Below are 54,167 nucleotides of genomic sequence, written 5' to 3' on the forward strand. Positions count from 1 at the left end.
AGGAACGTTGCCTGGCCGCCCTCCATCAGCACCACCTTGCCCTCGTCCAGCGCGGTGTTCAGGACCAGCGTGCTGTCGATGACCAGCGGGCGGAGCCGTTCAGCAAAGGACAGGAAGTAATCCACGATTTCATCCACCACGACGCTGCGGCGGTTGTAGACCTTGACCAGGAGTTCGTTCTTCTGGCGGAGGGAGCCTTCCACCTTCTGCCGGAGGATGGACTCGTCAAAGACGTCCTGCACGCGGATGCCGAGCCTGGCCACTTTGTCCATGTAGGCCGGACCGATGCCGCGGCCGGTGGTGCCGATGGCGCGGCTGCCGAGGAAGCGCTCGGTGACCTTGTCCAGGACCTGGTGGTACGGGGCCACCAGGTGGGCGTTGGCGGAGACGCGGAGCTTTGAGGTGTCGGCGCCGCGGGCCTGCAGGCCGTCGATTTCCTGGAAGAGGGCCTCAAGGTTGACCACGCAGCCGTTGCCGATAATAGGGACCGCGTTGGGGCTGAGAATGCCTGCCGGCAGCAGCTTGAGTTCGTACTTTTCACCGCCTACGACGACGGTGTGCCCGGCGTTGTTGCCGCCGTTCGGCTTGACGACGTAGTCAACACGGCCGCCGAGCAGGTCGGTGGCCTTGCCTTTTCCTTCGTCGCCCCACTGGGCTCCTACGATCACAATTGCTGGCATGGGATCCTCCCCCATTCGTTCGGGCTGCCCGGTTCCGGCCACACTGTGGCGGTCCTGCGCAGCGCCGTTCATGAGAATGCCCCGAATGTACCGGCTGTCACTGGTCCGATGGCGGCACAGCGACGCAAGAGTTCCGGGGCCCTTACCACCCAAGTTTAGCCGATGGGCGACTTTGTCCACTCGTTGGTCCGCCGCGGCCCTTCCCGCAGCGCAGGGGCTGCTGCAGGAAGGGACCGCGGCGGAGCATCAGCAGGTGCTGCTACTCGTCGTCGGCCTCCTCGCCGGGCCGGGAGGTCTGGGTGGCCAGGCTGTCCCAGAAGGAGGTGTCGGCATCGGCGATTGAACCGTCAGCGATCGCAGCGGCGGTGGCGGTCAGCGTGGTGACTGTCTGCTTGATCAGGTAGCCGTTGCTCCGCAACCCCAGGGCGTAGCCGTCGAGGTAGTGGTCGGACATGCCGCGCATCTCGAAGAGCAGCGTCGCGATGCCGTACTCCACGGCGATGCCGTTGCGGCTGATGGTCTCGGCGCTGCCGCCCACGTACTTGCCCAGGTGGCCCCAGCCGGTGGAGTCGACATTGTCAAAGACCACCGCGCCCAGCTGCTTGGACTTCTCCACCACTGCAGGATCGGCGTTGGGCGTGGTGGGGTACAGGATCGAGCCGGAGACCAGCTTTCCGTCGCGTTCACTGCGGGTGCCCTGGTGGTGGAGGTCGATCATGTAGTCCACCTGGTACTTGCGCATCACGTTGTTGTGCAGCGCCTGCGTTTCAGGCTGGACCTTGGCCACGTGGTCCCGGTTGAGGTCCACTTCATTGGCGTTGTAGCGGGTCATGTTGCGGTCGCCCTTGGCGATGTAGTCCTCCAAGGAGAAATTCACGTCACCCATGGCGCCGTCAGCATTAAGCATGGGAACAACGAGGATGTTCACGCCGTCAAGGATGTCCCCTGACTTGCCGGTGCCCAGGTGCTTGACGAATTCCAAGGCGCCCTCGGTGGTGAGCTGTTCGTTGCCGTGCTGCTGCGTCAGGTAGAGGATGGTGGGTTTGGCGGGGTCCGAAATATATTTGACCAGGTGGATGTCCCTGCCCTTGACCGTTTGGCCGATGACTTCCAGTTCCATGGCGGGCTGGCGGGCGTCCTGGTCTTTGAGGAACGCAACCATCTGGTCATAGGTGGCAAGCTTCGATGTGGTGATCTGGCCGTTGCCGTCATAGTTGGGGCCTTCGCCGACGGCGAGGGCCGGTGCCGGGACGGTCACTGCCGCCAGTGCCAGGGCTCCCGTTAGTGCCAGGGTCCTGAAGGTTGCCAGGGTTTTTCTCACGGTGCGGTACCTCTTTCGAGTGCATAGGGTGTGTCCAGCCAGCGGTGATCCCCCCATGTGCAGGCTGTGACAAAAGCCAACCAACCTGAACGAATGCTGTCAATGGACGTGACAGGAATCTGCAGTCAGTTATTACGTTGCGAAACCCTGTGCCCCGCGTTTATTGGTTGCCCTGGACCGGCGTTTCGTTTCGCGGGGCTTGCTAAACTGGGAAAGGCCGACCAGGAATCGGCCCACCCCAACTAACCGCCGTTGATGAGCTGTGCCATCGTGCGCCCATTTTCGCCGGCGGAAGCAACAACAATCCCCGCAGGAGATCAAGCACTACATGACAGCCCTGGCACCCGAATCTTTCCATGAGCAACTCCTGAGCCGCCGCTACGAACCCAACGTCGCGGCCGTCAATGAACTGTGCGATTCCCTGCAGGACGCCAAGCCCGGCACCGTGGTGCCCTACGTCGACCCCATGCACGACGTGGACGAGTGCCGCATCATCAGCCTGTACTCGAACATCGGCGAGGCCGACAAGTCCGGGTTCATCACCCCCGGGGACCACGATGCCGTGACCCGGATGCTCGGCATCCAGTGGAAGCTGGGCCTTCGCCCCGAATTCGTGATGCCGTGGAACGTCCACCCGTGGCACGTCCCGGGAGAGCCCAACGGAAAGTTCACCCCGGACCAGATCTCCGCCGGCCTCAAACCGCTCCTGAAGTTCCTGGCGCTGGTTCCCCGCGCATCGGTGATCGTGGCGCACGGCACCGAGGCCAACCGCCTCGCCAACCTGCTGCTGAAGACCGAAGTTCCGCTGCTGTGGCGCCGCGGACTGAAGACCTACAAGGTGCGTTCCCTCAGCGGCCGCGCGTTCGCCGGTTCGCCGGCCCGCCAGGAGGAGTACCTCGAGGACATGCGCGTCGCCTACACCGATGCCATGGCACGCACCGGCCTGCAAAAGGCCTCATCCGCCCCCTGACCTCGCAGGTCCGCGCCGGCTCCGTGCGGACATGGGCCCATGTCACGAGAATCACCGCTTACGACGGCGGCAGGTCACCTTTTCTCCAAAAGGTGACCTGCCGCCGTCGCGCTTTGTTCAGTGCTTGTTAATTCGCCTCGATGGCAGCCTTCGCCGACGGGTCGGAGTCATTGAGGAACTTCTCGATCCGCTCAGGCTCCTCCGCCTCGCCGATGGCGGCGGAAGCCCGGCCCAGCGAGTACAGGGCCCGCAGGAAGCCCCGGTTGGGCTCATGCTCCCACGGGATGGGCCCCACACCGCGCCAGCCGTTGCGGCGCAGCGAGTCCAGTCCCCGGTGGTAGCCCACCCGGGAGTAGGCATAGGAATCGATGGTGCGCCCCTCCGCCCAGGCCTCCTCGGCCAGCACGGCCCACAACAGTGACGAGGTGGGGTGCTTGGCCACGAGGTCCAGGGCCTCCTGGCCCGCGTCCAGCTGCTCGTAGACCTCGGTCTCGGCAGGCAGGAGCGTGGGTTCCGGGCCCATCAAATTCCGGCGGAACTCGTCCGACATCTAGAAGGTCTTTCCGGCCGAACCGAGCTGCTTGGTGGCTTCCACCACGCGGGCTGCCAGGCCGGCTTCGGCGGAGGCGCCCCAGACGCGCGGATCGTAGGTCTTCTTGTTGCCAACCTCGCCGTCGACCTTCAGGACGCCGTCGTAGTTCTTGAACATGTGGTCCGCAACCGGACGCGTGTAGGCGTACTGGGTGTCGGTGTCGATGTTCATCTTGATGGTGCCGTAGGAGACTGCGTCGGCGATTTCCTGGTCCGAAGAGCCGGAGCCGCCGTGGAAGACGAGGTCGAACGGGCTGTCCTTGCCGATCTTCGCACCCACCTGGGCCTGGATGTCCTTCAGGATCTCCGGACGGAGCTTGACGCCACCGGGCTTGTAGACGCCGTGGACGTTGCCGAAGGTGAGGGCCGTGATGTAGCGGCCGTTCTCGCCGGCGCCCAGTGCCTCGATGGTGGCCAGGGCGTCTTCCACCGTGGTGTAGAGCTTCTCGTTGATCTCGTTCTCAACGCCGTCTTCCTCGCCGCCCACGGTGCCGATCTCGACCTCGAGGATCATCTTGGCGGCAGCGGTGCGCTCCAGCAGTTCACGGGCGATGCGCAGGTTTTCCTGCAGGGTCTCGGCGGAGCCGTCCCACATGTGCGAGTTGAAGATCGGGTTGCGGCCGGCCTTGACCTCAGCCTCGGAGGCGGCGAGCAGGGGCAGGACAAAGCCGTCCAGCTTGTCCTTGGGGCAGTGGTCCGTGTGCAGGGCGATGTTGACGCCGTAGTTCTTGGCGACTTCGCGGGCGAACGCCGCGAAGCCCAGGGAACCGGCAACCATGTCCTTGGTTGAGGCGCCGGACCAGTAGGCCGCACCGCCGGTGGAGACCTGGACGATGCCGTCGGACTCGGCTTCGGCGAAGCCGCGCAGGGCTGCGTTCAGCGTCTGTGAGGATGTCACGTTCACGGCCGGGAATGCGAAGCCGCCCGCCTTTGCGCGGTCGATCATCTCGGAGTAGATCTCTGGGGTTGCAATGGGCATGCTGACTCCTATGCTGAGGTTCGTCTGTGGGCTGGTAACCCTGGAGTACCGCTTACGGCTAGCACCATCCTAGTCATTTACGCCCGAAGAGTGTTCCGGATTACGCCCCACGTGCTGGTGGAACACGTGCCGGCGCACCCAGGCGTGCATGGCGATGGCCGCGGCGGAGGCCGCGTTGATGGACCGGGTGGAGCCGAACTGCTCGATGGACAGGGTGGCCACGGCGGCCTCATGGACCTCCGGCGTCAGCCCGGGTCCTTCCTGGCCGAATACCAGGACGCAGTCCTTGGGCAGTTCGTAGGTTTCCAGCGGAACCGAATCGGGGAAGATATCGATCCCGATGATCGCCAGGCCCTCCCCCTCTGCCCAAGCCACGAAGTCCTCCACCGTGGGGTGGTGGCGGACGTGCTGGTAGCGGTCGGTGACCATGGCGCCCCGCCGGTTCCACCGGCGTCGTCCGATGATGTGCACTTCCTTCGCTAGGAACGCGTTGGCGGTGCGCACCACCGTGCCGATGTTCAGGTCGTGCTGCCAGTTCTCGATGGCGACATGGAAGTTGTGGCGCCGCGAGTCGAGTTCCGCCACGATCGCCTCGTGCTTCCAGTACCGGTACTTGTCCAGCACGTTGCGGCGGTCCCCGTCGGCAAGGAGATCGGGGTCCCAGTGGTCCCCTTCCGGGAGTTCACCCTCCCAGGGCCCGACGCCGACCTCCGCCGTGTGCGGGCGGGCCTCCTCAGGTTGGGGGTTGGGTTCGTCTGGGAGGCCGGGCGCTTGGTTCACCCCTCAACACTAGACTGGAGCACTGGAGCATTCATCACCCGTGGAGGTAGACGTGGCAGAAGCAGACCAGGTAGCAGGAAACCCGGCGGTATACCGCAGCGGCCAGGAGATCGAGTGCTGGCTTACGGACATGGACGGTGTCCTGGTGCACGAGAACCAGGCAGTCCCAGGCGCCGCCGAGCTCATCCAGCGCTGGGTGGACACGTCCAAGCGCTTCCTGGTGCTCACCAACAACTCCATCTTCACCCCGCGCGACCTGGCTGCCAGGCTGCGCGCGTCCGGCCTGGAGGTCCCCGAAGAGAACATCTGGACCTCGGCCCTGGCCACCGCCCAGTTCCTGAAGAACCAGGTGGAAGGTTCCGGATCAGGTAACCGCGCCTACACCATCGGTGAGGCAGGACTTACGACGGCGCTGCACGAGGCAGGCTTCATCCTCACCGACCAGGACCCGGACTTCGTCGTGCTCGGCGAAACCCGCACATATTCCTTCGAGGCGATCACCATGGCCATCCGCCTCATCCTGGCCGGCGCCCGCTTCATCGCCACCAACCCGGACGCCACCGGGCCGTCCAAGGACGGCCCCATGCCGGCCACCGGGGCCATCGCAGCACTCATCACCAAGGCAACCGGGCGGGAGCCCTACATTGTGGGCAAGCCCAACCCGATGATGTTCCGCTCGGCCATGAACCAGATCGATGCCCACTCTGAGACCACGGCGATGATCGGGGACCGGATGGACACGGACATCATCGCTGGCATGGAAGCCGGCCTGCACACCGTCCTGGTTCTGACAGGCATCACCCAGCGCGACGAGATCGGTTCATACCCGTTCCGGCCCAACCAGGTCCTGAACTCCGTGGCCGATCTTAAGAACCAGATCTAGCAGGGGCCCTAGAAGACTGTCACCCGGGATCCGCCGCGGGGCAGCGGGAAGTGCTCGTCCAGCAGCTGTTCAAGGACCGGCCGGTACACGTTGGGGTTCCATCCGGGGCTTGCGTGGGCAGGCCTGGCGCCTTCGGTGTGCAGGCTGCTCGAGACCATGTTCGCCTTGAATGCCACGGCCCAGGCCTCCACCGCCGTCTGGTAGCGGACCGTGCGGTCCCGGGGGTTGCCGATGTAGGCCATCTTGGCGGCACCCAGCTTGCCGGCGAACCTGCTGCCGTCAAAGTAGTAGATGTAGGCCGATTCGGACTGGATCAGCAGGCTCGAGGGAGCAATCGGGGACAGCTGTTCGAGGGTCTGGTCAAGGATCTGGCGCCAGCTCCGCTCGTCCTTGTGGATGACCCGCTCACCAAGCTCGTACCCTCCGCGAAGGGTGGACGGGAACCGGAAGCCCCGCTCGTACAGGAACACCACGCCGTCGAACCAGCTCTGGTCCAGGACATCGTGCTTGCTGTAGGGGCTTGAGTCCAGCACGATGAACTGAACCTCCACACCGTGGATTTCCAGGAGCCGTGCAGCAACCTGGGTGGCCACCATTCCGCCGAAACTGTGGCCGTAGAAGAACAGCTTTGTGAGCTTCTGGGCCCGGACATGCTCGATGACGGCAATGACGATGTCGTCTATATCCAGGCCCTGGTTGGAGTACCCCACGGCGGCCAGCCGCGCCCGCTTGTTCAGGGCCCCGCGGAGCGAGTTGAGGATCCACTGCGACTCCTCCCAGCTGGTCTTGTATCCGGGGAACAGGAACCAGCTGGCGTCCGGGTAGTAGGTGTCGGCAAAGTCGTCAGCAACAGTGAGGATCCGGTCCGTGCGGCGCTGGGCCTGCACCTCCCGGGTCAGCAGCATGTCTGCCGCGAGCAGCCCGGCAGCACCGGTGCCTGCCAGGAAGCCACGCCGTGAGAACTGTTTGAGGGCAGCACCTTCTGCCAGCAGCCGGGCCCCTGGGACCACGGGCCGGCCCTGCGGACTTACCTCCCCCTCATACGGCACGCCTCTACCGTAGGCACAATCGAAGACGCTGCCGCAAGAATCCCGGTGTAACCATTGAGTGACACCCGGTCAGCGGGCACCTCTCAACTTGCCGCCTGGCCCTCCGAGGCGGTCAGGGGTACCGCGTCCTCCTGCCGGCGCCGGCGGAACTCCAGGCCAATGTCGTTGTACCGGCCCAGCAGGTCCGGGCCGGCGAAAGCACTGGGGGTGTCCAGCAGGCCGAAAATCCAGTCGCTTGCAGTCAGCAGTTCGGCGTCCGAGTACTCCTCCAGCGGCCGGCCGCACAGCTCTTCCAGGCGTCCGGTCGGCACCAGCGGGTAGCCATCAGCAAAGTCCTCGCCGTCCTCCGTCATGTCGGTGAGGACGTCGATGAGTGCCAGCGGCTGCTGCGTCGGGTCTGGCTGCCCGGCCCATCCGTCCGAGCCTGGGGAAAAGACCAACGACACCCCGCTGCCGTAAATGCCCGGCAGCGTGTCGCTATCGATGGCGTTCAGGTCGCTCCGGAGGCCGGCAAGGGCGGAGGACTCCACCTTCTCGGCTGCCGAGAGGTCAACGCGGATGTGGGAGCGGATTCCCATCCGGCGGACGCGCCGGATAATGTGCACGAGTTCGGGGCGGGAGCTTTGGTTCAGGCTGCCCCTGATATCGATCCGGACGACGTCGGCAGGGACATCAAGGTTAACGAATGCATTTAATGCGCGGTCCATAGGTACTCCAAAAGAGGGTGTCTATGGCCGACGGCTCAACCTCGGTAAGCGTAACCCCCCGCAGAAGCCCGGCACAACCCGTCAGTAACAAGGAAGTGGGCCGGTTGCCGGCTATGCGCTTTGGTCGGCCTGCCGCTTTCCGGGCTCCTGGAAGTGGGTGCGGCTTCCAACGCCTCCCACCGAGTCAACCAAAGACTTGGCAATGTCCCTGAGTTTGGTGTTGGTGTTGCTGGAGGCTTCGGTGAGGATGGCCACTGCGACTTCCTGGCTGCACCTGTTCTGGGCCATCACAATTCCTATGGCGAGGTCGATGATGGTCCGGGACTCCAGGGTGGCGCGGAGATTGGCGGCGCTGTCCGTGTGGAGGGAGAACCGCACGGCCAGGCGGAGCGCCTGGGAGATTTCGCGGGTGAATTCGCGTGCCCTCGCAACGGCACGCTCGTCGAATTTGTGCGGGGCGTCCGAGTACAGGTTGAGCGCGGCCTTCGCCTCCCCGTGGAGGTTGAAGGGCAGGGACAGCACGGACCGCAGCCCATGGGAGGCAACGGCTGCAGCGTAGTCGGGGCCCCAGCGGTTCTCCTCAAACAGGTCCGGAACGTTGACTTCGCGTTCCTCCTTGGCGGCCGTGAGGCAGGGGCCCTGTGCGAGGGAGTACTGGATCTCATCCACTTCCCGGGCCGAGTCGCTGCTCCAGCCGATGGTGGCGGCCTTCCGGTCGCGGAGCAGCGTGATGCCGCACAGGGCGTCGTCGCCGTCGCCGGCCATCTGGTGCGCGGAAAAACGCGCCAGTTCGTTGAGGAAGTCCTCGAAGTCGGCGCTTTCCAAAATGAGGTTCTGGACCTGGTCGGTGGTGCTCAAGGGCTGTTCAGGGGGGAGCATGGTGCACGTTCTCCGTACGGGAAGAGGGGTTATCGCACATGATAGAACAGCCCCGCGTTGCGGTCCAACGGGCCGGCGGCCGCCCAACCGGCCCGTTGGACCTAAGTACCGTGGCGACGAATGCTCAGGACAGGCCGAGCTCGTCCTTGCCGAATGCGAACAGGTAGGGCACACCGGCTTCGGCCTCGATCTTTTCCTTGGCTCCGGTGTCGCGGTCCACGATGACGGCCACGGCCACCACGTTGCCTCCGGCCTTCCGGATGCCTTCCACCGCCGTCAGCGCGGAGCCGCCTGTGGTGGACGTATCCTCCAGTACCAGGACGTTGCGGCCTTCCACGGAGGGGCCCTCAACCTGGCGGCCCATGCCGTAGGACTTCTGCGCCTTGCGGACCACAAACGCGTCGACAGTCCGCCCGGCGTCCACGGCGGCGTGCATCACTGCGGTACCTACCGGGTCCGCGCCCATGGTGAGCCCGCCGGCGCACTCAAAGTCGATGCCGGCGTCGTCCGCCAGGGCCAGCATCACCTGGCCCACCAGCTTGGAGGCCTCGTGGTGCAGCGTGATCCGGCGGAGGTCGATGTAGTAGTCAGCCTCGGCTCCGCTGGACAGGGTTACTTTGCCGCGGACCACGGCGAGTTCCTTGATCAGTTCCAGCAGTCGGGCACGGGCGGCTGCAGTATCCACTGCAGTGTCACTGGGGGAAGTCATGGTCTCCAGTTTAGTGCGGGCGGGCCGGTGTGGATGCTTGAGGCCTGTCGCCGCGGCTGGCTAGTCTGGACCATATGCGCGAACTCCAGGCAAAGATCATTGAGGAAATGGGCGTCCAGCCCCGGATCGACCCCGCCGGGGAGGTGCGCAAGCGCGTCACATTCCTGAAGGACTACCTCAAGGCCACCCACACCAAGGGCTTCGTCCTGGGCATTTCCGGCGGACTTGACTCATCACTGGCCGGGAAGCTGGCCCAGCTGGCGGTGGACGAGCTCGAGGCCGAAGGGGTGGACGCAAACTTCGTGGCGGTACGGCTGCCCTACGGCGTCCAGCACGACGAGGAGGATGCCCAGGCCGCCCTGGACTTCATCCAGCCCAAGACCCAGTGGACGTTCAACATCTCGGCCGCCGTGGACGGGTTCGAGGATGAGTTCGAGAAGACCGTGGGCTCGGAAATATCCGACTTCCACAAGGGCAACACCAAGGCACGCACCCGCATGATCGCCCAGTATGCGCTGGCGGGAGAACACAACTACCTGGTCATCGGCACGGACCACGGCGCAGAGTCCGTCACAGGCTTCTTCACCAAGTACGGCGACGGCGGCGCGGACATCCTTCCGCTTTTCGGCCTGAACAAGCGGCAGAACCGGGCCCTGCTGGCCGAGCTCGGCGCCCCCGCCCGCGTCTGGGAAAAAGTGCCCACGGCGGACCTGCTGGACGACAGGCCGGGCCGCACCGACGAGGACGAGCTCGGCCTGAGCTACGACCAGATCGACGACTACCTCGAAGGCCGGGACGTGCCTGAATCAGCGGCTGCGTCCATCGAAGAGAAGTACCTGCGCACGCGGCACAAGCGCACCGTCCCGGTCACCATCTTTGATACGTGGTGGAGGCACCAGGGCCCCGAGGAGCCACGCGCCGGGCTGTAGGGTTTCAGCGGGCCGGGCGCGCCTTGTCCCCCGCTCCACCCAGCTGCTGGGTAATGCGGTGGGCCTCGGCCATCAGGAGGCTGCCCAGTTCCTCCTGCCGCTCGGGCTTGAAGCGCGGTTCGATGCCGGTCAGGGAGAGCGCCCAGGCGGGCCTGCCCGAGGCATCGAAAACTGCTGCGCCCATTCCCCAGCTCCCTTCCAGGACAAGGCCCGGATTCACCGAGTAGCCTGCCAGGCGGGTCTGGGCAAGGTTGGCCCGAACCCGCTCCAGGGTGTGTGACGCAGCGAAAGCACCCGCGTGCTCCGCCCAGCGGACGAGCAGCTCTTCCTGCTCGGCTTCCGGCAGGAAGGCCATGATCGCGGTGCCGGCCGAGGCAACGCCCAGCGGGAAGCGCACGCCCTCGTGCAGGACGAAGGACCGCACCGGGAAGCTGCCCTCCTCCCGCAGCAGGCACACTGTTTCGGAGCCACGGCGAATGGAAAAGAAGGCGCTCTCGCCGGTGGCTTCGGCCAGCCGGCGGAGGCTGGGCCGGGCGATGTCCTCGAGGGGAAACCGCGCTGATGCCACCGACCCCATCAGGAGGATCTCCGGACCCAGCACCCAGTTGCCGGAAACGGCGTCGTGGTCCAGCAACCCCTCCGAGGCGAGTGAGGAGAGGAGGCGGTGCACGGTGGGCCGGGTGAGGCCGGATTCCTTGACCAGGCCGGTGAGCGCCATGCCCTCCGCGCTCCGGCCCACGAGCCGTAACAGCCCTGCAATCCGGCTCACTACCTGGGCTCCCTGTACCGGTAAAGTGTTCATACCCTCCCCTTCAATGTCCACATTATGGATGGGCAACATCATACCGTCCACAGTGTGAAATGGCTCTAATATCGGGTCAAAGCTGCGTCTTGACACCCCCCTCAATCCCTCATAGTGTCCACTTCCAGACCTCTTGTCCACAAAGTGGATAAGGCCGGATGCTCGATGAGGAGAGTCATGACAAAGCTTCAGTCCACTGCCGCCGCTGCCCTGGGGGACGTCCTGCGGGACGGCATGACACTCGCTGTGGGCGGGTTCGGCCTCAGCGGGATCCCCGCGGATCTGATAGAAGCCGTCCGGGACTCCGGAGTGAAGGACCTGACGGTGGTCTCGAACAACATGGGCGTGGACGGCAAAGGCCTGGGCATCCTGATCGACGCGGGGCAGGTCCGTAAGGTCATCGCCAGCTATGTCGGCGAGAACAAGCTGTTTGCCGAGCAGTACCTGGCCGGCCGGCTGGAGGTGGAGTTCACCCCGCAGGGCACCCTGGCAGAACGGCTCCGCGCCGGCGGAGCAGGCATCCCCGCCTTCTACACCAGGACCGGAGTGGGCACCCTCGTTGCCGAAGGCAAGCCGCACGAGGTGTTCGACGGCGAAACGTACGTCCGCGAGCGCGCCATCCGCGCCGACGTCGCGCTTGTCCATGCGCACACTGCAGACACGGACGGAAACCTTATCTACCGCTACACGGCCCGGAACTTCAATCCGATCGTTGCCACCGCAGGCCTCCTGACCATCGCCGAAGCCGAAGTGATTGTGGAACCGGGCCACCTGGATCCCAACCACATCGTCACCCCCGGCGTGTACGTGCAGCGACTCGTGCAGGCCCGGGACCGGGTCAAGGACATCGAGCAGCGCACGGTGCGTCCGGCTTCACGCCGTGCAGCATCCGAAGCCGTGCCGGCCTGATCCCCTTACCTACCTACCGAAAAGGAGAACCCCATGGCCTGGACCAGGGATGAAATGGCTGCGATTGCGGCCGAAGAATTGAACGACGGCGACTACGTGAACCTGGGCATCGGCATCCCAACGCTGGTGGCCAACAACCTGCCGGACGGCGTCCGCGTGGTCCTGCAAAGCGAGAACGGCCTGCTGGGCATGGGCCCCTTCCCCTACGAGGGCGAGGAGGACGCGGACCTGATCAACGCCGGCAAGCAGACGGTCACCGTGCTCCCGGGCGGCAGCATCTTCGACTCCGCCACCTCGTTCGGCATGATCCGGGGCGGACACGTCAAAGTTGCCATCCTCGGCGCCATGCAGGTCTCCGGCAACGGCGACCTGGCCAACTGGACCATCCCCGGCAAGATGGTCAAGGGCATGGGCGGCGCCATGGACCTCGTGGCCGGAACCCCGCGCGTGGTGGTCCTTACCGAGCACAATGCCAAGGACGGCACGGCCAAGATCGTGACGGAGTGCACCCTGCCCCTCACCGGGCTGGGCTGCGTGGACCGGATCATCAGCGACCTCGCGGTGTTTGACCTCGTCAAGGACGACGACGGCAGGCGGCAGCTCACGCTCACCCGCCTGGCGCAGGGGGTCACCGTGGAGGAGATCCGGGAGAAGACCGGAGCAGGGTTCACCGTGGAACTGGACAACGAGGAAGTGGCGGCATGAGCCTGCAGGAACAGTTCGGAAAGGACGTCCTGCTGACCGGCTGGGGGCACAGCCGGTTCGGCAAGCTGGCGGACGAGACCCTGGAGTCACTGATCGTCCAGGTGGCCACCGAGGCCATTGCCGGCGCGGGTATTGAGCCCGGGCAGATCGACGAAATCTACGTGGGCCAGTTCAACTCCCGCATGATGCCCCTCGCCTTCCCGTCCTCGCTGGCGCTGCAGGTCTCGCCGGACCTGGCCAACGTTCCAGCCACGCGGGTGGAGAATGCGTGCGCCTCAGGCTCCGCCGCGTTCCAGCAGGGCACGAAATCCCTGCTCGCGGGCACGGCGAAGACGGTGCTGGTGATCGGCGCCGAGAAGATGACGCATGCCGGGGCCGAGGTTGTGGGGGCCGGGCTGCTGGGTGCTGACTACGACATGGCCGGCAAAGCATCCACCACCGGCTTCACCGGGCTCTTCGCCGAGGTGGCCAAGCACTACGGGAAGCGGTACGGCGCCGGGAACCTGGGTGACGTCCTGGGCTCCATCGCCGCGAAGAACCACCGCAACGGCGTGGACAACCCCTACGCCCAGCTCCGCAAGGACCTCGGCGAGGACTTCTGCCGCACCGTGTCGGACAAGAACCCCATGGTGGCCGATCCGCTGCGCCGCACGGACTGTTCCCCCGTCTCAGACGGCGCCGCCGCCGTCGTGCTGTCCGTGTCCCCCACGGGAGGTGCCACTGCTCCGGTCCGCCTCGCCGGCTTCGGCCAGGCAAACGACTTCTTCCCGGCAGCCCGCAGGGACCCCACCGCCTTCGCCGCGACCCGCGTGTCCTGGCAGCGCGCCATGGCGATGGCCGGCGTCGAACTGGCGGACCTGGACTTCGCCGAAGTCCATGACTGCTTCACCATCGCGGAACTGCTCATGTACGAGGCCATGGGCCTGACCGAGCCGGGCAAGGGCGCCCGGGCCATCGAAGAAGGGTGGGTCTTCAAAGACGGCAAGCTGCCCGTGAACGTCTCAGGCGGGCTGAAGGCCAAGGGCCACCCGGTGGGCGCCACAGGGGTGTCACAGCACGTCATCTCGGCGATGCAGCTCACCGGAACCGCCGGCGGCATGCAGCTTGCCAAGCCCCGCCGGGCCGCAGTCCAGAACATGGGCGGCGTGGGCATCGCCAACTACGTGAGCATCCTCGAGGCCGTCTAGACCGGGGAGTTTTAGCTGCGGGACCGGATCAGGGCCGCGATCTCCGTGAAACCCAGCCGCTCCGCGTTCTGGAGGGCGGTTCGGCCCTCCGGATCGCGGATGTCCGGGTCGGCACCGGCTTCCAGGAGCAGGCGCACCACCTCCAGCTGCCGCGGGCCGCCATTGTTGAGCAGGATGGCTTCCTGCATTGCCGTCCAGCCCAGGTTGTTGACGTGGTTCACGGGCACCCCGGCCGCGATTAGGATCTGCACCGTCTCCACGTGGCCGTGCTCGCTGGCGGGAATCAGGGCCGTCCCGCCGTAGCGGTTGGTGCTGGCAACATCCGCACCCGCCGCCAGTGTCAGCCGGAGTACCTCGTTGAAGCCTTCGGCTCCGGCATAGAGGAACGCTGAGTCCTGGATGGCGTCCCTGGCGTTGACGTTCCCGCCACGCCCGATCAGCCCGGCAACCAGCGGGGCGTTGTTCGCTTTGGCGGCGGCAATCAATTCCTGGTCAAGCTGGGCCTGTTCCGCGGCGGACAGGGCCAGCGGGGGTGACGTGGCGGGTGCCGACGTGGGGGGCTGTTCGGGAGCGCTCCGGGGGCTGGAGGATGCCGGCGCGGGGCTGGAGGATGCCGCCTGCGGCTCCGCTGGACCGGCCTGGCAGGCGCTGAGCACCAGCCCGCCGGCGGCAAGCATCACGGCCGTCCGGAATCGCCTCATACGCGGAGCCTACCTGGCAGTACCGGCGATGGCATCAGCCCCTGCCGAGGCGCAGGCTTCATCCAGCGCACCGTCCGGAGCACCTCCGACGCCGATGCCTGCCACCGAGGCGCCGTTAACCTTCAGAGGGATGCCGCCGGCCAGGAAAAGGGTGCCGGGGAGGTCTGCGATGGAAGGGCCGGTGCCGTTGATGCGCTTTGCCAGTTCACTGGTGGGGGTTCCAAAAGCGGCAGCTGTGTATGCCTTTTGCCTGGCCGCTTCGATGGTGTGTTCGGCTGCGTTGTCACCGCGGAGCAGCGCCTGGAGGGTGCCGAACCGGTCCACCAGCGCGACCGTGACGAAGGGCAGCTTGTCAGCCTGGCATTTGGCCAAGGCGGCGCTGACTGCTGTGGCCGATGCCCCAACGCTGATGCGGTTCTGCTGCACCACGGTGTCGGGCGCTGGCTGGACGTCGACGGCGGGGACGGCTGCCGGTGCGGGGCTCGTCCCGGCGTTGGCTGCCGCCGTCGCTCCTGCGGTCAGGACGAGGGCGCCGGCAGCGGCGGCGGCAAAAGCTTTGTGCGACTTCTTCATAGTGTCTCCTTGGAGGTCATGGTGGGTACGCACCAATCCTTCCGGGGATGGCCGCACCCGGCATCGGGCCTTCGTCTGCAGAGGCCTCCCCCCAATGGCCAGCTATATCAGCCACATGGCTGAGAGACCAGCATTGGCGGGAGCAATAGCATGGAAGGTAGCGTTTCCCACCAGCCAGAACGGGACATCCCATGCCTACCCGAGCCGCCGGCACTGCCCCGGCCACCGCTGCCGCCCCGGGAACCACACCCCGGCGGAGTGCACCCCGCACCGGCCTGGGCAGCATCGAAACCGCGGTGCACCTGGGCTTCGCCGTGCTGCTGGTGGCCTCGCTGGTCCGCTACGTGATGCGGCACAGCCCGGCCGACAACCTGATGATCCTGGGCCTGGCTGCCGCAGCGAGCCTGCTCTATGCCGCCGTGGCCGTGCTCGCAGCGCGGGGCAGGCCGGGCCTGCCGTGGATGTTCACCCTGGTGGCTGTTTGGGCATTGCTGGTGGTCGCGGCTCCGAGCTTTGCCTGGTGCTCGTTCGCGCTCTTCTTCCTCTGCCGGAGCGCTTTGGCCGGAACCGCCGCGTATCTGGCGGCAGGCACGACTACGGCAGCCACCGCAGCAGGGCTGTTCCGGATGAGTGACGGCACGGACCTCGCCATGCTTCTTGGCCCGCTGGCCGTGGGCGCCATGCTGACTCTCATCTATGACCGGATCCAGCACGACGCCGAGGAGCAGCGCCGCCTGCACGCCGAGGTGTCCGCGGCCCAGGAACAGCTGGCAGCCAGCGAACGCCGCGCGGGCACCATTGCAGAGCGGGAACGGGTCTCCCGGGAAATCCATGACACCGTCACCCAGGGGTTGGCCAGCAGCCTGCTCCTGCTCGAGGCCGCGGGGCGGGCCTGGCCACGTGATGCGGCGCGGGACGAACTCCGGCACGCTGCCGGGCTCCTGCGCACCAGCCTGTCCGAAACCCGCAGCCTCGTCCACGAATTGGCTTCCCCCGGGCTGGACGGATCGCCGCTGCCCGAAGCCCTCCTCGTCGCGGCGAGGCAGTATGTGCCCCAGGCCCGGCTTATGGTGACCGGCGAACCGCGGCCCGTGCCCGGAGAGGTGCGCCATGCCCTGCTCCGTGTCGTGCAAAGCGCCGCATCCAACATCAAGCTCCACGCGTCAGCCACTGCCGCCACCGTGACCCTGGGATTTCTTCCCGAGGCCGTCACCCTGGACGTTTACGACGACGGCACCGGCTTTGATCCGGCGGCGGCAGCACCGCCGTCGGACGCGGGAGGGTACGGGCTGAGGGCCATGCGCCAGCGGGTGGAACAGCTGGGCGGCACCTTGTCCGTGGAAAGCTCGCCCGGGGAAGGGACCATCGTTGCCGCCCAGTTGCCTTTGCCCTCCACCGGACAGGTCACTTCGGGGGAACCGGCATGAGCGCAATCACCGTCCTGCTGGTGGATGACCACCTCGTGGTGAGGAGCGGGCTGCGGGCCCTCCTGGGAACGCAGCCCGACCTGGAGGTCATCGGAGAGGCAGCATCCGGAGAAGAAGCGCTCGAGCGGGTGCGGGAGCATTCCCCTGGCGTGGTGGTCATGGACCTCGCCATGGGTAGCGGAATGGACGGGATCGAAGCAATCCGGAAGATCCGCGAGCGCAACAGCGGCCAGGCGGTCCTCGTCTTCACCACCTACGACTCCGATGCCGATATTGTGCGGGCCGTGGACGCCGGCGCCATGGGGTATTTGTTGAAGGATGCCACGCCGGAAGAAATTTTCACTGCCATCCGGGGTGCCGTCCAGGGCAAGAGCGTCATGAGCCCGCCTGTGGCATCGCGGCTGTTCCAGCAGCTGCGCAACCCTGAAGAAATCCTCACTCCGCGCGAAGCCGAACTGCTGAGCCTCCTGACAGAAGGGCTGAGCAACCGTGAACTTGGCCGGCGCCTCTTTATCTCCGAAGCCACGGTGAAAACGCATCTTGCCCACATCTACACCAAGCTTGGGGTGGACAGCCGGGCGGCCGCGATTGCCACCGCTATCCGCCGCGAAGGGATGCGCTGACCTCGCCAAATGTTGCACAACCCTTGCAAGCGCGGCCTGCGCCCCGTACGTTGGGGACTGCGGGGGACGTTCTCCTCGCACTCCGGGCCGATGGCACGGGGAGAGAATCAGAGTCACACGAAGGAATGCAGCCATGGCAACAGGCACAGTTAAATGGTTCAACGCCGAAAAGGGTTTTGGCTTCATTGCCCCCGATGACGGGTCCGCTGACGTTTTCGCCCACTACTCGGCAATCGCCAGCAGCGGATACCGCTCACTCGATGAGAACCAGAAGGTTGAATTCGATGTGACCCAGGGCCCCAAGGGTCCGCAGGCGGAGAACATCCGCCCGCTCTAAGGTTTAGGTGACCGCCGGCAATGCCGGCGGAACCCGGTATCCTGCAGCGGCTTCTCCAGCATTTTGCTGGAGGGGCCGCTGTTTTGCTCCCCCGCCTGCTGGCCGCCGCTTCACCATCACCCTTCGCATCCTGAAATTTGGGACAATCGGAGGGTGACGGGACAGGACCAGGACCCTTGGGAAGAGTTCGACCAACTGGGCCCCGCTGCGCCCGACCGCGTTCCCGGGCACCCCGGCGGTGAACCCCTGGGCTTCGGGTTCCGGACCGGCGTCCGCAGCGCGCGCGTCGCGGTCGGGTTCGCCATTTACACGCTGGCGCTGGGAACTGTCCTGGCGCTGACCGGATGCATTGTCTTCGCCGCCCGGGGGCAGTGGCTGCTCGTGGGCCTGATGCTGGCCATCGAGGCAGTCTTTGTTTTCGCCTTCAGCCGCCTCGTTGCGCAGGCCCGGAACCGGTCCGGCCGCCGCCGTCCGCGCGGTCATGGTTTCCCGGAAAAGCCTGCTTGACCTTGACGCGGCGTCAACCCCTACGTTCAGACCATGGACGCAACGGATGCCAAGGCGGGACCTGACTGGTCCATCCAGGACGTGGCACGGCTCGCCGGCACCACAAGCCGTACGCTGCGGCACTACGACGAGATTGGACTACTGAAGCCCAGCCGGGTGGGAAGCAACGGCTACCGCTATTACGACGGCGCCGCCCTCCTGCAGCTGCAACGGATCCTCCTGCTGCGGGAACTTGGCCTCGGACTGCCGGCCATTGCCGAGGTCTTCCACCAGCAGGCAGATCCCGTCAAGGCCCTGGACCGGCACCTGGAATGGCTGGCACAGGAACAGGAGCGGCTCGCGCGGCAGATGGCGTCCGTCCGGCAAACGATCGAAACAGTGAAAGGCGGAGGAGACATGGTGGCGGAAAAGATGTTCGACGGGTTCGACCACACGCAGTACAAGGACGAGGTGGAAGAGCGCTGGGGCAAGGACTCCTACGCGAAAAGCGACGCCTGGTGGCGTGGAATGGGCGCGGCAGAACAGCGGGAGTGGAAGTCCCGCGCCACGAAGCTGGGCAGTGACTGGATAGCTGCTGCAGGTTCAGGGCTTTCCCCTGCCGGTCCCGAAGCGCAGGACCTGGCGCGGCGGCACGTTGCGTGGCTGACGTCCATCCCGGGCACCCCGGCCGCGGAGGACGGCGGAGACGTCAAGGGCTATGTTGTGGGCCTGGCGGAGATGTATGTTGCCGATGCCCGATTCGCGGCCAATTATGGCGGCGAGCAAGGAGCAGGCTTCGTGCGGGACGCGCTGCTGGCTTACGCAGAGAAGCACCTCTAGGCGAACGCCGATTTCCCGGTCACGGCCCGCCCCACGATGAGGGAGTTGATCTCGTAGCTGCCTTCGTAGGTGTACAGGATTTCTGCATCGCCGAACAGCTTGCCCATTTCGAAGTCGGCACTGATACCGTTGCCACCCAGCAGGGACCGCCCCATGGCCACTGAGGCCCGGGCAAGCCTGGTGGTGGTGGCTTTGGCCATGGCTGCCTGCGCCATCTCCAGCTTCCCCTCCTCCTGGATCCGTGCCAGCTGCACCATCAGCGCGAGCGAGGCCGTGGCGTTTCCCAGGATGTCCGCAAGCTGCTGCTGGACCAGCTGGAACTGTGCCAGCTCCTTGCCGAACTGACGGCGCGCCAGTGAGTAGGAGCGGGCTATGTCGAACGCGGCGAGCTGGATTCCCGCGGCCTGCCAGCCCACCCAGGCCCGGGAGTCCCGCAGTAAGTCGTTGGCCTTGGCGAAGGATGTGGCCCCGGGCAGCAGGTTGCCCGCAGGAATCCGCACGTCATGCAGCGTGATGTCCGCGTTCTGCATGATCCGCAGGCCGATCTTGTTGCAGATCTTGGCAGCCGTGTAGCCGGGCCGGTCCGTCTCCACCAGGAACGCCTTGACCTGGTGGTCCTCCACGTCGCGTGCCCAGACCAGGGCGAAGTCGGCGATGGTGCCGGCCCCGATCCAGCGCTTGGCGCCGTTCAGGACCCATTCGGCGCCGTCCAGCCTGGCTGAGGTCTCGAGCCCGCCGGAGATGTCGGACCCATGGTCCGGTTCCGTCAGCGCGAACGCCCCAAGGCTGCTGAAGGCTTCCAGGCCCGGCAGCCAGCGGAGCTTCTGTTCCTCGGATCCCAGCTCCTTGATGGTGCCCACGATCAGCTCATTGTGGATGCCCGTGAGGGCGGAGAGGGACACGTCCGCCCTGGCCAGCTCCACGTACATCAGGCCCTTGAGGAGGATGGAGCTGCCGTCCACCTGGAGGGCACCCAGTCCGTATTCGCCCATTTCCGCCAGGAGGCCGAAAGGGAACTCTTCGCGGTTCCAGTACGGAATGGAGGGCCGGCGCACGTGATCCTGCAGGAATTCACGGACGCGGAGGTACCGCTCCCGCTCGGGCCCTGCCAGGAGGTCCGCGACGTACATGAGGTCGGCGTCGGGAAAGGGGGGCGCTTCGCCGCGTCCTTCCGGCCCCACCGGCATCCCCCTCCGCTTCGCCCAACCATTGGATGTCCTAGTATATTCACATCGCTGATAAAAGAGTGATGCGCGTCACCCGGACGAAAGGTGTTCGATGGGTACCCCATTGTCCCGCGATCCCATTGCCGAAGCCCGGCGGAACTGGGAGGACCATGGCTGGGCGGACGTCGCGGCTCCCATGGCTGCCATCACCGCCATCATGCGGACCCAGCAGATCCTGCTGGCCAGGATCGAGTCCACGCTCAAACCGTTCGGGCTGACGTTTGCCCGCTATGAACTCCTGGCCCTGCTGAGTTTTGCCCGGAAGGGCTCACTGCCCATGAATAAGGCGAGCGCACTGCTTCAGGTCCACCCCACGTCCATCACCAATGCGGTGGACCGGCTTGAGCGGGCGGGCCTGGTGGACCGGTCCCCGCATCCCACCGACGGCAGGACCACGCTGATTGAGCTCACCACCGCGGGGCGCACCCTGGCGAAGCGCTCGACGGCGGCTCTCAACGCCGAGGTGTTCAGCGCCCCGGGGTTTGATCCCGGCGACGTGGACCACCTGATCCGCATCCTGGGAGCCTTCCGCCGGAACGCCGGCGACTTCGAGGAGTGACGCTTGGCCTGGGGCATGACGCGGCCTTCGGGATGGGCCCGTCAGCGGCGGACTTTTTCCCGCTTGAGCCGCCGCACCACGAGCAGGACTACCGTCACGCCCAGCGCGGCGTAGACCGCGTAATTCAGGAACCTGGAGTACTGCTCGATCAACTGGTATTGGGTGCCCAGCAGGTACCCGAGGCCGATCAAGGCCCCGTTCCAGAGTCCACTGCCCGCCAGGGTGTACACGCTGAAGGTGGCCAGCGGCATCCCGGATGCTCCGGCCGGGAGGGAAATCAGGCTGCGGACACCGGGGAGCAGCCGGCCGAAAAAGATCGAGGACCTGCCGTGGCGGCGGAACCATCCAGCTGCTTTCTCAAAGTCCTCCCGGTCCACCAGGGGGAGCCTGGACAGCCCTCGGATGGACCGTTGAAGGCCCAGCTTCGCGCCCAGCCAGTAGAGCAACAGCGCACCGAGGTAGGCCCCCAGGGTACTGGTGACAAAGACGAGGATCAGCTGCAGGGAACCCTGTTTAGCGAGGTAGCCGGCCAGGGGAAGGATCACCTCGCTGGGGATAGGCGGAACCACCGTTTCGGCGAGGGTAAAAGCACCGACGCCCCACTCGCCCATGTGCTCTATGGTCCGGGCAGCAACGCCCACCAGGCCGGTCAAATTGTCAGTTGAGCCGCCAGCGCCTGCCGCCATTCCCCACATAGAACTCCCCATCTGCTTCCGGCCGTCCCGTCCTGTCTACCTTAAGCAGCTGGGAAAAAGCTGGACCAAAGTCAGGACGGCCGGGAACGGACATGCATCCGCTCCCCCTGGGTGCCGAAAAGGCTGAGGAACTCAACCGGTTTTCCATCCGCCCGGCCGAACCAGTGCGGGACGCGGGTATCGAACTCGGCCGCCTCCCCCGCCCCCAGGACGAGGTCCTGGCTGCCCAGCACCATACGGAGCTTTCCGTTGAGGACGTACAGCCACTCGTAGCCTTCGTGCACCTGCGGGTTGGGCTGGTCCAGCGGCCCGGCCGGCAGGATGTGCTTGTAGGCCTGGATGCCGCCCGGCTTCCGGGTAAGCGGAATGATGGTCATCCCCCGCGCTGTGATGGGCCGCAGGTGCACCCGGGGATCCCCCGTTGCGGGTGCACCCACCAGTTCATCAAGCGGGACGTGATAAGCCTTCGCCAGGGGCAGCAGCAACTCGAGGTTTGGGCGGCGCTGGCCGGACTCCAGCCTGGAGAGCGTGCTCACCGAGATGCCGGTGGCGTCTGCCACTGCTGACAGGGTGATGTCCCGGGCCAGGCGGAGCGCCCTGAGGCGCGGTCCAACCGCCGCAAGCACAGCGTCCGTTCCCGAGCCCGTGCCGCTTTCTGCTTCCATATTCATGGCACCATGTTGCCATTCCGGCAAAATACTTTGCCAGTCCAAACAGGAACGCAGCAGCATGGGAGCCATGACTGAAAACATCGAAACACTCCATGACGTCCTGATTGTTGGCGGCGGCGCTGCCGGACTGAGCGCGGCCCAGATGCTGGGCCGCAGCCGCCGTTCCGTGGCCGTGGTGGACAGCGGGGAACCGCGCAACGCCCCTGCCGCAGGTGTCCACGGCTTCCTGTCACGCGACGGGATCAGCCCCGGTGAGCTCCTGGCTGTCGCCCGCACGGAGGCTAAGGGCTACGGGGCCGCCGTGGTCCACGGCAGGGTCGTGGCTGCCGGAGGCGGCCTGGCGCAGGGCTTCCATGTAACGCTCGACGACGGCACGCAGCTGCGCGGCCGGCGCCTGCTGATTGCCACCGGGCTCACGGATGAGCTGCCCGCCGTCGACGGGCTGCGTGAGCGCTGGGGCAGGGACGTGCTGCACTGCCCGTTCTGCCACGGCTGGGAAGTGCGGGACCAGGCCATCGGCATCCTGGGGAACGGCCCGTGGTCAGTGCACCAGGCCCTGCTCTTCCGGCAGTGGAGCAGCAACATCACGCTCTTCCTGAACAACAGGGTTGCCCCGTCCGACGCCGAAACCGAACAGCTGGCGGCGCGCGGGATCCGGGTGGTGGACGGGGTTGCCGAGGCCGTCCGGGTTGAACGTGACCGGCTGCGCGGAGTCGCCCTGGCCGGAGGTCCGGAGATTGCCGTGGAGGCGCTGGTGGTGGGCCCGCGCGCCCATGCCCGGCTGGACGCCTTTGCCGGCCTTGGCCTGGCCCCGTCCGAACATCCGTCAGGAGCGGGAACCTACCTTGAAACGGATGCCGACGGCGGCACGCCCGTCCCCGGCGTCTGGGCGGCAGGCAATGTCACGGACCTGAAGGCGCAGGTGCTGGCCTCTGCGGCCACTGCCGCCTGGACCGCCGTCGTCATTAACAACCACCTCATGGCGGAGGAGCTGGCAGCGGACGTCGACGCCTACCGAAGGGCGCTGGCCCCTACCGGTGCCTGAACTCCGGCTGGCGCTTCTCCGTGAACGCCGCCATGCCTTCCTTCTGGTCCTCGGTGGCGAAAAGGGAGTGGAACAGCCGGCGCTCGAACAGGACCCCCTGGGCCAGCCCGGTCTCGAAGGCGGCGTTCACGGCTTCCTTGGCAACCATGGCCACCGGCCTGGACTTGGAGGCGATCACCTCTGCGGCCTTCAAGGCCTCGTCCACCACATCCTCGGCGGGGACCACCCGGGACACCAGGCCGCAGCGGTCGGCTTCCTCCGCCCCGATGAAGCGCCCCGTAAGGATCAGGTCCATGGCCTTGGCTTTGCCCACGGCGCGGGTCAGCCGCTGTGAACCGCCCATGCCGGGCAGGACGCCCAGGTTGATTTCCGGCTGCCCGAACTTCGCGTTGTCTCCGGCGATGACCAGATCGCACATCATGGCCAGTTCACAGCCCCCGCCCAGGGCGAATCCCGAGACGGCCGCAATGGTGGGGATGCGCAGCCGGGTGAAGTCCTCCCAGCCGCGGAACCAGTCGGCGGCGTACATGTCCATATAGCCCTGCGCCGCCATCTCCTTGATGTCGGCGCCGGCTGCGAAGGCCTTGCCGGAGCCGGTGATAACAACCGCCCCCACCCCGGGATCGGCATCCATGGCCTTGACCGCGGCCACCAGTTCCTCCATGGTGGCCTTGTTCAGGGCGTTCAGTGCCTGCGGGCGGTTCAATGTCACCAGGCCCACCCGGCCCCGCTGCTCCACAAGGATGTTCGCGTATTCCGTCACTCCGGGCTCCCGTCGTCCTGCGCTGCGCCCTGTGGCGCACTGCCTGCTGAGTTCTCTGGTCCGCCGCCCGCCGGGCGGCCGGACATATCGCGGATGTCGGTGATGATGCCGGAAAAGTCCCTTCCCGCGCCCTCCCCTGCCGCAAACGTACCGTAGATTTCCGCGGCGAGCGGGCCCATCCGGGCTGCCACCCCGGTGCTGTTGAGGGCATTGACGGCCAATGAGAGGTCCTTGGCCATCAGGGCCCCGGCAAAACCTGGCTGGTAGTCACGGTTGGCCGGGCTGGTGGGGACGGGACCGGGCACCGGGCAGTTGGTAGTGAGGGCCCAGCATTGTCCAGATGCCGCGGAGGCCACATCGAACAGCGCCTGGTGGCTCAGCCCCAGCTTCTCCCCCAGGACAAACGCCTCGCTGACGGCGATCATGGAGACGCCAAGGATCAGGTTGTTGCAGATCTTCGCGGCCTGGCCTGCGCCATGGGCACCGCAATGGACAACGCGCCTGCCCATCACGTCCAGCAGCGGCCGCACCGCCTCAAAGTCCGCGGCGTCCCCGCCCACCATGAAGGTGAGGGTGCCTGCTTCGGCCCCCACTACGCCGCCGGAGACCGGGGCATCCACGGAGCGGTGGCCGGCCTCGATGGCGAGGGATGCTGCTTCCCTGGCCTCGTCCACGTTGATGGTGGAACAGTCCAGGAACATGGTCCCGGGCACCGCCGCCGCCAGCAGTCCGGGTTGCCCCGCCTGGCCGCGATAGGCCTCCAGGACATGCCGGCCGCTGGGGAACATGGTGAGGACCACGTCCGCTCCGGAGACTGCCTCGGCGGCGCCGGCTGCAACCGGGACGCCGCTGGCCTTGGCGGCTTCGAGGGCTGCCGGCACCACATCGAAGCCGGCCACGGAATAGCCTGCCTTGACCAGGTTCACAGCCATCGGACCGCCCATGTGTCCGAGGCCCAGGAAGGCGACAGTGTATTTTTCAGTCATGGTCAGGCTCCTTTAGCTGCGGGTCCACGCCCCGAAGGTCCAGTTCCCGGCTCCCCAGGGGCTCAAAAAAGCGCTCCACCTGCTCCGGCGCCACGTCCGCCAGGGTGGCCGGGTTCCATCGGGGGTTCCGGTCCTTGTCCACAACCTGCGCCCGGATGCCCTCCCGGAAATCCGGCGCTTCCAGGAACCGCAGGCCCGTCCGGTACTCCTGCGCCAGGGCCTCATCGAGGGTGTGGCCTTTCGCGCGGCGCAGGGCGGCCAGCGTGACCTTCACCGACGTGGGCGATTTCGCCTCGATGGCGTCTGCCGCCTGAGCGGCCTCGTCGCTGCCCACGCCCTCGTAGCCCCGCAGGCGCCGGACGATGTCCCCGGCGTCATCCGCGGAGTAGCAGGCGTCAATCCATTGACGCTGTCCCTGCAGCGCCGAGGGCGGCGCTTCCGTGCTGTAACGCCCGACGGCGGCTTCCGCTGTTTCGTGTTCCAGCGCCGCCACCAGGGCGGGCAGTTTTTCGGACGGCAGGAAGTGGCTGGCCAGGCCAAGGTACAGCGCATCCGCTCCGTCCAGGTGTGCGCCGGTCAGGCCTGCGTGGGTTCCTGTTTCACCGGGGGCGCGGGACAGCAGGAACGTCCCTCCCACGTCGGGTGCAAAGCCGATGGTGGTTTCCGGCATTCCCGTGCGGGTGCGTTCGGTGACCACCCGGACGGACCCGTGGGCGGAAATTCCGACGCCGCCGCCCAGCACCAGCCCGTCCATCAGAGCCACATAGGGTTTGGGATAGCGGGCGATCAGGGAGTTGACCCGGTACTCGGTGGCCCAGAAATGCGCGGTCCGTTCCCCACCTTCCAGCATGTCCCGGTAGATGGCCACAATGTCGCCGCCGGCGCAGAGGCCCCGGTCTCCGGCGCCTTGCACCAGCACCGTGGCAACGCCGTCGTCCTCCGCCCAGGCGGTGAGCTGTTCCAGAAGCTGCCCAACCATGCCGGCCGTGAGAGCGTTGACCGCCCTGGGCCTGTTGAGGGTAATGACGCCCAGCCGGCCGCGGCGCTCAAACAGCACCTCCCTGCCGTCCACTGAAACGCCTGTATCAGCCGTGCCCTGCGGTGCGCTGTGCGTCATCAACTTCCTTCCGGCATCACGAAGCTGGCTCCGTGCCGTATTCCCGAGGGCCACCGCGTGGTCACCGTTTTGGTCTTGGTATAGAAGCGGAAAGCGTCCGCGCCGTGCTGGTTCAAATCGCCGAAACCCGAGGCCTTCCAGCCGCCGAACGTGTAGTAGGCGATGGGGACGGGGATGGGGACGTTGATCCCCACCATGCCCACGTCCACCCGGGTGGCGAAATCGCGGGCGGCATCACCGTCCCGGGTGAAGATGGCCACGCCGTTGCCGAACTCGTTCCTGGTGCAGAGCTCGAGCGCTTCGTCGTAGTCTGCCGCCCGGACCACGCACAGGACAGGGCCGAAGATCTCGTTGCGGTAGATCGCCATGTCCGTGGTGACGTGGTCGAAAAGCGTGGGCCCTACCCAGAAGCCGTCCTCATGGCCCGGCACACTGAGTCCCCGGCCGTCCGCCAAGAGCGTGGCCCCGGCGTCAGCCCCTGCCTGGATGTAGCCCTCGATGCGTTCCCTGGCGTCGGCCGACACCACCGGGCCAAAGTCGGACGCCTGGTCAAGGCTGTGGCCCACCTTGAGGGCTGAGACGCGGTCCTGGAGTTTGGCCACCAGCCGGTCCGCTGTTTCCTGCCCTACGGGCACAGCAACGGAAATGGCCATGCAGCGCTCCCCGGCGGAGCCGTAGCCGGCGCCGATGAGGGCGTCCGCTGCCTGGTCCAGGTCGGCGTCGGGCATGATCACCATGTGGTTCTTGGCCCCGCCGAAGCACTGGGCCCGCTTTCCGTGGGCCGCGGCCGTGGCGTAAATGTACTGGGCAATCGGGGTGGAACCCACAAAGCCCACCGCCTTGACGCGCGGATCCTCCAGCAGCGCGTCCACGGCCTCCTTGTCGCCATTGACCACGTTGAACACCCCGTCCGGGACGCCCGCTTCGGTATACAGCTCGGCCAGGCGCAGCGGTACCGAGGGGTCCCGTTCGGAGGGTTTCAGGATGAAGGCGTTGCCGGCGGCCAGGGCAGGGCCGGACTTCCACAACGGGATCATGGCCGGAAAGTTGAACGGGGTGATGCCGGCCACGACGCCCAGGGGCTGGCGCAGCGAGTGGATGTCTATCCCCGGTCCGGCGTCGCTGGAGAACTCTCCCTTAAGCAGGTGCGGCGCCCCGGCGGCGAACTCCACCACCTCCAGGCCCCGCTGGATGTCGCCTTTCGAGTCGGCCAGTGTCTTCCCGTGTTCGGAGGACAGCAGCCGGGCGAGCGCGTCCAGGTCCCGGTTGACCAGGTCCACGAAACGCAGCAGGATTCTCCCCCGGCGCTGGGGGTTCATGGCCGCCCACTCCACCTGCGCCTTCTCCGCGACGGCAACAGCGTTCTGCACCTCATCCAGGCCGGCAAGCGGCACGCGCGCCTGGACCTGGCCGTTGCAGGGGTCGAAGACGTCGCTAAAGCGGCCCGACAGGCCTGCCGCATGCTGGCCGTTGATGTAGTGGGAGAGTTCACGGACCATGACTGCACGCTCCTTCGCATGTGATCCAGGTCATTTCTGGTTGCGAATATACTCGGACTTCCTACTAACTTCCACCGGAGCTTGCGCGTCTTGTTCCGCTGTCCCAGCCACATGACGGGCACGCCGGGCTGGGGCACATTGGCGCCTGTTCCTGGCGAGTGCAGCTGCATGCCTGGGCGTGTCCGCGCCGTTGTGCCCCGTTTCGGCGGCACTTCCAGATCCGCATTTCCGGCGCTCAAGGTAGGTTAGGAACTGTGAAGATAGCTACCTGGAATGTGAACTCGCTCCGTGCCCGCGCCGACCGCGTTGAAGCCTGGCTTCAGCGCAGCGACTGCGACGTCCTGGCCATCCAGGAGACCAAATGCAAGGACGACAACTTCCCGTGGGAGCTCTTTGAACGGATGGGCTACGAGGTGGCCCACTTCGGCGTGAACCAGTGGAACGGGGTTGCCATCGCCTCCCGTGTGGGGCTGGAGGACGTTGAGCGGACGTTCCTGGACCAGCCCTCCTTCGGCAAAGCAGGCAAGGACCCGGTCCAGGAGGCCCGCGCCATGGCTGCAACCTGCGCCGGAGTCCGCATCTGGAGCCTCTATGTCCCCAACGGCCGTTCCCTGGACGACGAACACATGCCCTACAAGCTCAAGTGGCTGGAAAGCCTGAAGACCCACGCCCAGGAGCTCGTCACGCAGGACCCGCGTGCCCAGGTGGCCCTGATGGGTGACTGGAACATTGCGCCCTTCGACGAGGACGTGTGGGACATCGACCTCTTCGTCAACAACCGGTACACGCACGTCAGCCCGCCGGAACGCGCCGCCTTCCATGCCTTCGAGTCGGCCGGCTTCACCGATGTGGTGCGTCCCTACACGCCGGGTCCGGGCGTGTACACCTACTGGGACTACACCCAGCTGCGCTTCCCCAAGAAGGAAGGCATGCGGATCGACTTCGTGCTGGCCTCCCCGGCTTTGGCAGCGCGCGTCACCGGCGCTTCGATTGACCGCGAGGAACGTAAAGGCAAGGGCGCGTCGGACCACGCACCCGTGCTGGTGGAACTGGCGGACTGATGACTGTGACCTGGACCCACGCAAGGAGGCCGTCGTGACCGGAAACCTCTACCGGGGCCAGGCCGGCCTGCCGTTCTCGTCAACCCTGCGCGTCTACGAACCGCTGGACGCCTTCCCCGAAGAGCAACGGCAGACGATCCAGGAGGCAGGGGCGCGTGCTGCCTCCCGCGCCGCCGTCGAAAACGCCGAACTGCTTGCCTCGCTGGGGCGCATCACGCGCTCCGGAGGCGATCCCTTCCCCACCGGACGCACAGACCTTGTACGCGTCACCACCGCCCCGGCACCTGCCGGCGGGAGTGACAGCGAACCATCCGCCGACGGAGCCGGCGCCGAGCCTGTGCTGCTGTACTGTCCCAGCCAGCTGGTGCTGCGCGCCGGCCTGGCCGCCAACGCCCTGATGGAGGGCATCCACGGCCCGCTGGCGGAACTGCTGATCCCCGAGGAACAGCGGGACAAGCACCAGGAACGGATTGACCAGGTGAAGGCCCGCGATGGCTCAACCCGCGTGCACACCCGGGCATCCACATGGGGAATCCCGTTCAGCTGGTTCTCGCTGTTCATGGAATCGGACCACAAGGACGTTGTGGAGTCCGGGGGGCGGATCGTCACAGTACGGGTGTGGGCGCCCATCACCGAGGCTTTGGAGCGTGCCCGCTACGCGGTGGCCAACCTGGCCCTGGCGGCGCCGGACCTGGACATGCTGGACGATCTTGCCCAGCTCACCGAGTGGCTTGAGATGTTCCACGTGGAATCGATGGTGGAGCTCGACTACGGTGCTGTCGCGGACAAGGTGTATCCGGACGAATCCCCCATGGACATCAGGCTGGGCATCGAGTGCCTCGCGGAGGGCGACATGACCGGCGCTGCTGCAGCCTACCGACGCCTGGCGTCCCGCTGGATTCCCATCCGGCAGTTGGCGCGCGCCTCCTAGGCTGGTCCTTGGAGCGGCGCCTACCCGAGCCGTCCCCTGACCGGGGCGGCGCTAGGACTGGGGCGGCGCCGTCGTCCGTCTGACAATCAGCTCATGGGGCGCGACGGCGGACTGGACCGATCCAACCTGCCCGTCCAGTTCATCAAGGAGCATCTTGGTGGCCAGCTCGGCCTGCTCGTCGGGCCGCTGGCCCACCGTTGTCAGGCCCACGGCATCAGCGAAATCGTGGTTGTCGATTCCCACGACGGACAGGTCTTCCGGCACCCGGACCCCGAGGCGGGAGGCTTCGAAGATCACGCCCATGGCCATCTCGTCCGAGGCACAGAAGATGGCGGTGGGCTTGGCCCCCGGCTTGGACCAGAGCCGGCGGAAAGCCGCCTGTCCGCTGCGCACCGTGAAGTCGCCCCACTCGTCCCATTCGGGCCGGGTGGGAAGCCCGGCCGCCGTCATCACGTCCTTGAACGCCAGGATGCGGACGCGGGGAACGTCGAAGTTCAGGTCCGTCTCGTCGTCGCCGTGCAGCAGTGCAATATCCCGGTGGCCCAGGTCGATCAGGTGGCGGACGGCCGTGGACGCAGCGGCGTAGTCGTCTATCCCGATGTAGGCGCACTCCTCGACATGGCCGCCCACCACCACCAGGGGTATGTCGATTTTCTGGAGGTGCTCGAGTTCCTCGTGGGTCAGGGCCATACACAGGACCAGCAATGCATCGATCTGCTTGTAGACCATGGTCTTGCTGAAGAGCCGTTCCCGGTTGCTGCCGTGCCCGCCCAGGTTGAACAGGGACAGGTTGTAGTTGCGGGCATGCAGCTCCCGGTCCGCGCCCTCGATGGCTTTGGAAAAGAACCACCGGCTCACAAAAGGCGCCAACACCCCGATGGTCTTGGTCCGGCCTGTGGCAAGGCCCGAGGCCGAGCTGGAGGCCACATAGCCCAGGTCTCCTGCGACCTCCAGGATCTTTTGCCGCGTTGCCGGTGACACCCGGGGCAGTCCCCGGACCGCCCGGGACACGGTGGCGGTGGACACGCCCGCGGCGGCCGCTACGTCTTCAATGCTGACCCCACTGTGGCCGCCCCGTTGAGACCTTTCACTTGTGCGTGCCACGGTGTCCCCTCATATACTCCCTGCAGGCATGCGCCCTGCTCCTGTGCGATGCCCCCTGCAATGGTATTTCGGGCACCGGCTTGCATCGCAGTGTTACCTGCCGACCGGAGGTAGCACTCCCGGCCGTACTGCCGGGAGTGCTACCTCCGATCGGGCAGGCGTCGCCGCAGCCGCACCATGCCGTACAGCGCCAGCAGAGTTGCCAGCAGGCCCAAGGCCCAGCCGAGTGCAGGTTGGGCCGTCACCTCCATCCAGAGGGTGACCACGAACAGGACCAGGGCCCAGAAGCCGAGGAACCCAATAATGATGTCAAAATCCTCGCCGGACCTGGCCCGACGGCGGTCGCTTCCCGCCCCCGTGGGGCGGGAGCGGGAAGCGTCACCCGTCACTTGACCGCACCCGCCGTAAGGCCGGCCACGATCTTGCGCTGGAAGACGAGCACCAGGATCACCAACGGAATGGTGACAATGGTGCCCGCGGCCATGATGGCCGTGTAGGGGATTTGGTTCGGCTGGGCACCGGCGAAGCTGGCGATGGCCACCGTGACCGGCTGCGTGGCGTCATTCGACAACTGGCTGGCGATCAGGAACTCGTTCCAGGAGGAAATGAACGCCAGGATCGCCGTGGTGAAGATCGCCGGAGCTGCCAGGGGCATGATCACTTTCCGGAACGCCTGGCCCTGCGTGCAGCCGTCAACACGGGCTGATTCCTCCAGCTCCCACGGCATTTCGCGGAAGAAGGACGTCAGTGTGTAGACGGTCAGCGGCAGGACGAAGGAGATGTTCGGGATGATCAGCGCCTGGTACGTTCCCATCCAACCGATGTTGGTGAACAGCTGGAACAGCGGGGTGATCAGGGCAACGCCGGGGAACATGGATGCGCCCAGGATGAAGCCCAGCACCAGGAACTTGAACCGGAAGTTCAAACGGGCCAGGGCGTACGCGGCGAAGACGCCGATCAGCAGCGAGATGGCCGTAACGGTCACGCCGATAAAGACGCTGTTGATCAGTGCTTGGCCAAACCGGTTGCCGAACGAGGTGTCGAAGGCCGTGGCGAAGTTGTCCAGGGTGACGTGGGTGGGCAGCAGCGAGGTGTCGTAGGTGAAACCCACCTCGCGGAACGCCGTCACCACCATCCAGTAAGCCGGCGCAAGGCACCAGATCAGGATGACGGCGGCGCTGATGTACGTGCGTGCCTGCGCCCATTTCTCCTTGTTCTGGGCGGCCTTGCGGCCCTTGTCCTGCCGTGCGCGCAGTTCCGTGGAGGCAGTTGTGGATGTCATTTCTTCCCCTTACCGGTGGCTCCGCTTTGCTCCACGACGTTCGCACCAAGGAACCGAACGAAGATGAATGCGACCAGGAAGATGATGATGAACGTAATGGTGGACAAGGCGGCCGCTGAGTTGAACCCTTGCCTGATCTGGTTGATCACCAGGATGGACAGCGTGGTGGTGTTGTTGGCACCGCCGGTGAGGATGTACGGAAGGTCGAACATGCGCAGGGCGTCCAGGGTACGGAACAGGATAGCCACCATCAGCGCCGGCTTCACCAGCGGAAGCGTGATGAGCCGGAAGCGCTGCCAGGCAGTAGCCCCATCCACCTTGGCGGCCTCGTAAACGTCCGCCGGAATCATCTGCAGGCCCGCAAGGATCAGCAGCGCCATGAACGGCGTGGTCTTCCACGTGTCCGCGATGATCACGGCCCACTTGGCCGGCCACTCGCTGCCGGTCCACAGGATGGAGGCGTTGAACAGCTTGTTGGCGATGCCCTCGAAGGCGAAGATGAAGAGCCACAGCTGGGCGGTGACGGCGGTGGGGATGGCCCACGGAACCAGCACTGCCGCACGGACGAGTCCGCGGCCCTTGAAGGTCCGCGCCATGATCATGGCCATCCAGAAGCCAAGGATTGTTTCAAAGGTGACGGTGATGACCGTGAAAAGGAAGGTTGTTCCGGTGGCTGACCAGAACTGGCCGCCCAGGGTGCCGGGCGGGCAGGCGACGGTGCCGCCGCCGGGGGCGGCACACTGCTGGCCAAGCCAGTTGACGTAGTTCTGGATGCCGGCGGGACCGCCGGCGGTGAAGAGCCCGGTTGCCGGGTCAAGCCCGGCGTCCTTCTGGAACGACATAACGATGGCGCTGATGATCGGGTAAACGATCACAATGCCCAGCGCAATGACGGTCGGAGCAAGAAGCCATGCAGCCCACTTACCCTGGCTGAGGATCTTGTTGTCTTCCCCTACACCCTTGGGTCCGTGGTGGACCGGGGTCCCGCCCGACGCCGGCCCTTTTACCGGCGTCGGGCCCAATTCGGTTGCCATGATGGAGCTACGATCCTGCGCCGGCGGACTCGATGGACTTCTGCATGTCGGCCAGGGCCTGTTCAGCAGACTTCTCGCCCTTCAGTGCAGCGTAGGAGTTCTCCTGGATGGCCTGGGTGACCGCCGGGTAGAACGGGCTGACGGGGCGCGGCACGGCGTTCTCGATGGAGGTCTTCAGAACCGGCAGGTACGGAAGCTTGGCAACGAGTTCCTGGTCTTCGTAGAGGTCACCAAGGACGGGAGCCAGTGAACCCTGGGTGGCGAAGAACTTCTGCTGCTCTTCCTCGATGAGGAACTTTACGAAGTCAAGGGCCGTGGCCTTGTTCTTGGAGTAGACGCTGATGGCGGCATTGTGTCCGCCAAGTGAAGACGCACCCGGGCCATCCTTGCCCGGGAGTGCGGCCATACCCAGAACATCCTTCACCTGTGAGGAACCTTCAGTGGTGGCCAGGTTGTAGACGTACGGCCAGTTGCGCAGGAAGAGCAGCTTGCCTTCCTGGAACGCACGGCGGCTTTCCTCTTCCTGGTAGGTGATGGCCTCAGCCGGGATGTTCCCGTTCTTGAAGGCGTCAACCAGGTTGTTCAGGCCTTCCTCGGCCTCGGGGGTGGTCAGGTTGGGCTTGCCGTCCTCGCCGAGCACGGAGCCGCCCGCCGAGTTGATGGCCTCTGAAGCGTTAACCGTCAGGCCTTCGTACTGCTTGAACTGGCCCGCGTAGCAGCCGATGTTGTTTTCCTTGGCGATGGAGCACATGCCCATCATCTCGTCCCAGGTCTTGGGAGCTTCAGGAACAAGGTCCTTGCGGTAGTAGAGGATGCCGCCGTCGGATGAAACGGGCGCGGTGTACAGCTTGTCCTGGTAGGAGCCTGCCTCGATGGTGGGCTCCAGCATGCCGTCCGTCTCAATGGCCATGTTGCCTTCGAGCGGCTGCAGCCACCCGCGGGCAGCGAATTCGGCGGTCCAGACAACGTCAACACTGACAACGTCGTAGTTTTCGTTCTTGGCCTGGAAGTTCTGGACCAGGTCATCGTGCTGCTGGTCCGCCTGGTCAGTCTGCTCCTTGAACGTCACCTGCTCATCAGGGTGCGCAGCATTCCACTTGTCGAGGAGGGGACGGACCACGTTGCTGTTGTCCTTGCCCTGGACATACGTGATGGGGCCGCGGCCCTCGAGGTTGGCTTCCGCGTCGCTGCCGCCTCCCGTGGTTCCGCCACCTCCCCCGCCGCAGGCGGTGAGGGTCAGGGCCAGGACGCCGGCGGTGGCAGCCGGAAGTAGGAATTTAGGGGTTTTCATTAGCTTGAAGCTCCTCGCTGAGTGACAAGTAAGTCGACAGTGCGGTTGTTTGGTGAGGTTGTTGTGGTGACCATCACACTAGTAAGGTTGCTGTCGGCAATGCAAGCGTTTACATCAAAAAGTTATCTGAGAGGAACCTAATGTCCAAGCCGAGCGTTCCTGCCTCTGACCAAACCGGCGAATGGTGGGCCGGCGCCGTTGTCTACCAGATCTACCCCCGATCCTTTGCCGACGGCAATGGCGACGGCATGGGGGACCTGCGCGGGGTCCTGGACCGCTTGCCCTACCTGGAACGGCTGGGCGTGGATGCCATCTGGCTTTCCCCGTTCTACAAATCGCCCCAGGCCGACGGCGGCTATGACGTGGCTGATTACCGGCAGGTGGACCCCCTCTTCGGCTCCCTTGAGGACTTCGACGCCATGTTGCAGGAAGCTCACCGGCGCGGACTGAAGGTCATCGTGGACCTTGTCCCCAACCACACCTCGGACGAGCACGCCTGGTTCCGGGCAGCACTCAGCACCCCGCCCGGGTCCCCCGAACGGGACCGTTACATGTTCCGCCCGGGAAAGGACGAGGTGCCGGGTTCCGGTGACGGCAACCGGCCACCCAACAACTGGAAGTCAATCTTCGGCGGCTCGGCGTGGACCCGGGTCACCGAAGCCGGCGGTTCAGCCGGGGAGTGGTACCTGCACCTTTTCGACACCAAGCAGCCGGACCTGAACTGGGAAAACCAGGAAGTGCGGGAGGAAATGCGCTCTGTCCTCCGCTTCTGGCTGGACCGCGGTGTTGACGGTTTCCGTGTGGACGTAGCCCACGGGATGGTCAAGGAGCAGGGCCTTCCCGACTGGGACGGGGTGGCCGCCATGGTGGAGGGCACCTCTGAGGTTCGAAGGGAACCGTCCCCTCCCGGCGATGCACCCGGCGCCCACACTGATTCCGAGGAACCCCACCGTGCGGTGTCCCCGGTGTATCCGCCCTCGCCCTTCTTCGACCAGGACGGCGTCCACGACATTTACCGGGACTGGCACCGTGTCCTGTCCGAGTACGGCAGCGACCGGATGATGGTGGCCGAGGCCTGGGTGGAACCGGCCGAACGGCTGGCGCTCTACGTCCGGCCGGATGAGATGCAGCAGGCCTTTAACTTCGATTTCCTGATGGCCGGCTGGGACGCCGAGCGCATGGCAGAGGCGATCGACGCGTCGCTCAAGGCGGCCCAAGCCGTGGGTGCCCCCTGCACCTGGGTGCTGAGCAACCACGATACCGTCCGCCATTCCACCCGCTTCGGGCTCACGGATCCCACCACGTTCCCCAAGGGCATCGCCGCGGACGATGAGCAGCCGGACACGGCCCTGGGCCTGGCCCGGGCGCGGGCGGCAACCATGGTTGAGCTGGCACTGCCGGGCTCTGCCTACCTGTACCAGGGCGAAGAACTGGGACTCCCTGAGCACACCAGGCTTCCGGCCGAGGCACGGCAGGATCCCACGTTCTTCCGTACCCAGGGCGCAGAAACCGGACGGGACGGCTGCCGGGTACCGCTTCCGTGGGCTGCGGACAAGCCCGGTTACGGCTTCGCGGATTCGTTCCAGGGTGAACCTGCGTCCCCCTGGCTTCCCCAGCCTGCGGAATTTGGGCCGCTTGCCGCCGACCAGCAGGAGGGCGAGGAAGGCTCCACGCTGGAGCTTTACCGCGCCGCGCTCGCTCTGCGGTCCGCCCGGCGCCTCAGCACCGGCTCCCTGGCGTGGGCGGAGGTCCATGCACCGGAAAGCGGCCTGCTGGCCTTCCACAACCGGGATGTCCTGGTCCTCGCCAACATGGGCTTCGCATCCGCGCCCATACCCGACGGCTGGTCCGTGGCGCTCTCCAGCGGACCGGAGCCTGCCGCGGAGTGGGAACTGCTGCAGGAGGTTCCTGTGGACTGCGCCGTGTACCTGACAAGGAACTAAAGACGGTTAGCGGACGCGCTCTGCCCTGCGGAAGCGCGTCCGCGCTCCGGCTCCGATATGGATCAGCACGGGAATGTTCTTTCCCACCGCCTGTTCCAGGGCTGACACCAGCACCGACACCTCGTTTGCGAGCAGGTGCGGGGCCACGCCCTGGCGCGGAAGGAGCCGGACCTTCAACGCGGGTGCGCCTTTGACATCGTAGGTGGTCACCGTGGCTCCGGCGAGGTCGGGACGGTGCGCGAGGGCATGTTTCAGCGCCTGCTCAGCCACTCCCCCGCCAATCCGCACGTCACCCGGAACCTCACCGGGATCGTACTCGACGGCCACCACATCGGCCCGCCCTTTGCCCTGCTGGGCAACCCAGGCCACCATGAGGCCAATCAGCACCAGCAGGGCCAGCGCCACCAGGATCCACAGCCAGCTTTCGGGCCGCCCCGGAAAGCGGGTGGCGTTGAACGCCGCGTTGATTCCGCTCCAAGCGTCCGCGGACCAGGACCGCCACCAGGTGGCCACGGCGGGCACGGCGGCCAGCAACATCAGGAGGCCGCCCGTTCCAAGCAGCAGCAGTCCCAGGGCCGCGACCAGGATCCGGTTGAGAAGGGTAGGGGTGCTGTTCATGCGCCGATCACTCCGGATGTCGCCACGTTCACGCGCACCTCGGGCGAGGGATCCAGTGCCATGGCATCCACTTCGCTCCGGACTGCCTCGAGGACCGCGTCTTGGTTCACAGGAACACCGGAGGTGGGCCGGACGCTCACCACCACCTGCCGCCGGGAGACCACCACCATGACCTGTTCCGGCGTGACGTTCGCTGCAAGCCGGGCGCGCCGGGCCAGCGAGGAAGCGATGACTTCATCATCCACCACAACGGCCGGGCCCGCGGCGTCCCGGCCAACACCCATAAGGTGGCGGGCGCGGCGTCCAGGCAGAACCCCGTTGAGGAGGAAGACCAGGCCGGCCATTGCCAGCACAGCACCGATGGCTCCCAGCAACAACGGAGGGATCCCCGCCGGCAGGGCAACCAAACGCTCCGCGGCCACCTGCGGTTCAATCAACCAGGCCGGTTGCCCTACTGCGTGGACGCCTGCTTCGAGGAGCCCATAGGCTGCCAGCACAATGACCAGGACGGCCGCTGCGGTGGCCACCGCAGCACGCGTTGACCGGGTCTCACGGCGCAGGATCCGGTCCATATCCGGGCTTTGGCCTTCACCATTGCGGTTCATCGCACCCGCCCCCCTTCACTGATCTTTGCCCCCGTAATCCTGATGTCCACCCGGCTCAGCCCGGAACCGCTGAGCTCCGCCACCGCCGCCAGGATGCCGGCCTTTGCCCTCACGGTCCGGTCCCAAATGGAACCACCGGACCCCTCAACGCGCGAGGGATCCTGGACCACCGCACTCAACGGGGGCATGCTGATGGGTGCGACAAGGGACAGGGCCAGCAGGCCGTCGTCGTCCGTCCAGTCAGCGCGGACGTCCTCGGCTTCCACACCGAGGAATTGGGCTGCTGCGGCCTTGGCGAGGCTTGTCAGGGCCTGGGTACTGATGCGGTTGTGGCCGCTCAGCTCTTGGCCCCGGACGGCCGGGGCTGTGGAGCTCATGAGGACGAGCGCCGGCCGATGATGGCGTCCAGGACCCTGCGAAGGTCCAGTTTCCCTTCGGCGGCCCGGCCCAGGAGTGCCCCGATGGCCATAAAGAGGAGGGAAACCAGGAAGCCCCATAACCCGAACTGCAGGGACATGAAGGCGACGAACGCGCCCATTGCTGCGCCGGCCACGGTGAGGTTCACAGCAGCGCCTCCCTTCCGGCCGTGCCGGAAACGTCAGTCGGTCCGGAAACGGCGGGTTTGACCGGAGGCGGAATGTAGACGTCGGTGACTTCCACGTTTACCTCGATCACCTGCAGCCCCACGAGCTCCTCCACCGCCCGGTAGACGGCGGCGCGGACCTGGTTGGCGAGCGAGTGGAGCGGTGTCCCGTAGCTCGCCACGAGGCTGATGTCCACGGCAACCTGAGTTTCACCAACTTCGGCCCGCACACCGGCGGCATGGTCGGAACTGCCGACGGCGTCGCGGATGGCGCCGAGTGCGCGTGACGGGACAGAGCCCAGGGAATAGACACCGGGGACGGAGCGGGCTGCTATGCCCGCCACCTTGGCGACGGCTGTCTCGGAAATAACGGTCCGGCCGGAGCCGGGTACGGGAACCGGCGCGGCACGCTGTTGTAGCCCCTGGCTGGGTTGTGGGTTCTGGTATTCCATCAGGCACTCCCCCTTCTGTTGATCCCCACCCTATCCCCGGCGGTGCCTTAACGGCAGCAGGCAGGGGCGCCCTGATCCGGACGTCCCTGCCTGTACCTAAACTGCTTTTAGGGGGCAGTCGGTTTTACTTGTAGTGGCCCTCGCCGCCAACGCGGAGGTTGGTGGGCAGGTAGCCGAACGGGCCAAGGCCGTCCTGGCCGAAGCTGCGGTCCACCTGCGAGATGCCGTCCCGGAAGTTGATCTTCACGGTGGGTGACAGCGAGCCGCCGCGTACGCCGTTCACGTTGTCGATGAACGACTGGACCAGCCCGCCGGGCTGCACGTAGTGGGAGTACGCCTGGAACTGGCGGCCGTTCTGGTTCGGAGTGGGTGCCTCCGGGGACTCCGACGGCAGGTTCAGGTCCGTGGGCGAGCCCAGGGCCAGGCCGCTGTTGTTCATCGGCTGGTAGTCCGAGCGGACGCCGTCGCCAACGAAGCCGTAGACGCCGTCCGGGCCGCGCATGCCGGCGGCGTAGGTGAACTGGTGGCTGATGGTGAACAGGTAGTACTTGTTCTTGCCGCCCTCATTCTGGATGAAGATCTGCGGACGCTCGGTCTGGTCGTTCACGCAGTTGGCTGAGAGGATCGGCGGCAGGAAGGACCACTTGGTCAGGTCCTTGTTGTCTGCCACTGCCAGGCCCACGTTCGCTGTCTGGTAGTAGGCTCCGCTGCTGTTGACCTCATCAACGGACTCGGCATTGGCATCGCCGGGGCGGTACCCGAGGTCTTCGGGCTTGCACTCGTACTCGCCGCGCGTGCCGCCGGTGTTGCCTTCGAAGACCATGAAGGTCTTGCCGGGGTGGGCCGGGTCGGCAAAGGTGTAGGGGTCGCGGAAGGCGAAGCCCGGGTTCTGTTCCTTGGTCTGGTACATCTCTCCATCAGGCTCAAGCAGGTTGGTGTGCTTGAACCCGTCGAAGGTGACGCCATTCTCGTCTGCATGGATCTTGCCCAAGGCCTTGGCGATGGACGCATCCGGGGCGATGCCGCCGCCGCCTGCGTTCCGCTCGGCGATGTCGTAGAACGTGGTGGCCGTGTAGAACACGTTCACCTGGTTGCCCTGCATCAGGCGGGTGGAGCCGGACCATTCGGTGTTGCCGATGGAGGCGCCGTCAGCGAAGACGTGGCCGCCGTAGTTCCACTTGTCCTTGGCCGGATCCGCGTTGGTCTTGCGGAAGAAGTAGCCGATGCGCGCGTTCCAGTGGCGCTGGTCGAAGCCGTAGCCGGCGTGCCGGTCTGCCACGAGCGAGAAGATGACGTCCCAGCCCTTGTAGCTGATCTGGTTCGCGTTTTCGTCGGTGAGTGACCAGGTGTCCCAGACCCACACGTCCTCGTTCATGGTGGGGAAATCCTCGGGGATTTCCGGCATGGTGACGTCCGGGCTCATGGAATTCTCACCGGGGGCAACAGTGGGGTCGCTCTGCGCCATGATCTGCTTGGCGTCCGCGCGGGTCCACTTGGAGGTGAAGTCCGACGCCGGGTCGAAGGCTTCCTGCGTGTGTTCCGTGGGGAGGGGGAATCCGGGGGTGGGCGCCGGCATCTGCTCGGCGGCCGGCGGATCGGCCGGCTCGTTGGCCTGCGCCGAGGGGACGGCCAGGAAGGCCGAGGCAGCGACGGCTGTGGCCAGTGCTGCGGCGGCTGGGCGCCACCGCAGCATCCGGGGTGATTGGGGGTGCTTGTGCATTGTTGCTCTTCTCGCGGAGTTGAAACTGTTCGTGGAAGACGGGCGGATGCCCATGCCCTTCGAACTCCGGCGGCCCCGGCGACACGGCAGGCGTCATCGGGGACGCCGTTGTATCAAGGGGGAACGGGGTTGGGTGGTCCCCGTAGAAGAGGCCCGGACTGTGGTGCTTTCCTGGCCGTGTTTCCACCGTAGACAGGCTCCAAGGGAGAGATCAAACCAGGTTTCATCTCCCATTTCCGGGACGGGGCCGATTTTGCGCAAGCGCTTACACGTAATCCCTGACGCGCGCGTGCCACAACCTTCCGCCAAGATCAAGTATTGCCTTTGAGGCCGTGGAAAGGTGAGAAATGCCACCCCTTGCGCGGCCCCGCTCCGTGGTGCCGGCACGGAAAAGGGAGGCACCTGTCCAGCTGGACAGGTGCCTCCCTCAGAAGCCGAAAACCGCGCGTCAGGCGGCCCGACTACGCCTTGGGTGTTTGCGCAGCCGTGGCGTCTGCAGCCTCGCCCGCAGCCAGTCGTTCGGTCAGATGGGCCTCCACAGCTTCGCTGACCTGGTCCTGGACCTGATCCGCCAGGTGCTCCTGGTAGTGCTCCTGGACGGAGTCGTGGATCTGTTCCGCGACGTGCTCCTGGTAGTGCTCCTGGACAGAGTCATGCATGGAGTCCTGGACCTGCTCCGTGACATGGGCGGCCATCTGGTCGCGGGCCAGCTTACGCTGTGCGCGCATCAGGGTCTCATGCTCCCGGTGGAAGGCCTTGGCCGTGGAGATACACATCAGGATGATGACCACGCTGAAGGGCACCGCGGTGAGGATGGCCGCGGTCTGGATCGCCTGCAGTCCATTGGCCAGGAGCAGGGCGATGGCAACAGCGGCGGCGGCCAGTGCCCAGAAGATGCGCAGCCAGTTCCTGGGCTCCACGTCTCCGCCGGTGGAGATCATGCCCATGACCAGGGCACCGGAGTCAGCCGACGTGATGAAGAAGATGGCGATCAGGAGAATCGCGCCGGCGGTGAGAACAACTCCGCCGGGGAGGCTGCCGAGCAGGTTGAACAGGGCGCCCTCGGTATCCACGGTGCCGTCGTCGCCGATGAGCCCGCCGCTGCCGAACAGTTCGCGGTGGATGGCGGCGCCGCCCAGGATGGAGAACCACAGGAAGCCCATGGCGGTGGGCACCAGGAGCACGCCGGCCACGAACTGCCGGACGGTGCGGCCCTTGGAAATACGGGCGATGAAGATGCCCACGAACGGCGCCCAGGAGATCCACCAGCCCCAGTAGAAGGTGGTCCAGGCGGCCTGCCATGCCTCGCCTTCTGCACCGGAAAATGCCAGCGTGTTGAACGTAAGGCCTACAACGTTCTGGAGGTAGTGCCCGATCGACTGCACGAACTCACGCAGCAGGAACAGCGTGGGGCCGGTAAAAAGCACCACCAGCATCAACAGCGCGGCCAGGACCAGGTTGGTGTTGGAGAGCCACTTCATGCCCTTGCCCACACCGGACACCACCGAGATGATGGTCAGCGTGATGATGCAGAGGATCAACCCGATCTGCGTCATGGTGGTGGCCTGGACAATGTTGGCCTGCTCAAGCCCTGCGGAGATCTGCAGGACGCCCAGGCCCAGGGAGGTGGCAACACCGAACAGCGTGCCTACGAGGGCCACGACGTCGATCAGGTTGCCCCACCCGCCGGAAACGCGCTTACGGCCCAGGAGCGGCTCAAGCGTCCAGCGGATAGAGATGGGGCGGTTCCTGCGGTGGACTGCGTAGGCAATGGATACGCCCACCACAACGTAGATGGCCCAGGCATGGAGGCCCCAGTGAAGGTAGGTCTGCGTCATCGCCTGCTGGGCGAGCACCAGGGGGGATCCTTCAACACCGGGCCGGGGAGCGGCAAAGTGGTTCAGCGGCTCTGCCACACCGAAGAAGACAAGTCCGATGCCCATGCCGGCTGCGAAGAGCAGGGCGAACCAGGACATGACGGAGAACTCCGGCTCATCCTCGTCCTTGCCCAGTTTGATGTCGCCATAGTGGCTAAGGCCGATCCAGAGGGAGAACGCCACGAAGAGTGCAACGGCGGCAACGTAATACCAGCCGAACCAGTTGATGACGTTGCCTTGGATGGTGGTGAAGATCTCTGTGGCAGCCGCAGGGAAAATCGTAGCGAAGAGGACAAAAACAATGATGGTTCCGGCTGCGGGCCAGAAGACCCATCTGGCGAGTTGCTGACCACCGGTTCCGGGCGGCCGGTCCGCCGCTTTCTTATGGGCGGGCGGTGTTTCTCCCGGTGGTTGGCTGATGGTCCTGGTGCCAGGTGTGGCGGACATTCCCAGTTTCTCCTTATGCGCTGTGCGCGCTCAGACTGCGTTGTGCAGGTTCGTCTCGTGTACGTTCGTCTGTTCGTGCGTGTTCTCTTATGCCGCTGCCGCGTGTCCGCGGCTGTGCAGCCAGCAAGTTTACGGAACCCGAAAAGCCGCGGGTCGGGAAATTGGCCGGCCCCGGGGGTATTGATGCCGGATCGAGACGTGCTCCATGCGGGCCCATTAACTGTAGGCCCAGGAAATAAGAAAAGCACCAGTTCCGAAGAACTGATGCTTCCCAGTGGTGGCTCCGACCGGCGTCGATCCGGTGACCTTTCGATTTTCAGTCGAACGCTCTACCAACTGAGCTACAGAGCCTAGGTGACTAGTCACCATGACAGCCGGAATCTCTTCCAACAATCAGAGCGACCCTGACGGGACTTGAACCCGCGACCTCCGCCGTGACAGGGCGGCGCGCTAACCAACTGCGCTACAGGGCCTTGCGTTTCTTGCTTCCGCAGTATCTCTACCGCTTTTTTCAAGGCTTCCAGCCTACCAGACATTTTCTGCCTGCTTGACCAGTTCCTTGCGTACCCCCAACGGGATTCGAACCCGTGCCGCCGCCGTGAAAGGGCGGTGTCCTAGGCCGCTAGACGATGGGGGCCAGAACCCGTTCGGAACAAAATAAAAGGCGTCAAGCTGGGCTTTCCGTCTCTGTCCTTTGCGTTTCTCCGAACTGGACTCTAAAACTATAGGGCCTAGGCAGGAATTATCCAAAATCGGCGAAAAACACCGCCACGGAGCGGGCGGGACGGGTGAAGATGGACGGATGGATGCCGTAGCAGCACTCAATGAGATCGCCTTCTGGCTGGAGCGTGGACGCGCTGCCACGTTCAAGGTCCAGGCATTCCGTAAGGCAGCGGCGGCCATCAGCGCGCTGCCGCCGGAGGAAGTGGCCGCCCGCGCCGAAAACGGCCGGCTGAAGTCCATGAAGGGCATCGGCGACCGGACCTACCAGGTGATCCGCCAGTCGGTGGAAGGCCAGGTTCCCGAGTACCTGGCAGATCTCAGGGACAAGGGTGCCAAGCCGCTGGCGTCCGGAGGGGCCGGGCTCCGGGAGATGCTGCGGGGAGACCTGCACAGCCACAGTGAATGGTCCGACGGCGGATCCCCCATTGAGCTGATGGTGGCTGCCGCCGGGGTACTGGGAAGGGAATACCTCGCACTGACAGACCACTCCCCCAACCTCACCATTGCGAACGGACTTTCCGCCGAACGCCTGCTCCGTCAGCTGGACGTGGTGGAGTCGATCAATGCCGGCCCCGTTCCAGGTGACGGCGGCCAGCCGGGCAGGCCGGTCCGGCTGCTCGCCGGAATCGAGGTGGACATCCTGGAATCGGGGGAACTGGACCAGGACCCGGAACTGCTTGACCGCCTGGACATTGTGGTTGCCAGCGTCCATTCAAAGCTGCGCGCGGACAGCAGGACCATGACCCGCCGCATGCTCGGCGGCATCCAGGACCCGCACACCAACGTCCTGGGCCACTGCACCGGGCGCCTCGTGGAGGGGCAGCGCGGTACCCGGCCACCGTCCGAATTCGATGCAGAAGCGGTGTTCGCGGCGTGCGCGGAACACAACGTGGCCGTGGAGATCAACTCTCGACCGGAACGCCAGGACCCGCCGGATCCACTGATCCAGCTCGCCCTCGACGCCGGCTGCCTGTTCTCGATCGACAGCGATGCCCATGCACCCGGCCAGCTCGACTTCCTGCAGTACGGTGCCGAGCGCGCGGAAAAGAACGGCGTCCCCGCGGACCGGATCATCACCACGTGGCCCGTGGAACGCCTGCTGGAGTGGGCGGCGCCGCAATAGCCTCCGGACCGACTTTGGCAGGAAGTTGCGCAGACGTGGCCGATTTCCGCCAGTCAGCTGCCCTTGCGCCCGGATAGATTTGCTGCATGCCTGCAACCAGCCCCGCCCACCGGACTGCCCCCGCACCTCCCCACACCGCCGCAACCCCGGTCAAGGCACTCGGGGTGGCTGCCATGGTGGTCACCGTGGTCCTCTGGGCGTCCGCCTTCGTGGGGATCCGGGCCATCGGCCCCCACTTCTCCCCCGGCTCCCTGACGCTCGGCAGGCTGGCGATTGCCGCCGTCGTCCTCTCCCTGCTGGTGCTGCCCCAAATGGTGAAGACCCGGCTCCTCCCGAAGGGCCGGGAGTGGTGGCCGATCCTGGCCTACGGGGTGATGTGGTTCGGCGGGTACAACGTGGCACTGAACGCCGCCGAACACGTGCTTGATGCGGGCACCAGTGCCCTGCTGATCAACGTGAACCCCATCCTGGTGGCAATCATGGCCGGCATCTTCCTCAAGGAGGGCTTCCCGCGGTGGCTCATCATCGGAAGCCTGGTTGCGTTCGCCGGCGTGGCGCTGATCGCCTTCGGATCAGCCCAGTCCTCCGCGCCCGGGGAAGGGGCGACGACGGACGTGTCAGGTGTACTGCTGTGCCTCCTTGCCGCCGTGCTCGCCGCCGTCAGCGTCATCATTCAGAAGCCTGTACTGCGGAAATTTCCGGCCGCGCAGGCCACCTGGTTCGGGATTCTGGTGGGTGCGCTGTGTTGCCTGCCCTTCGCAGGCCAGCTGGTCAGCGAAGTGCAGGCGGCCCCGCCGCAGGCAACATGGGGGCTCGTCTATCTGGGGATCTTCCCCACGGCTATTGCCTTCACCACCTGGGCGTACGCGCTCTCGCTGGTGGACGCCAGCAAGCTGGCCGCCACCACCTACCTGGTGCCCGGCACCACCATCCTGATTTCCTGGCTCCTGCTGGGCGAGGTTCCTGCCTTGCTGGGCCTGGTGGGCGGGCTGGTCTGCCTGGTGGGCGTGGCGCTGACCCGGCGGAGGAGCCGGAATCAGCGGGGAGCCGGGGCGGCCGGTTCCCGCTAGAGTCGGAGTATGCCAGCCAGCCTGCCGCCGGGCCTGCCCACCGCCCCTGGGGGCCCCAGCGAACCGCTCCGCTTCACCATGTCCGAGGACGAATTCGAGGCCGCTGTCCAGGACGCCCTGGACAGCATCCCGGACAAGCTCGCCCGCGCCATGGACAACGTTGCGGTGTTCATTGAGGACGACTATGTTCCGAAGCCCGGGGAGGACCCGGACACTGTCCTGCTGGGACTCTATGAGGGCGTGCCGTTGACCGAGCGGGATTCCTGGTGGGACGCCGGGTCCCTGCCGGACAGGATCACCATCTTCCGGGAGCCCATCCTGGACCTTTGCGTGTCGCGGGAGGACGTCATCCACGAAGTGGCCGTGACGGTGGTGCACGAGATTGCCCACCACTTTGGGATTGATGACGACCGGCTGCACGAGCTCGGCTGGGGCTAGCCTTGTAGGCATGGGACACGACCACAGCCACACCCACGGCATCACCGCAACAGGCCGGCACCGGAAGCGGCTTATTGCCGTCCTTGCCATCACGCTGGCCGTGGTCCTGGTCCAGGTTATCGGCGCGGTCCTCTCGGGCTCGTTGTCCCTGCTTGCCGACGCCGGCCACATGCTCTCCGACGCTGCTGGGGTGACGATCGCCCTGCTGGCTGCCTGGATTGCAGGGCGGCCCGCCAGCGACCAAAGGACCTACGGCTACCAGCGGGCCGAGGTGCTGGCTGCGCTGGCAAATGCCCTGATCCTGATCGTGATCTCGGTGGTCATCTTCAGCGAGGCGATCCGCAGGATCGGCGCGGCGCCGGACGTGCAGACGGACATCATGCTGTTCGCCGCCGTCCTGGGCGCCGCCGCAAACGTGGCGTCCCTGGTGATCCTGCGCGGAGCGCACAAGGAGAGCCTCAACGTCCGGGGCGCCTACCTGGAGGTCCTGGGTGACCTGCTGGGTTCCTTCGCCGTCATCGCTGCGGCTGTGGTGATCATGGTGACCGGGTTCCAGGCGGCGGATACCATCGCGTCCGTCGTGATCGCCCTGATGATCCTGCCCCGGGCCTGGAGCCTGCTCCGCGACGTGGTGGATGTGCTGCTGGAGGCCAGTCCCAAGGGCGTGGAAGTGCAGATGATCCGCGAGCATATCCTCTCCGTGGAGGGCGTTACGGACGTGCACGACATCCACATCTGGACCATCACCTCCGGCGTCCCGGTCTTCTCGGCGCACGTGGTGGTGGAGGACGGGGTGCTCAACGCCCGCGGCGCCGACCAGTTGCTGGACAAGCTGATCACCTGCCTGGGCTCGCACTTCGATACCGACCATTGCACGTTCCAGCTGGAACCCGCGAGCCATTCAGAACATGAGGCGCACCAGCACGCCTGAGGACGCGTTGCCGCCCGGGCTTCCCGCCTCCGTTCAGCTCAGGACATCCTTGGTGACGAACCGGCCGTAGGCGAGCGCACCGAACACGGCCACGTACCCCGCCTGCAGCAGCGCATTGCTGGCGAACGAGTCCCACAGCACGGGCTGGCGGAGCAGGTCCCCGAAGCCCAGCCAGTAGTGGCTGAACAGCCACGGGTGCAGCCACTCGAGCTGCGGCAGCTGGTCGAGGACCTGGGATACCACCGAGAGCACCACCGTGGCTGCCATGGCACCCACCGGAACCACGGTCAGCGTGGACAGGAACAGGCCTATGGCGGACAGCCCGGCCAGGGAAACGGCCAGGTACGCCGAGATCAGGAGGAGCCGGAGCACGGCCTCCGGCGGCTCGATGACATCCCCGGACAGCAAGGTCACGGGGCCCACGGGGAAAAGGGCGGCACCGATGGCGGCACCGGCGAGGGCAACTGTCAGGGGTGCAGCGAGGCAGAACGCCAGGGCGCCGGCATATTTCACCAGCAGCAGCCGGACCCGGCCCGCCGGCGCAACAAGCAAATACCGCAGCGTTCCCAGATTGGCCTCGCCTGCGATGGTATCCCCCGCCACCACACCCACCGTGAGCGGCAGGAACAGCGGGACGGACACCAGCATGGCAGTGAACGCCACGAACAGGCCGTTCTGCGTGATCCGGTCCAGGAAGGCCGGGCCGCGCCCGGGAGGAACCGCCGAGGAGACCCTCACGGCCACGGCAATCAGCACCGGAATGGCGGCCAGCGCGAGCAGCAGGGCCCAGGTTCGGCGCCGCCGGAACAGGACCGCGATTTCGGACAGCAGGAGGGACATGCCGGCTCCCCGCGGCCCCGCCACGGCCGTCACAACCTCTGCCTCCGCCGGCACGCTACTGGGCAACGTCGAACCCCTCCCCCGTCAGTTCAACAAACCGGTCCTCAAGGCTCTCCCGTTCCACCGCGAAACCGCGGACACGAACGCCTGCCTTGACGAGCTCCGCAACAATGTCCTCCGGGGCGGGATGCCCCGCCCCCGACTCCGAGGGCAATCCCGGCTTTGCCAGGGCAGCCAGCACCACGTCCCCATCCGGCTGGCCCGCCCCTGTTTCCGGGGACAGCCCCAGCGTGGCCAGGACCGACGACGCCGGGCCCGCGTCCGGGGTCACCAGGCGCAGGCGGGAGCTGCCGGACCGGCGCAGTTCGGCCAGCGGCCCCTGCGCCACCAGGCGGCCCGCGCTCATGATGGCCGCGTGCGTGCAGATCTGTTCAACTTCGGCGAGCAGGTGGCTGGAGACGAAAACGGTGGTCCCGTCTGCTGCCAGGGACCGGACCAGGTTCCGCACTTCACGGGTGCCCTGCGGGTCCAGGCCGTTCGTGGGTTCGTCCAGCACCAGCAGCTCGCGGGGGGACAGGAGGGCGTTGGCGATGCCCAGCCGTTGCTTCATGCCGAGCGAGTACGCGTGAACCCGCTTGCCGGCGGCGTGGCCAAGCCCTACCCGTTCCAGGGCCAGGCCCACCCGTTCCCGGCGGGTGGCCGGATCCGCGTGCCGGCCGGCGGCGTCCAGCCGGTGGAGGTTCGCGGTCCCCGAAAGGAACGGATAAAAGGCGGGCCCCTCCACCAGCGCCCCCACCCGTGGCAGGACATCCTGGAAGCTGCCCGGCATCTCCTTTCCCAGCAGCCTGACCGTCCCTGCGGACGCCGCGGCGAGGCCCAGCAGCATCCGGATGGTGGTGGTCTTTCCCGAGCCATTGGGGCCCAGGAAGCCGAAGACTGCCCCTGACGGCACCGCGAGATCCAGGCTGTCCACGGCCACCTGCTGCCCGAAGCGCTTGGTCAGGCCCTGCGTCTCGATGGTCAGGCCGTACGTCCGCCGTCCCGGAACCCCTGCGGGTCCCGTCACGGGGCGGAGGATGCGGCTTGCAGCCTGTCAGCCGGGACCATGCCCGCAAAGACGCGGCCGTCGTCGGTCAGCAGCACGTTGAAGAGTGCGCTGGAGAGCAGCCGCCCGCCAGGAACGACGACGGCTGCCTGGCTGAGCAGCGGATTCTGCGCCAGCGCGGTGCCGAGCTTTGCGCCGGCTCCGCTGTCCGCCGGAAGTTCCACAACCGTTTCCCAGCCGGTCCCGGTCAGGTGGGAGCCGGCCTTGTCTTTGATGCCGGACGCAAGCTGGTCCGGGTCGGTGTGCGTGCCCGGGTAACCGGGTGCCCCTGGGCCGGCGGGCGGGTGCGCAGGATGCTGGATCTGCAGCTCTTCAACCGTGCTGCCCGGCGGTGGCACGAAGTTGAACAATGCGGCATCCGGAGCATCAAGCGACAGGCTGGTGAAGCCCGTCCTGAAGGCAGGCTCTCCTGCCCCGCGTGCCGTAACCTCCACGGAAAGCGGCATGCCGGTTTGTCCATCCACGGCGATGGCGATCATCCCCACAAGCGTGCCGCTGGTGCGTGGCTCGAGGAGCAGGTTATAGGCAGGGCGCCCGGCAACCTGGACGTCAGGGCCCACAGACACGGCAGTTGTGCTGTCTGCCGCGGCGAGGAACTTCGCGGCGAGCTCCTGGGGCGTCGGCGGGACCATGGTGCTTTCAGGGCCGGTGCTGTCCGGGCTGGTGCCAGGCAATGCCGGGTCTTCCAGCGGGAGGTCGCGGGCATGGGCCGGCAGCGTCAGGTGCGCTGTTGAGTTGTCCTTGGACGAGTAGAACCACACATCGTTGTCTCGCCGGATGATGTTCCGCTCGGCGAAGCGGTCCACCACCTGGATACGGACTTTGGCCTTGCCGTCCATGAAGACCCTCGCCGTATGCTCACCGGTGAGCATCTCGATCGCGGAGGCGGCGGGGTCATCCGAGGCAGGACCCGAACTTGGACCCGTTGCAGGCAGTTCCGGCAACCCGAGCTCGGAGGCCTGTTCAATCGTGCCCGAGAACGTGTGGGTCTTGTGGCCGGCGAGCAGGGCAAGCACGTCGGCCGGGGCCTTGTCCGCCAGGGCGTCGCCGGCGCGTGCCGGGATGGACCCCACCAGCACTCCGGCGGCGATCACCGCGGGTGCAGCCACGGCGGGAACCCACCGCAGCCACGCACGGCTACGGCGCTGTTTTACGGCCCTGGTGATGATCGGGTCGCCCATATTCCGCTGGTTCATAGCTCGGCCGTCTCCTTGATGGGAGTCTATAGCTCAAGGGTACGCCTCGGCACGGCTCCCCACACCTGCCAGCGGGAGCCGTGCCGGGGCAGTGCCTGGGCAGTGCGGGAGCAGTGCCGGGGCAGGGCGGGGAACCCGAGGGCCTATTCGGGCACGATGGTTCCAGCGCCGCCGTCGACCGTTATTCTTTGTCCCGTGGCAAGCCGGACGGTGGCCTCCGGCACCCCCACCACGGCCGGAATGCCGTACTCCCGGGCTACCACGGCGCCATGCGAGTTGGGCCCGCCCATCTCCATCACCAGGCCGCCGGCGGTCAGGAACAACGGCGTCCACCCCGGATCGGTGGACGGAGCCACCAGGATCTCGCCGGGTTCGAGGTGGGCACCTACGGGGTCCAGGATGACGCGGGCCCGGGCGGTGACGGATCCCGCTGAGGCCGGGCTGCCGGACAATGTGGCGCTGCCCGCCGCACCACGTGCGGCGGCGTACAGTACCTCGGGTTCGGTGCCGTCCGAGAGCAGGGCCCTGGGGATGTGGCGCCTGCCCAGCTCGCTGGCGTAAGCGGCCCGCCGGTCCACCACGAGTTCACGCAGATTCCGGGACCCTTGGGCCTCCGGGCCCTGGAGCGCCAGCCTGGCCTCCCCGAAATCGAGGAAGAAGATGTCCTCCGGGCTGTCCAGCCTGCCATCGGCCGCAAGCCCGGCTCCCACCAGGGCCACCTGCTTCCGCACTTCCGCCAGCCCCAGGACAAGCTGGTATTTGGGCATTTCCCGCAGCCCCGCGAACATCCTGGCCCGCCGGAAGGCAGCGCCTACCAGCAGTGCGCGGGCCCGTCCACGGCGGCGCGCCCCGGCAACCAGCTGCTGCACGACTGCCTCGGCCTCGGCCTGGGCCCGGCTGAACTGGACGTCCGGTGCCATGGCGGGATCCGTGAGGCGCAGGTAGTTGGCCAGGACGCCCAGGATGTGGGTGGGATCGTCGGTCCACCGGGGCATGCCCACATCGATTTCGGCCACGGCCCGCTGCCCGTAGCGTTCGAGGAACCGCACCAGGCCTGCGTGCAGGACAGGGGGCAGGGTGCCGGTTTTATATTCCGCTGCGAGCGCGGATGGTTCCTGCGACTCCAGGGCCGCCCGTGAGTCCCTGTCGTCCTTTGCTGCCGAGGCGATCCGCCACAGCTCGAGGTCCATCTCGGTTGTCACGTTGCGGGGCAGGCCGCGGAGCACTTTTTCCAGGTCCTGCCGGCGGTCCGGTCCTCCGAGCAGCCTTCCCGCCAGCCACAGCATGGCGAATCCCACCGCCGGCAGGGGCAAAACCGCGGGCACGATCGCAAAGAGCCTGCTTCCCAGTAGCCGCTCCGCGTGGTCAAGCCGTTCAAGGGGACCTGCTCCTGCCCCAAGCTCCAGGTCTTCGGCGTAGCGCCGGGTGAAGGAGTCCAGGCGGCGGAGCGCCGCCCTGGGCCGGAACAGTCCCCGGAGCGCCGTCTCCGGCACGCGGGCCCGCGCCGCGGCCGGCAGGACGTGGCGCAGGAATCCGAACGGTGTCCTGCGGGTCACCGAAAACTCCGGGTCGCCGAAAACCTGCCTGACCACCATGGCGGACCTGGCCTCCATGATGTCGAAGACCCGGGCAAGGATGCGGCGGCCCACGCTGCTCCGGACCGGCGTGGTGAGGTCGACGTAGATGCGCTGGGCTGCCTCCGCATAGGGCGGCGGGCCCTGCCGGGGATCGGGAACGGGAAACCCGGCGGCCAACGCCACCGAGGAAGCAATGAGCCGCAGTGACGCCAGCCCCATGGGTGTGAGCGGGCGGGTGAGGCCCTGGGCCAGGCTGAAGCACATGTACAGCCGGGGTCCGGCGCCTGCTGACCGGCTCTGCGGTATGGGGTAAAGCGTAGTGATGGGCCTGGACTGCGTCAGCCAGAGGGTACCGCCGGCGTCGATGGCCCATTCGGTATCCTGTGGCGAGCCGAAGTGCCGCTCGGCCTGCAGGCCAAGGGCAGCAAGCCCAACGGCCTGTTCATCCGTGAGGCTGGAGGAGTCCGCCCGTCCGGGGACCTCCCGGGACTCCGTTCCACCACCAGGAAGGGGCCGGACCACAACGCGCTTGTCACCAAGCTTTCGCTCAACGACCCGGGCTTTGCCCGTGTCCACCACGAAGTGGTCCGGATTGACGGCGCCGGAAACCACAGCCTCGCCGAGTCCGGGGGCGGCATCTATGACCGCCTCGCGGCGCCTGCCGGTCAGGGGATTCGCCGTGAACATCACCCCTGCCGCCTCGGCGTCCACCATCCGCTGGACCACGACGGCGAGGGCCACCTGGTCCGGTGCAATCCCCAGCGCTGCCCGGTAGGCCACTGCGCGGTCTGTCCAGAGGGAGGCCCAGCAGTTGCGGACGGCGTCCAGGACGGCCTTGATGCCCGCCACGTTCAGGTACGTGTCCTGCTGGCCCGCGAAGCTCGCGGACGGAAGGTCTTCGGCGGTGGCCGAAGACCTCACGGCCACGGGGGTCATTCCGCCCATTGCCGCATACGCCTGCTCCACGGCAGCTGCGGTCCGCGGTGGAACCGGGAGGGCGCGGATGGCCTCCCGTACGTTCCCGGCCACTGTGGCGAGCTGGGCGGACCTGCCTGGATCGGAAGGATGCAGTGCGGCCTGGAGCCGGGCGAGCTCCGCAAGCACACCGTCCTGGACAGTCCGGACAGCCTCCCGGTAGGCCACCGTGGTCAGGCAGAACCCGTCAGGAACGGGCAGTCCCGCTGCCATCAGCCCACCGAGGTTGGCGGCTTTGCCTCCCACAAGCGGAAGCATGCTGCCATCGACCTGGCTGAGGCGCAGGACCAGGACGGGGGCGGCGTTGCCGTCCGGTGGGCGGGACTCCCGCCTGCCGTTTCCTGTGCTTTCCGGGCGGTCAACTGCCATCGTGGCACTCCCCTGCGGCGGGGTCCGGTCAGGCTGTCCCGAGCACCGGCCCAAACCGGGCGCGGTCCGCCAGGCGGGGGTCCTCACGGTCCGGAACCACCATGACGGGGCCCTTGGCGTGGTGGAGCACCCCGTCCGAGGTTGAGCCAAGGAGCATCCCGGTGAACCCGCCACGGCCGCGGGTACCCACCACCACAAGTTCCACGTGGCGGCTGGCGTCCACCAGGACGTCTACAGGAGAGCCGTCCCTCAGCTCGGATTCAGTGGGCAGATTCGGGAAGTGGCTCCGCAGCCACGCCATTCCGGCGTCCAGGGTCACCTGGATGTCGTCGAACAGCGCCTTGCGGTCCATGGGGGCGGGAACCCACGCCAGGGAACCGCTGTACTGCGGCACCGCGCAGACCACGCGCAGGGTGGCGCCGAGCCGCTCAGCCTGGGCTGCCGCCTCCAGCACAGCCACCCGTGCCTGCTCCGACCCGTCCACGCCCACCACCACCAGGTTCTCCACGCGCTGGTGGCCGGCCTTGGCCTGCTCCGCCTTGATGTGCCGGTCCTCGGTTGTCTCGCCAAGCCGGTCGGAACAGATCAGCGGCACCGTCACCGTGGGGCATTTCGCATGGGCCGGGAGTGCACTGCTCACCGAACCGAGGAGCCTGCCCACAAAGCCCCCGCGGCCGCGGGTACCGAACACCAGGAGCTCAGCGGTTTCGGACATCTCCAGCAGGACGCCGGAGGCATCGCCGTTCTCCACTGACGCGGTGGCATCGATGTCGTAGGTGGCCACCTTCTCCAGGGCCTGCTTGACAATCGCCTCCGCGCCTTCGCGAATAACGGAGTCGTCCACGGTGGCGTATCCGCCGTCCAGGCCGGAAGCCGCGAAGATCGGGACGGAGTAGGCGGTGACGATGTGCAGCGGACGACGCCGGCGCTGGGCCTCGCGCGCTGCCCACACCAGCGCGCACTGGCCGTGGTCCGAACCGTCCACGCCGACTACGATCCCCTCGGGGGCGGCAGGAGCGCCGCCGTCCTGCGGGTCCGGATGCAACTCTTGTGCGCCCATTGGGCCGCCTCCTCGCGATACTGCCTGATGTTGCGGCTATTCTGCCAGAAGCGGACCGTTCCGCGTGCACCCGAACCCCCGCCTGAGCTGGGAAGAAAGGCTCGCTTCCGCTTCCCACTATTCTCCGCAGGCCTTGGCATAGCAAGCCTCTTGGGGCCAGGAAACGGGGGTTATCCACAGGTGG

The 54,167-nt window shown here is 66.3% G+C and carries 56 protein-coding genes and 3 tRNA genes (1 of these 59 running past the window's edge); 20 read left to right on the forward strand and 39 right to left on the reverse strand.

What is annotated here, in order from left to right; genetic code table 11:
• A protein-coding gene (locus AC6CHP_RS13140) for an adenylosuccinate synthase (protein ID WP_104188403.1) crosses the window boundary here: on the reverse strand, positions 1-680 show its 5' portion. 610 nt of this gene lie to the left of the window's left edge; the window shows 680 of its 1,290 coding nt (coding positions 1-680); its start codon is at positions 678-680; its stop codon lies off the left edge, out of view.
• Positions 681-939: 259 nt separating this feature from the next.
• Entirely contained in the window at positions 940-2,001 is a 1,062-nt protein-coding gene (locus AC6CHP_RS13145; protein WP_066273598.1) for a M14 family zinc carboxypeptidase, read from the reverse strand.
• 328 nt (positions 2,002-2,329) lie between these two features.
• On the opposite strand from AC6CHP_RS13145, the gene AC6CHP_RS13150 reads away from it, so the two are divergent.
• A complete protein-coding gene (locus AC6CHP_RS13150) occupies positions 2,330-2,971 on the forward strand; it encodes a uracil-DNA glycosylase family protein (RefSeq protein WP_188731913.1) in 642 nt (213 codons plus the stop codon).
• A gap of 127 nt (positions 2,972-3,098) precedes the next feature.
• Here AC6CHP_RS13150 and AC6CHP_RS13155 read toward each other — a convergent pair whose 3' ends face one another.
• The 3 genes from AC6CHP_RS13155 to AC6CHP_RS13165 all read right to left on the reverse strand — a co-directional run bounded on the left by AC6CHP_RS13155 (position 3,099) and on the right by AC6CHP_RS13165 (position 5,321).
• On the reverse strand, positions 3,099-3,521 hold the full coding sequence (locus AC6CHP_RS13155; RefSeq protein ID WP_427116300.1) for a DUF3151 domain-containing protein: 423 nt from the start codon (positions 3,519-3,521) through the stop codon (positions 3,099-3,101).
• Complete coding sequence (fbaA, locus tag AC6CHP_RS13160; protein ID WP_028272257.1) at positions 3,522-4,541, reverse strand: class II fructose-bisphosphate aldolase; 1,020 nt, start codon at positions 4,539-4,541, stop codon at positions 3,522-3,524.
• Positions 4,542-4,610: 69 nt separating this feature from the next.
• Positions 4,611-5,321: a TrmH family RNA methyltransferase gene (locus AC6CHP_RS13165; RefSeq protein ID WP_188731915.1), complete on the reverse strand. Its 711-nt coding sequence runs from the start codon at positions 5,319-5,321 to the stop codon at positions 4,611-4,613.
• A 52-nt stretch (positions 5,322-5,373) separates the two neighbouring features.
• Between AC6CHP_RS13165 and AC6CHP_RS13170 the strand changes: the two genes are divergently transcribed.
• Complete coding sequence (locus AC6CHP_RS13170; RefSeq protein WP_229675429.1) at positions 5,374-6,204, forward strand: HAD-IIA family hydrolase; 831 nt, start codon at positions 5,374-5,376, stop codon at positions 6,202-6,204.
• An 8-nt stretch (positions 6,205-6,212) separates the two neighbouring features.
• Here the strand turns inward: AC6CHP_RS13170 and AC6CHP_RS13175 are convergent, their stop codons facing one another.
• The 4 genes from AC6CHP_RS13175 to pyrE form a co-directional block, all read right to left on the reverse strand.
• The gene (locus AC6CHP_RS13175; protein WP_498230357.1) at positions 6,213-7,253 is read right to left on the reverse strand and encodes an alpha/beta fold hydrolase; all 1,041 of its coding nucleotides are present in this window, start codon (positions 7,251-7,253) and stop codon (positions 6,213-6,215) included.
• Positions 7,254-7,336: 83 nt separating this feature from the next.
• Positions 7,337-7,960 (reverse strand): hypothetical protein, encoded by a 624-nt coding sequence (locus AC6CHP_RS13180; RefSeq protein ID WP_377193516.1) that lies wholly within the window; start codon positions 7,958-7,960, stop codon positions 7,337-7,339.
• Between the two features lie 111 nt (positions 7,961-8,071).
• On the reverse strand, positions 8,072-8,839 hold the full coding sequence (locus tag AC6CHP_RS13185; RefSeq protein ID WP_498230359.1) for a GAF and ANTAR domain-containing protein: 768 nt from the start codon (positions 8,837-8,839) through the stop codon (positions 8,072-8,074).
• Positions 8,840-8,963: 124 nt separating this feature from the next.
• Positions 8,964-9,548, reverse strand: a complete 585-nt coding sequence (gene pyrE / locus AC6CHP_RS13190) for an orotate phosphoribosyltransferase (protein ID WP_104188175.1) — start codon at positions 9,546-9,548, stop codon at positions 8,964-8,966.
• Between the two features lie 74 nt (positions 9,549-9,622).
• On the opposite strand from pyrE, the gene nadE reads away from it, so the two are divergent.
• Positions 9,623-10,477 (forward strand): NAD(+) synthase, encoded by an 855-nt coding sequence (nadE, locus tag AC6CHP_RS13195; RefSeq protein WP_188731924.1) that lies wholly within the window; start codon positions 9,623-9,625, stop codon positions 10,475-10,477.
• 4 nt (positions 10,478-10,481) lie between these two features.
• Here nadE and AC6CHP_RS13200 read toward each other — a convergent pair whose 3' ends face one another.
• A complete protein-coding gene (locus tag AC6CHP_RS13200; protein ID WP_498230362.1) occupies positions 10,482-11,279 on the reverse strand; it encodes an IclR family transcriptional regulator in 798 nt (265 codons plus the stop codon).
• Positions 11,280-11,456: 177 nt separating this feature from the next.
• Between AC6CHP_RS13200 and AC6CHP_RS13205 the strand changes: the two genes are divergently transcribed.
• From AC6CHP_RS13205 to AC6CHP_RS13215, 3 genes are read left to right on the forward strand one after another with little or no spacing between them, the layout of a single operon-like run.
• Positions 11,457-12,188 (forward strand): CoA transferase subunit A, encoded by a 732-nt coding sequence (locus AC6CHP_RS13205; protein WP_377193522.1) that lies wholly within the window; start codon positions 11,457-11,459, stop codon positions 12,186-12,188.
• Positions 12,189-12,221: 33 nt separating this feature from the next.
• The gene (locus tag AC6CHP_RS13210) at positions 12,222-12,893 is read left to right on the forward strand and encodes a CoA transferase subunit B (protein WP_377193524.1); all 672 of its coding nucleotides are present in this window, start codon (positions 12,222-12,224) and stop codon (positions 12,891-12,893) included.
• A complete protein-coding gene (locus AC6CHP_RS13215) occupies positions 12,890-14,080 on the forward strand; it encodes an acetyl-CoA acetyltransferase (protein WP_498230364.1) in 1,191 nt (396 codons plus the stop codon). The genes AC6CHP_RS13210 and AC6CHP_RS13215 overlap by 4 nt, the downstream gene beginning before the upstream one ends.
• A gap of 11 nt (positions 14,081-14,091) precedes the next feature.
• On the opposite strand, the gene AC6CHP_RS13220 is transcribed toward AC6CHP_RS13215, so the two are convergent.
• Positions 14,092-14,781 (reverse strand): ankyrin repeat domain-containing protein, encoded by a 690-nt coding sequence (locus AC6CHP_RS13220; protein ID WP_498230366.1) that lies wholly within the window; start codon positions 14,779-14,781, stop codon positions 14,092-14,094.
• A 9-nt stretch (positions 14,782-14,790) separates the two neighbouring features.
• Positions 14,791-15,354 carry a GlcG/HbpS family heme-binding protein gene (locus AC6CHP_RS13225; RefSeq protein WP_498230368.1) on the reverse strand — a complete coding sequence of 188 codons (564 nt, stop codon included), beginning with the start codon at positions 15,352-15,354 and terminating at the stop codon, positions 14,791-14,793.
• A 191-nt stretch (positions 15,355-15,545) separates the two neighbouring features.
• On the opposite strand from AC6CHP_RS13225, the gene AC6CHP_RS13230 reads away from it, so the two are divergent.
• The 5 genes from AC6CHP_RS13230 to AC6CHP_RS13250 all read left to right on the forward strand — a co-directional run bounded on the left by AC6CHP_RS13230 (position 15,546) and on the right by AC6CHP_RS13250 (position 19,067).
• On the forward strand, positions 15,546-16,781 hold the full coding sequence (locus AC6CHP_RS13230; RefSeq protein WP_498230370.1) for a sensor histidine kinase: 1,236 nt from the start codon (positions 15,546-15,548) through the stop codon (positions 16,779-16,781).
• Positions 16,778-17,404 carry a response regulator gene (locus tag AC6CHP_RS13235; protein WP_427116309.1) on the forward strand — a complete coding sequence of 209 codons (627 nt, stop codon included), beginning with the start codon at positions 16,778-16,780 and terminating at the stop codon, positions 17,402-17,404. The genes AC6CHP_RS13230 and AC6CHP_RS13235 overlap by 4 nt, the downstream gene beginning before the upstream one ends.
• Positions 17,405-17,537: 133 nt before the next feature.
• On the forward strand, positions 17,538-17,741 hold the full coding sequence (locus AC6CHP_RS13240; RefSeq protein WP_013599688.1) for a cold-shock protein: 204 nt from the start codon (positions 17,538-17,540) through the stop codon (positions 17,739-17,741).
• A 153-nt stretch (positions 17,742-17,894) separates the two neighbouring features.
• On the forward strand, positions 17,895-18,248 hold the full coding sequence (locus AC6CHP_RS13245) for a hypothetical protein (protein WP_104188151.1): 354 nt from the start codon (positions 17,895-17,897) through the stop codon (positions 18,246-18,248).
• A gap of 33 nt (positions 18,249-18,281) precedes the next feature.
• On the forward strand, positions 18,282-19,067 hold the full coding sequence (locus tag AC6CHP_RS13250) for a MerR family transcriptional regulator (RefSeq protein WP_427116311.1): 786 nt from the start codon (positions 18,282-18,284) through the stop codon (positions 19,065-19,067).
• On the opposite strand, the gene AC6CHP_RS13255 is transcribed toward AC6CHP_RS13250, so the two are convergent.
• Positions 19,064-20,254: an acyl-CoA dehydrogenase family protein gene (locus AC6CHP_RS13255; protein ID WP_498230374.1), complete on the reverse strand. Its 1,191-nt coding sequence runs from the start codon at positions 20,252-20,254 to the stop codon at positions 19,064-19,066. The two genes, AC6CHP_RS13250 and AC6CHP_RS13255, sit on opposite strands and share 4 nt — an antisense overlap.
• 91 nt (positions 20,255-20,345) lie before the next feature.
• Between AC6CHP_RS13255 and AC6CHP_RS13260 the strand changes: the two genes are divergently transcribed.
• A complete protein-coding gene (locus AC6CHP_RS13260) occupies positions 20,346-20,852 on the forward strand; it encodes a MarR family winged helix-turn-helix transcriptional regulator (RefSeq protein ID WP_364320079.1) in 507 nt (168 codons plus the stop codon).
• A 41-nt stretch (positions 20,853-20,893) separates the two neighbouring features.
• Here AC6CHP_RS13260 and AC6CHP_RS13265 read toward each other — a convergent pair whose 3' ends face one another.
• Entirely contained in the window at positions 20,894-21,547 is a 654-nt protein-coding gene (locus AC6CHP_RS13265) for a DedA family protein (protein ID WP_427116314.1), read from the reverse strand.
• Positions 21,548-21,618: 71 nt separating this feature from the next.
• Positions 21,619-22,218: a helix-turn-helix domain-containing protein gene (locus AC6CHP_RS13270; protein WP_498230377.1), complete on the reverse strand. Its 600-nt coding sequence runs from the start codon at positions 22,216-22,218 to the stop codon at positions 21,619-21,621.
• Between the two features lie 67 nt (positions 22,219-22,285).
• Here AC6CHP_RS13270 and AC6CHP_RS13275 point away from each other — a divergent pair, with 67 nt between their 5' ends.
• Positions 22,286-23,263 (forward strand): NAD(P)/FAD-dependent oxidoreductase, encoded by a 978-nt coding sequence (locus AC6CHP_RS13275; protein WP_498230379.1) that lies wholly within the window; start codon positions 22,286-22,288, stop codon positions 23,261-23,263.
• Here the strand turns inward: AC6CHP_RS13275 and AC6CHP_RS13280 are convergent.
• The 4 genes from AC6CHP_RS13280 to AC6CHP_RS13295 are packed head-to-tail and all read right to left on the reverse strand — an operon-like array spanning position 23,250 to position 27,628.
• The gene (locus AC6CHP_RS13280) at positions 23,250-24,026 is read right to left on the reverse strand and encodes an enoyl-CoA hydratase (RefSeq protein WP_498230381.1); all 777 of its coding nucleotides are present in this window, start codon (positions 24,024-24,026) and stop codon (positions 23,250-23,252) included. The two genes, AC6CHP_RS13275 and AC6CHP_RS13280, sit on opposite strands and share 14 nt — an antisense overlap.
• Entirely contained in the window at positions 24,023-25,012 is a 990-nt protein-coding gene (gene mmsB / locus AC6CHP_RS13285) for a 3-hydroxyisobutyrate dehydrogenase (RefSeq protein WP_498230383.1), read from the reverse strand. The genes AC6CHP_RS13280 and mmsB overlap by 4 nt, the downstream gene beginning before the upstream one ends.
• A complete protein-coding gene (locus AC6CHP_RS13290; RefSeq protein ID WP_498230385.1) occupies positions 25,005-26,129 on the reverse strand; it encodes an enoyl-CoA hydratase/isomerase family protein in 1,125 nt (374 codons plus the stop codon). The genes mmsB and AC6CHP_RS13290 overlap by 8 nt, the downstream gene beginning before the upstream one ends.
• Entirely contained in the window at positions 26,129-27,628 is a 1,500-nt protein-coding gene (locus tag AC6CHP_RS13295) for a CoA-acylating methylmalonate-semialdehyde dehydrogenase (RefSeq protein ID WP_498230387.1), read from the reverse strand. Before AC6CHP_RS13295 ends, AC6CHP_RS13290 begins: the two co-directional genes overlap by 1 nt.
• A 254-nt stretch (positions 27,629-27,882) precedes the next feature.
• On the opposite strand from AC6CHP_RS13295, the gene AC6CHP_RS13300 reads away from it, so the two are divergent.
• The gene (locus AC6CHP_RS13300; protein WP_427116322.1) at positions 27,883-28,689 is read left to right on the forward strand and encodes an exodeoxyribonuclease III; all 807 of its coding nucleotides are present in this window, start codon (positions 27,883-27,885) and stop codon (positions 28,687-28,689) included.
• Between the two features lie 34 nt (positions 28,690-28,723).
• The gene (locus tag AC6CHP_RS13305) at positions 28,724-29,620 is read left to right on the forward strand and encodes a DUF8083 family protein (protein ID WP_427116324.1); all 897 of its coding nucleotides are present in this window, start codon (positions 28,724-28,726) and stop codon (positions 29,618-29,620) included.
• Positions 29,621-29,671: 51 nt separating this feature from the next.
• On the opposite strand, the gene AC6CHP_RS13310 is transcribed toward AC6CHP_RS13305, so the two are convergent.
• From AC6CHP_RS13310 to AC6CHP_RS13330, 5 genes are all read right to left on the reverse strand, one after another.
• On the reverse strand, positions 29,672-30,724 hold the full coding sequence (locus tag AC6CHP_RS13310) for a LacI family DNA-binding transcriptional regulator (RefSeq protein WP_188731959.1): 1,053 nt from the start codon (positions 30,722-30,724) through the stop codon (positions 29,672-29,674).
• 140 nt (positions 30,725-30,864) lie between these two features.
• Positions 30,865-31,113: a hypothetical protein gene (locus AC6CHP_RS13315; RefSeq protein WP_174179442.1), complete on the reverse strand. Its 249-nt coding sequence runs from the start codon at positions 31,111-31,113 to the stop codon at positions 30,865-30,867.
• The gene (locus tag AC6CHP_RS13320) at positions 31,110-32,006 is read right to left on the reverse strand and encodes a carbohydrate ABC transporter permease (RefSeq protein WP_188731960.1); all 897 of its coding nucleotides are present in this window, start codon (positions 32,004-32,006) and stop codon (positions 31,110-31,112) included. Before AC6CHP_RS13320 ends, AC6CHP_RS13315 begins: the two co-directional genes overlap by 4 nt.
• Entirely contained in the window at positions 32,003-33,040 is a 1,038-nt protein-coding gene (locus tag AC6CHP_RS13325; RefSeq protein WP_188731962.1) for a carbohydrate ABC transporter permease, read from the reverse strand. Before AC6CHP_RS13325 ends, AC6CHP_RS13320 begins: the two co-directional genes overlap by 4 nt.
• A gap of 7 nt (positions 33,041-33,047) precedes the next feature.
• Positions 33,048-34,331 carry an ABC transporter substrate-binding protein gene (locus AC6CHP_RS13330; RefSeq protein ID WP_427116327.1) on the reverse strand — a complete coding sequence of 428 codons (1,284 nt, stop codon included), beginning with the start codon at positions 34,329-34,331 and terminating at the stop codon, positions 33,048-33,050.
• 140 nt (positions 34,332-34,471) lie between these two features.
• Here AC6CHP_RS13330 and AC6CHP_RS13335 point away from each other — a divergent pair, with 140 nt between their 5' ends.
• Positions 34,472-36,274, forward strand: coding sequence for a glycoside hydrolase family 13 protein (locus AC6CHP_RS13335; protein ID WP_498230391.1), 1,803 nt, complete (start codon positions 34,472-34,474; stop codon positions 36,272-36,274).
• A 6-nt stretch (positions 36,275-36,280) separates the two neighbouring features.
• Here AC6CHP_RS13335 and AC6CHP_RS13340 read toward each other — a convergent pair whose 3' ends face one another.
• From AC6CHP_RS13340 to AC6CHP_RS13385, 10 genes are all read right to left on the reverse strand, one after another.
• Positions 36,281-36,892, reverse strand: coding sequence for a hypothetical protein (locus AC6CHP_RS13340; RefSeq protein WP_498230393.1), 612 nt, complete (start codon positions 36,890-36,892; stop codon positions 36,281-36,283).
• A complete protein-coding gene (locus tag AC6CHP_RS13345; RefSeq protein ID WP_188731971.1) occupies positions 36,889-37,497 on the reverse strand; it encodes a DUF6286 domain-containing protein in 609 nt (202 codons plus the stop codon). Before AC6CHP_RS13345 ends, AC6CHP_RS13340 begins: the two co-directional genes overlap by 4 nt.
• Positions 37,494-37,874 (reverse strand): hypothetical protein, encoded by a 381-nt coding sequence (locus AC6CHP_RS13350; protein ID WP_188731972.1) that lies wholly within the window; start codon positions 37,872-37,874, stop codon positions 37,494-37,496. The genes AC6CHP_RS13345 and AC6CHP_RS13350 overlap by 4 nt, the downstream gene beginning before the upstream one ends.
• Positions 37,871-38,062 (reverse strand): DUF2273 domain-containing protein, encoded by a 192-nt coding sequence (locus tag AC6CHP_RS13355; RefSeq protein WP_104188100.1) that lies wholly within the window; start codon positions 38,060-38,062, stop codon positions 37,871-37,873. Before AC6CHP_RS13355 ends, AC6CHP_RS13350 begins: the two co-directional genes overlap by 4 nt.
• Positions 38,059-38,532, reverse strand: coding sequence for an Asp23/Gls24 family envelope stress response protein (locus AC6CHP_RS13360; RefSeq protein WP_377193548.1), 474 nt, complete (start codon positions 38,530-38,532; stop codon positions 38,059-38,061). The genes AC6CHP_RS13355 and AC6CHP_RS13360 overlap by 4 nt, the downstream gene beginning before the upstream one ends.
• Positions 38,533-38,656: 124 nt before the next feature.
• Positions 38,657-40,252 (reverse strand): glycoside hydrolase family 68 protein, encoded by a 1,596-nt coding sequence (locus AC6CHP_RS13365; protein WP_188731976.1) that lies wholly within the window; start codon positions 40,250-40,252, stop codon positions 38,657-38,659.
• 461 nt (positions 40,253-40,713) lie between these two features.
• Positions 40,714-42,576, reverse strand: coding sequence for a BCCT family transporter (locus AC6CHP_RS13370; protein WP_188731978.1), 1,863 nt, complete (start codon positions 42,574-42,576; stop codon positions 40,714-40,716).
• Positions 42,577-42,851: 275 nt separating this feature from the next.
• Positions 42,852-42,927, reverse strand: a tRNA-Phe gene (locus AC6CHP_RS13375).
• Between the two features lie 48 nt (positions 42,928-42,975).
• Positions 42,976-43,049, reverse strand: a tRNA-Asp gene (locus AC6CHP_RS13380).
• Between the two features lie 91 nt (positions 43,050-43,140).
• Positions 43,141-43,213, reverse strand: a tRNA-Glu gene (locus tag AC6CHP_RS13385).
• 165 nt (positions 43,214-43,378) lie between these two features.
• Between AC6CHP_RS13385 and AC6CHP_RS13390 the strand changes: the two genes are divergently transcribed.
• The 4 genes from AC6CHP_RS13390 (at position 43,379) to AC6CHP_RS13405 (ending at position 46,861) form a co-directional block, all read left to right on the forward strand.
• Positions 43,379-44,422: a PHP domain-containing protein gene (locus AC6CHP_RS13390; protein WP_188731980.1), complete on the forward strand. Its 1,044-nt coding sequence runs from the start codon at positions 43,379-43,381 to the stop codon at positions 44,420-44,422.
• A gap of 86 nt (positions 44,423-44,508) precedes the next feature.
• Positions 44,509-45,492 carry a DMT family transporter gene (locus AC6CHP_RS13395; RefSeq protein ID WP_498230397.1) on the forward strand — a complete coding sequence of 328 codons (984 nt, stop codon included), beginning with the start codon at positions 44,509-44,511 and terminating at the stop codon, positions 45,490-45,492.
• Between the two features lie 9 nt (positions 45,493-45,501).
• Positions 45,502-45,930 (forward strand): metallopeptidase family protein, encoded by a 429-nt coding sequence (locus tag AC6CHP_RS13400; protein WP_188731985.1) that lies wholly within the window; start codon positions 45,502-45,504, stop codon positions 45,928-45,930.
• A gap of 10 nt (positions 45,931-45,940) precedes the next feature.
• A complete protein-coding gene (locus AC6CHP_RS13405) occupies positions 45,941-46,861 on the forward strand; it encodes a cation diffusion facilitator family transporter (protein WP_188731987.1) in 921 nt (306 codons plus the stop codon).
• Between the two features lie 33 nt (positions 46,862-46,894).
• Here AC6CHP_RS13405 and AC6CHP_RS13410 read toward each other — a convergent pair whose 3' ends face one another.
• From AC6CHP_RS13410 to AC6CHP_RS13430, 5 genes are all read right to left on the reverse strand, one after another.
• On the reverse strand, positions 46,895-47,767 hold the full coding sequence (locus AC6CHP_RS13410; RefSeq protein ID WP_377193550.1) for an ABC transporter permease: 873 nt from the start codon (positions 47,765-47,767) through the stop codon (positions 46,895-46,897).
• A complete protein-coding gene (locus tag AC6CHP_RS13415; RefSeq protein WP_377193552.1) occupies positions 47,757-48,767 on the reverse strand; it encodes an ABC transporter ATP-binding protein in 1,011 nt (336 codons plus the stop codon). The genes AC6CHP_RS13410 and AC6CHP_RS13415 overlap by 11 nt, the downstream gene beginning before the upstream one ends.
• Positions 48,764-50,002, reverse strand: a complete 1,239-nt coding sequence (locus AC6CHP_RS13420) for a LolA-like protein (protein WP_377193554.1) — start codon at positions 50,000-50,002, stop codon at positions 48,764-48,766. Before AC6CHP_RS13420 ends, AC6CHP_RS13415 begins: the two co-directional genes overlap by 4 nt.
• Positions 50,003-50,145: 143 nt before the next feature.
• Entirely contained in the window at positions 50,146-52,923 is a 2,778-nt protein-coding gene (locus AC6CHP_RS13425; protein WP_498230401.1) for a PEP/pyruvate-binding domain-containing protein, read from the reverse strand.
• Between the two features lie 28 nt (positions 52,924-52,951).
• On the reverse strand, positions 52,952-53,983 hold the full coding sequence (locus tag AC6CHP_RS13430; protein WP_188731995.1) for a universal stress protein: 1,032 nt from the start codon (positions 53,981-53,983) through the stop codon (positions 52,952-52,954).
• Positions 53,984-54,167 lie beyond the last annotated feature (184 nt).

The organism is Pseudarthrobacter sp. GQ63, from assembly GCF_059758765.1.

Bases quoted from the DNA above. Each gene is read 5' to 3' on its own strand.
- AC6CHP_RS13150 (WP_188731913.1), top strand. From the start codon at position 2,330: ATGACAGCCCTGGCACCCGAATCTTTCCATGAGCAACTCCTGAGCCGC.
- AC6CHP_RS13155 (WP_427116300.1), bottom strand. From the start codon at position 3,521: ATGTCGGACGAGTTCCGCCGGAATTTGATGGGCCCGGAACCCACGCTC.
- fbaA (WP_028272257.1), bottom strand. From the start codon at position 4,541: ATGCCCATTGCAACCCCAGAGATCTACTCCGAGATGATCGACCGCGCA.
- AC6CHP_RS13180 (WP_377193516.1), bottom strand. From the start codon at position 7,960: ATGGACCGCGCATTAAATGCATTCGTTAACCTTGATGTCCCTGCCGAC.
- AC6CHP_RS13185 (WP_498230359.1), bottom strand. From the start codon at position 8,839: ATGCTCCCCCCTGAACAGCCCTTGAGCACCACCGACCAGGTCCAGAAC.
- pyrE (WP_104188175.1), bottom strand. From the start codon at position 9,548: ATGACTTCCCCCAGTGACACTGCAGTGGATACTGCAGCCGCCCGTGCC.
- nadE (WP_188731924.1), top strand. From the start codon at position 9,623: ATGCGCGAACTCCAGGCAAAGATCATTGAGGAAATGGGCGTCCAGCCC.
- AC6CHP_RS13200 (WP_498230362.1), bottom strand. From the start codon at position 11,279: ATGAACACTTTACCGGTACAGGGAGCCCAGGTAGTGAGCCGGATTGCA.
- AC6CHP_RS13205 (WP_377193522.1), top strand. From the start codon at position 11,457: ATGACAAAGCTTCAGTCCACTGCCGCCGCTGCCCTGGGGGACGTCCTG.
- AC6CHP_RS13210 (WP_377193524.1), top strand. From the start codon at position 12,222: ATGGCCTGGACCAGGGATGAAATGGCTGCGATTGCGGCCGAAGAATTG.
- AC6CHP_RS13215 (WP_498230364.1), top strand. From the start codon at position 12,890: ATGAGCCTGCAGGAACAGTTCGGAAAGGACGTCCTGCTGACCGGCTGG.
- AC6CHP_RS13220 (WP_498230366.1), bottom strand. From the start codon at position 14,781: ATGAGGCGATTCCGGACGGCCGTGATGCTTGCCGCCGGCGGGCTGGTG.
- AC6CHP_RS13225 (WP_498230368.1), bottom strand. From the start codon at position 15,354: ATGAAGAAGTCGCACAAAGCTTTTGCCGCCGCCGCTGCCGGCGCCCTC.
- AC6CHP_RS13230 (WP_498230370.1), top strand. From the start codon at position 15,546: ATGCCTACCCGAGCCGCCGGCACTGCCCCGGCCACCGCTGCCGCCCCG.
- AC6CHP_RS13235 (WP_427116309.1), top strand. From the start codon at position 16,778: ATGAGCGCAATCACCGTCCTGCTGGTGGATGACCACCTCGTGGTGAGG.
- AC6CHP_RS13240 (WP_013599688.1), top strand. From the start codon at position 17,538: ATGGCAACAGGCACAGTTAAATGGTTCAACGCCGAAAAGGGTTTTGGC.
- AC6CHP_RS13250 (WP_427116311.1), top strand. From the start codon at position 18,282: ATGGACGCAACGGATGCCAAGGCGGGACCTGACTGGTCCATCCAGGAC.
- AC6CHP_RS13255 (WP_498230374.1), bottom strand. From the start codon at position 20,254: ATGCCGGTGGGGCCGGAAGGACGCGGCGAAGCGCCCCCCTTTCCCGAC.
- AC6CHP_RS13260 (WP_364320079.1), top strand. From the start codon at position 20,346: ATGGGTACCCCATTGTCCCGCGATCCCATTGCCGAAGCCCGGCGGAAC.
- AC6CHP_RS13265 (WP_427116314.1), bottom strand. From the start codon at position 21,547: ATGTGGGGAATGGCGGCAGGCGCTGGCGGCTCAACTGACAATTTGACC.
- AC6CHP_RS13270 (WP_498230377.1), bottom strand. From the start codon at position 22,218: ATGAATATGGAAGCAGAAAGCGGCACGGGCTCGGGAACGGACGCTGTG.
- AC6CHP_RS13275 (WP_498230379.1), top strand. From the start codon at position 22,286: ATGACTGAAAACATCGAAACACTCCATGACGTCCTGATTGTTGGCGGC.
- mmsB (WP_498230383.1), bottom strand. From the start codon at position 25,012: ATGACTGAAAAATACACTGTCGCCTTCCTGGGCCTCGGACACATGGGC.
- AC6CHP_RS13290 (WP_498230385.1), bottom strand. From the start codon at position 26,129: ATGACGCACAGCGCACCGCAGGGCACGGCTGATACAGGCGTTTCAGTG.
- AC6CHP_RS13295 (WP_498230387.1), bottom strand. From the start codon at position 27,628: ATGGTCCGTGAACTCTCCCACTACATCAACGGCCAGCATGCGGCAGGC.
- AC6CHP_RS13320 (WP_188731960.1), bottom strand. From the start codon at position 32,006: ATGACATCCACAACTGCCTCCACGGAACTGCGCGCACGGCAGGACAAG.
- AC6CHP_RS13325 (WP_188731962.1), bottom strand. From the start codon at position 33,040: ATGGCAACCGAATTGGGCCCGACGCCGGTAAAAGGGCCGGCGTCGGGC.
- AC6CHP_RS13330 (WP_427116327.1), bottom strand. From the start codon at position 34,331: ATGAAAACCCCTAAATTCCTACTTCCGGCTGCCACCGCCGGCGTCCTG.
- AC6CHP_RS13335 (WP_498230391.1), top strand. From the start codon at position 34,472: ATGTCCAAGCCGAGCGTTCCTGCCTCTGACCAAACCGGCGAATGGTGG.
- AC6CHP_RS13340 (WP_498230393.1), bottom strand. From the start codon at position 36,892: ATGAACAGCACCCCTACCCTTCTCAACCGGATCCTGGTCGCGGCCCTG.
- AC6CHP_RS13345 (WP_188731971.1), bottom strand. From the start codon at position 37,497: ATGAACCGCAATGGTGAAGGCCAAAGCCCGGATATGGACCGGATCCTG.
- AC6CHP_RS13350 (WP_188731972.1), bottom strand. From the start codon at position 37,874: ATGAGCTCCACAGCCCCGGCCGTCCGGGGCCAAGAGCTGAGCGGCCAC.
- AC6CHP_RS13360 (WP_377193548.1), bottom strand. From the start codon at position 38,532: ATGGAATACCAGAACCCACAACCCAGCCAGGGGCTACAACAGCGTGCC.
- AC6CHP_RS13365 (WP_188731976.1), bottom strand. From the start codon at position 40,252: ATGCACAAGCACCCCCAATCACCCCGGATGCTGCGGTGGCGCCCAGCC.
- AC6CHP_RS13370 (WP_188731978.1), bottom strand. From the start codon at position 42,576: ATGTCCGCCACACCTGGCACCAGGACCATCAGCCAACCACCGGGAGAA.
- AC6CHP_RS13390 (WP_188731980.1), top strand. From the start codon at position 43,379: ATGGATGCCGTAGCAGCACTCAATGAGATCGCCTTCTGGCTGGAGCGT.
- AC6CHP_RS13395 (WP_498230397.1), top strand. From the start codon at position 44,509: ATGCCTGCAACCAGCCCCGCCCACCGGACTGCCCCCGCACCTCCCCAC.
- AC6CHP_RS13400 (WP_188731985.1), top strand. From the start codon at position 45,502: ATGCCAGCCAGCCTGCCGCCGGGCCTGCCCACCGCCCCTGGGGGCCCC.
- AC6CHP_RS13405 (WP_188731987.1), top strand. From the start codon at position 45,941: ATGGGACACGACCACAGCCACACCCACGGCATCACCGCAACAGGCCGG.
- AC6CHP_RS13420 (WP_377193554.1), bottom strand. From the start codon at position 50,002: ATGAACCAGCGGAATATGGGCGACCCGATCATCACCAGGGCCGTAAAA.
- AC6CHP_RS13425 (WP_498230401.1), bottom strand. From the start codon at position 52,923: ATGGCAGTTGACCGCCCGGAAAGCACAGGAAACGGCAGGCGGGAGTCC.
- AC6CHP_RS13430 (WP_188731995.1), bottom strand. From the start codon at position 53,983: ATGGGCGCACAAGAGTTGCATCCGGACCCGCAGGACGGCGGCGCTCCT.